Source organism: Kitasatospora sp. NPDC052868, from assembly GCF_044547105.1.
Classification (GTDB): domain Bacteria; phylum Actinomycetota; class Actinomycetes; order Streptomycetales; family Streptomycetaceae; genus Kitasatospora.
In genome coordinates this window covers 1-55,667 of sequence record NZ_JBITZW010000038.1, presented here as the reverse complement: position 1 = coordinate 55,667, position 55,667 = coordinate 1, and the positions used below count along the sequence as shown (strand labels likewise).

49 protein-coding genes, 1 tRNA gene and 1 rRNA gene (1 of these 51 running past the window's edge) are annotated in these 55,667 nt (G+C 73.6%); 28 read left to right on the top strand and 23 right to left on the bottom strand.

Annotated features, from left to right (window positions below; genetic code table 11):
* The 3 genes from ACIGZJ_RS35355 to ACIGZJ_RS35345 all read right to left on the bottom strand — a co-directional run.
* Positions 1-349, bottom strand: the 5' portion of a protein-coding gene (locus tag ACIGZJ_RS35355) for a transmembrane transport protein (protein ID WP_396461126.1). It extends 149 nt beyond the left edge of the window; the window shows 349 of its 498 coding nt (coding positions 1-349); the start codon lies at positions 347-349; the stop codon falls past the left edge of the window.
* Positions 346-888 carry an RNA polymerase sigma factor gene (locus ACIGZJ_RS35350; protein ID WP_396461125.1) on the bottom strand — a complete coding sequence of 181 codons (543 nt, stop codon included), beginning with the start codon at positions 886-888 and terminating at the stop codon, positions 346-348. The genes ACIGZJ_RS35355 and ACIGZJ_RS35350 overlap by 4 nt, the downstream gene beginning before the upstream one ends.
* 146 nt (positions 889-1,034) lie before the next feature.
* Complete coding sequence (locus tag ACIGZJ_RS35345; protein WP_396461124.1) at positions 1,035-1,988, bottom strand: hypothetical protein; 954 nt, start codon at positions 1,986-1,988, stop codon at positions 1,035-1,037.
* Between the two features lie 352 nt (positions 1,989-2,340).
* On the opposite strand from ACIGZJ_RS35345, the gene ACIGZJ_RS35340 reads away from it, so the two are divergent.
* From ACIGZJ_RS35340 to ACIGZJ_RS35330, 3 genes are all read left to right on the top strand, one after another.
* Positions 2,341-2,850 carry a SigE family RNA polymerase sigma factor gene (locus ACIGZJ_RS35340; protein WP_396461123.1) on the top strand — a complete coding sequence of 170 codons (510 nt, stop codon included), beginning with the start codon at positions 2,341-2,343 and terminating at the stop codon, positions 2,848-2,850.
* A gap of 11 nt (positions 2,851-2,861) precedes the next feature.
* Positions 2,862-3,275, top strand: a complete 414-nt coding sequence (locus ACIGZJ_RS35335; protein ID WP_396461122.1) for a hypothetical protein — start codon at positions 2,862-2,864, stop codon at positions 3,273-3,275.
* Positions 3,276-3,336: 61 nt separating this feature from the next.
* On the top strand, positions 3,337-5,067 hold the full coding sequence (locus ACIGZJ_RS35330; protein WP_396461121.1) for a dolichyl-phosphate-mannose--protein mannosyltransferase: 1,731 nt from the start codon (positions 3,337-3,339) through the stop codon (positions 5,065-5,067).
* Between the two features lie 14 nt (positions 5,068-5,081).
* Here ACIGZJ_RS35330 and ACIGZJ_RS35325 read toward each other — a convergent pair whose 3' ends face one another.
* The gene (locus tag ACIGZJ_RS35325; protein WP_396461120.1) at positions 5,082-6,059 is read right to left on the bottom strand and encodes a GlxA family transcriptional regulator; all 978 of its coding nucleotides are present in this window, start codon (positions 6,057-6,059) and stop codon (positions 5,082-5,084) included.
* A 71-nt stretch (positions 6,060-6,130) separates the two neighbouring features.
* On the opposite strand from ACIGZJ_RS35325, the gene ACIGZJ_RS35320 reads away from it, so the two are divergent.
* Positions 6,131-6,754: a cysteine hydrolase family protein gene (locus ACIGZJ_RS35320; RefSeq protein WP_396461119.1), complete on the top strand. Its 624-nt coding sequence runs from the start codon at positions 6,131-6,133 to the stop codon at positions 6,752-6,754.
* Here the strand turns inward: ACIGZJ_RS35320 and ACIGZJ_RS35315 are convergent.
* From ACIGZJ_RS35315 to ACIGZJ_RS35300, 4 genes are all read right to left on the bottom strand, one after another.
* Positions 6,751-7,386: a TetR/AcrR family transcriptional regulator gene (locus tag ACIGZJ_RS35315; protein WP_396461118.1), complete on the bottom strand. Its 636-nt coding sequence runs from the start codon at positions 7,384-7,386 to the stop codon at positions 6,751-6,753. The two genes, ACIGZJ_RS35320 and ACIGZJ_RS35315, sit on opposite strands and share 4 nt — an antisense overlap.
* A 236-nt stretch (positions 7,387-7,622) precedes the next feature.
* Entirely contained in the window at positions 7,623-9,038 is a 1,416-nt protein-coding gene (locus ACIGZJ_RS35310) for a hypothetical protein (RefSeq protein WP_396461117.1), read from the bottom strand.
* A gap of 110 nt (positions 9,039-9,148) precedes the next feature.
* Positions 9,149-9,667 carry a DinB family protein gene (locus ACIGZJ_RS35305; RefSeq protein ID WP_396461116.1) on the bottom strand — a complete coding sequence of 173 codons (519 nt, stop codon included), beginning with the start codon at positions 9,665-9,667 and terminating at the stop codon, positions 9,149-9,151.
* Positions 9,668-9,745: 78 nt separating this feature from the next.
* Positions 9,746-10,321, bottom strand: a complete 576-nt coding sequence (locus ACIGZJ_RS35300) for a nucleosidase (RefSeq protein ID WP_396461115.1) — start codon at positions 10,319-10,321, stop codon at positions 9,746-9,748.
* 438 nt (positions 10,322-10,759) lie between these two features.
* On the opposite strand from ACIGZJ_RS35300, the gene ACIGZJ_RS35295 reads away from it, so the two are divergent.
* From ACIGZJ_RS35295 to ACIGZJ_RS35250, 10 genes are all read left to right on the top strand, one after another.
* Complete coding sequence (locus ACIGZJ_RS35295) at positions 10,760-12,181, top strand: hypothetical protein (protein ID WP_396461114.1); 1,422 nt, start codon at positions 10,760-10,762, stop codon at positions 12,179-12,181.
* Positions 12,182-12,194: 13 nt separating this feature from the next.
* Complete coding sequence (locus tag ACIGZJ_RS35290) at positions 12,195-13,142, top strand: glutamate ABC transporter substrate-binding protein (protein ID WP_396461113.1); 948 nt, start codon at positions 12,195-12,197, stop codon at positions 13,140-13,142.
* A gap of 171 nt (positions 13,143-13,313) precedes the next feature.
* Complete coding sequence (locus ACIGZJ_RS35285) at positions 13,314-14,669, top strand: hypothetical protein (RefSeq protein WP_396461112.1); 1,356 nt, start codon at positions 13,314-13,316, stop codon at positions 14,667-14,669.
* A 5-nt stretch (positions 14,670-14,674) separates the two neighbouring features.
* On the top strand, positions 14,675-17,290 hold the full coding sequence (locus ACIGZJ_RS35280) for a tetratricopeptide repeat protein (RefSeq protein ID WP_396461111.1): 2,616 nt from the start codon (positions 14,675-14,677) through the stop codon (positions 17,288-17,290).
* A gap of 2 nt (positions 17,291-17,292) precedes the next feature.
* A complete protein-coding gene (locus tag ACIGZJ_RS35275; RefSeq protein WP_396461110.1) occupies positions 17,293-18,624 on the top strand; it encodes a PP2C family protein-serine/threonine phosphatase in 1,332 nt (443 codons plus the stop codon).
* Positions 18,625-18,738: 114 nt separating this feature from the next.
* Positions 18,739-20,094 carry a VWA domain-containing protein gene (locus ACIGZJ_RS35270; RefSeq protein WP_392935635.1) on the top strand — a complete coding sequence of 452 codons (1,356 nt, stop codon included), beginning with the start codon at positions 18,739-18,741 and terminating at the stop codon, positions 20,092-20,094.
* A 70-nt stretch (positions 20,095-20,164) separates the two neighbouring features.
* Positions 20,165-21,442 carry an FHA domain-containing protein gene (locus ACIGZJ_RS35265; protein WP_396461109.1) on the top strand — a complete coding sequence of 426 codons (1,278 nt, stop codon included), beginning with the start codon at positions 20,165-20,167 and terminating at the stop codon, positions 21,440-21,442.
* A 144-nt stretch (positions 21,443-21,586) separates the two neighbouring features.
* Positions 21,587-22,504, top strand: coding sequence for an ABC transporter ATP-binding protein (locus tag ACIGZJ_RS35260; RefSeq protein ID WP_396461108.1), 918 nt, complete (start codon positions 21,587-21,589; stop codon positions 22,502-22,504).
* Positions 22,501-23,664, top strand: coding sequence for an ABC transporter permease (locus tag ACIGZJ_RS35255; protein ID WP_396461107.1), 1,164 nt, complete (start codon positions 22,501-22,503; stop codon positions 23,662-23,664). The genes ACIGZJ_RS35260 and ACIGZJ_RS35255 overlap by 4 nt, the downstream gene beginning before the upstream one ends.
* A gap of 132 nt (positions 23,665-23,796) precedes the next feature.
* Positions 23,797-24,201 (top strand): globin, encoded by a 405-nt coding sequence (locus ACIGZJ_RS35250; RefSeq protein ID WP_396461106.1) that lies wholly within the window; start codon positions 23,797-23,799, stop codon positions 24,199-24,201.
* Between the two features lie 38 nt (positions 24,202-24,239).
* On the opposite strand, the gene ACIGZJ_RS35245 is transcribed toward ACIGZJ_RS35250, so the two are convergent.
* The 5 genes from ACIGZJ_RS35245 to ACIGZJ_RS35225 all read right to left on the bottom strand — a co-directional run bounded on the left by ACIGZJ_RS35245 (position 24,240) and on the right by ACIGZJ_RS35225 (position 29,996).
* Complete coding sequence (locus ACIGZJ_RS35245) at positions 24,240-24,932, bottom strand: hypothetical protein (protein ID WP_396461105.1); 693 nt, start codon at positions 24,930-24,932, stop codon at positions 24,240-24,242.
* Positions 24,933-24,972: 40 nt separating this feature from the next.
* Positions 24,973-25,431, bottom strand: coding sequence for an acyl-CoA thioesterase (locus ACIGZJ_RS35240; protein ID WP_396461104.1), 459 nt, complete (start codon positions 25,429-25,431; stop codon positions 24,973-24,975).
* A 139-nt stretch (positions 25,432-25,570) separates the two neighbouring features.
* The gene (ettA, locus tag ACIGZJ_RS35235) at positions 25,571-27,235 is read right to left on the bottom strand and encodes an energy-dependent translational throttle protein EttA (protein WP_392935617.1); all 1,665 of its coding nucleotides are present in this window, start codon (positions 27,233-27,235) and stop codon (positions 25,571-25,573) included.
* 369 nt (positions 27,236-27,604) lie between these two features.
* Complete coding sequence (locus tag ACIGZJ_RS35230; protein ID WP_396461103.1) at positions 27,605-29,074, bottom strand: Cys-Gln thioester bond-forming surface protein; 1,470 nt, start codon at positions 29,072-29,074, stop codon at positions 27,605-27,607.
* Positions 29,075-29,420: 346 nt separating this feature from the next.
* Positions 29,421-29,996, bottom strand: a complete 576-nt coding sequence (locus ACIGZJ_RS35225; RefSeq protein ID WP_396461102.1) for a single-stranded DNA-binding protein — start codon at positions 29,994-29,996, stop codon at positions 29,421-29,423.
* A gap of 635 nt (positions 29,997-30,631) precedes the next feature.
* Here ACIGZJ_RS35225 and ACIGZJ_RS35220 point away from each other — a divergent pair.
* A tRNA-Arg gene (locus ACIGZJ_RS35220) sits at positions 30,632-30,707 on the top strand.
* A 317-nt stretch (positions 30,708-31,024) separates the two neighbouring features.
* Here the strand turns inward: ACIGZJ_RS35220 and ACIGZJ_RS35215 are convergent.
* Entirely contained in the window at positions 31,025-31,645 is a 621-nt protein-coding gene (locus tag ACIGZJ_RS35215; protein ID WP_396461101.1) for a TetR/AcrR family transcriptional regulator, read from the bottom strand.
* Positions 31,646-31,731: 86 nt separating this feature from the next.
* Between ACIGZJ_RS35215 and ACIGZJ_RS35210 the strand changes: the two genes are divergently transcribed.
* Positions 31,732-32,301: a GNAT family N-acetyltransferase gene (locus ACIGZJ_RS35210; protein ID WP_396461100.1), complete on the top strand. Its 570-nt coding sequence runs from the start codon at positions 31,732-31,734 to the stop codon at positions 32,299-32,301.
* Positions 32,302-32,377: 76 nt separating this feature from the next.
* On the opposite strand, the gene ACIGZJ_RS35205 is transcribed toward ACIGZJ_RS35210, so the two are convergent.
* Positions 32,378-32,626 carry a hypothetical protein gene (locus ACIGZJ_RS35205; protein WP_396461099.1) on the bottom strand — a complete coding sequence of 83 codons (249 nt, stop codon included), beginning with the start codon at positions 32,624-32,626 and terminating at the stop codon, positions 32,378-32,380.
* A 412-nt stretch (positions 32,627-33,038) separates the two neighbouring features.
* Here ACIGZJ_RS35205 and ACIGZJ_RS35200 point away from each other — a divergent pair, with 412 nt between their 5' ends.
* The 3 genes from ACIGZJ_RS35200 (at position 33,039) to ACIGZJ_RS35190 (ending at position 34,992) form a co-directional block, all read left to right on the top strand.
* Positions 33,039-33,344: a hypothetical protein gene (locus ACIGZJ_RS35200; protein WP_396461098.1), complete on the top strand. Its 306-nt coding sequence runs from the start codon at positions 33,039-33,041 to the stop codon at positions 33,342-33,344.
* Between the two features lie 37 nt (positions 33,345-33,381).
* Positions 33,382-34,191 carry an enoyl-CoA hydratase/isomerase family protein gene (locus tag ACIGZJ_RS35195; protein ID WP_396461097.1) on the top strand — a complete coding sequence of 270 codons (810 nt, stop codon included), beginning with the start codon at positions 33,382-33,384 and terminating at the stop codon, positions 34,189-34,191.
* A gap of 123 nt (positions 34,192-34,314) precedes the next feature.
* Complete coding sequence (locus ACIGZJ_RS35190; RefSeq protein ID WP_396461096.1) at positions 34,315-34,992, top strand: hypothetical protein; 678 nt, start codon at positions 34,315-34,317, stop codon at positions 34,990-34,992.
* An 18-nt stretch (positions 34,993-35,010) separates the two neighbouring features.
* On the opposite strand, the gene ACIGZJ_RS35185 is transcribed toward ACIGZJ_RS35190, so the two are convergent.
* The gene (locus tag ACIGZJ_RS35185) at positions 35,011-36,234 is read right to left on the bottom strand and encodes an acyl-CoA dehydrogenase family protein (RefSeq protein ID WP_396461095.1); all 1,224 of its coding nucleotides are present in this window, start codon (positions 36,232-36,234) and stop codon (positions 35,011-35,013) included.
* Between the two features lie 155 nt (positions 36,235-36,389).
* Here ACIGZJ_RS35185 and ACIGZJ_RS35180 point away from each other — a divergent pair, with 155 nt between their 5' ends.
* Both ACIGZJ_RS35180 and ACIGZJ_RS35175 read left to right on the top strand, forming a co-directional pair.
* Positions 36,390-37,040 carry a TetR family transcriptional regulator gene (locus ACIGZJ_RS35180; RefSeq protein WP_396461094.1) on the top strand — a complete coding sequence of 217 codons (651 nt, stop codon included), beginning with the start codon at positions 36,390-36,392 and terminating at the stop codon, positions 37,038-37,040.
* A gap of 74 nt (positions 37,041-37,114) precedes the next feature.
* Positions 37,115-38,569, top strand: a complete 1,455-nt coding sequence (locus ACIGZJ_RS35175; protein WP_396461093.1) for a cellulase family glycosylhydrolase — start codon at positions 37,115-37,117, stop codon at positions 38,567-38,569.
* A gap of 69 nt (positions 38,570-38,638) precedes the next feature.
* Here the strand turns inward: ACIGZJ_RS35175 and ACIGZJ_RS35170 are convergent, their stop codons facing one another.
* Positions 38,639-40,663 carry a M3 family metallopeptidase gene (locus ACIGZJ_RS35170; protein WP_396461092.1) on the bottom strand — a complete coding sequence of 675 codons (2,025 nt, stop codon included), beginning with the start codon at positions 40,661-40,663 and terminating at the stop codon, positions 38,639-38,641.
* 135 nt (positions 40,664-40,798) lie between these two features.
* Here ACIGZJ_RS35170 and ACIGZJ_RS35165 point away from each other — a divergent pair, with 135 nt between their 5' ends.
* Positions 40,799-42,514 carry a bifunctional 3'-5' exonuclease/DNA polymerase gene (locus tag ACIGZJ_RS35165; protein WP_396461091.1) on the top strand — a complete coding sequence of 572 codons (1,716 nt, stop codon included), beginning with the start codon at positions 40,799-40,801 and terminating at the stop codon, positions 42,512-42,514.
* A gap of 13 nt (positions 42,515-42,527) precedes the next feature.
* On the opposite strand, the gene dhaM is transcribed toward ACIGZJ_RS35165, so the two are convergent.
* The gene (gene dhaM, locus ACIGZJ_RS35160) at positions 42,528-42,920 is read right to left on the bottom strand and encodes a dihydroxyacetone kinase phosphoryl donor subunit DhaM (protein ID WP_396461090.1); all 393 of its coding nucleotides are present in this window, start codon (positions 42,918-42,920) and stop codon (positions 42,528-42,530) included.
* A 138-nt stretch (positions 42,921-43,058) separates the two neighbouring features.
* Here dhaM and dhaK point away from each other — a divergent pair, with 138 nt between their 5' ends.
* Positions 43,059-44,054, top strand: a complete 996-nt coding sequence (dhaK, locus tag ACIGZJ_RS35155; RefSeq protein WP_396461089.1) for a dihydroxyacetone kinase subunit DhaK — start codon at positions 43,059-43,061, stop codon at positions 44,052-44,054.
* Between the two features lie 22 nt (positions 44,055-44,076).
* Positions 44,077-44,736, top strand: coding sequence for a dihydroxyacetone kinase subunit DhaL (gene dhaL / locus ACIGZJ_RS35150; RefSeq protein WP_396461088.1), 660 nt, complete (start codon positions 44,077-44,079; stop codon positions 44,734-44,736).
* Here the strand turns inward: dhaL and ACIGZJ_RS35145 are convergent.
* On the bottom strand, positions 44,693-45,889 hold the full coding sequence (locus ACIGZJ_RS35145; RefSeq protein WP_396461087.1) for a PP2C family protein-serine/threonine phosphatase: 1,197 nt from the start codon (positions 45,887-45,889) through the stop codon (positions 44,693-44,695). The genes dhaL and ACIGZJ_RS35145 overlap by 44 nt on opposite strands.
* A gap of 297 nt (positions 45,890-46,186) precedes the next feature.
* Here ACIGZJ_RS35145 and ACIGZJ_RS35140 point away from each other — a divergent pair, with 297 nt between their 5' ends.
* The gene (locus ACIGZJ_RS35140) at positions 46,187-46,405 is read left to right on the top strand and encodes a heavy-metal-associated domain-containing protein (RefSeq protein WP_396461086.1); all 219 of its coding nucleotides are present in this window, start codon (positions 46,187-46,189) and stop codon (positions 46,403-46,405) included.
* A 79-nt stretch (positions 46,406-46,484) separates the two neighbouring features.
* On the top strand, positions 46,485-48,803 hold the full coding sequence (locus ACIGZJ_RS35135; RefSeq protein ID WP_396461085.1) for a heavy metal translocating P-type ATPase: 2,319 nt from the start codon (positions 46,485-46,487) through the stop codon (positions 48,801-48,803).
* 146 nt (positions 48,804-48,949) lie between these two features.
* On the opposite strand, the gene ACIGZJ_RS35130 is transcribed toward ACIGZJ_RS35135, so the two are convergent.
* From ACIGZJ_RS35130 to ACIGZJ_RS35120, 3 genes are all read right to left on the bottom strand, one after another.
* The gene (locus ACIGZJ_RS35130) at positions 48,950-49,669 is read right to left on the bottom strand and encodes an SDR family NAD(P)-dependent oxidoreductase (RefSeq protein ID WP_392935569.1); all 720 of its coding nucleotides are present in this window, start codon (positions 49,667-49,669) and stop codon (positions 48,950-48,952) included.
* A 520-nt stretch (positions 49,670-50,189) separates the two neighbouring features.
* Complete coding sequence (locus ACIGZJ_RS35125; RefSeq protein WP_387941896.1) at positions 50,190-51,479, bottom strand: citrate synthase; 1,290 nt, start codon at positions 51,477-51,479, stop codon at positions 50,190-50,192.
* 224 nt (positions 51,480-51,703) lie between these two features.
* Positions 51,704-53,941 carry an ATP-dependent RecD-like DNA helicase gene (locus ACIGZJ_RS35120; RefSeq protein ID WP_396461084.1) on the bottom strand — a complete coding sequence of 746 codons (2,238 nt, stop codon included), beginning with the start codon at positions 53,939-53,941 and terminating at the stop codon, positions 51,704-51,706.
* 155 nt (positions 53,942-54,096) lie between these two features.
* Between ACIGZJ_RS35120 and ACIGZJ_RS35115 the strand changes: the two genes are divergently transcribed.
* Together ACIGZJ_RS35115 and ACIGZJ_RS35110 are read left to right on the top strand one after the other, a co-directional pair.
* Positions 54,097-54,888, top strand: coding sequence for a VOC family protein (locus tag ACIGZJ_RS35115; protein ID WP_396461083.1), 792 nt, complete (start codon positions 54,097-54,099; stop codon positions 54,886-54,888).
* Positions 54,889-55,032: 144 nt separating this feature from the next.
* Positions 55,033-55,485 carry a GNAT family N-acetyltransferase gene (locus ACIGZJ_RS35110; protein ID WP_396461082.1) on the top strand — a complete coding sequence of 151 codons (453 nt, stop codon included), beginning with the start codon at positions 55,033-55,035 and terminating at the stop codon, positions 55,483-55,485.
* Between the two features lie 102 nt (positions 55,486-55,587).
* On the opposite strand, the gene rrf is transcribed toward ACIGZJ_RS35110, so the two are convergent.
* Positions 55,588-55,667, bottom strand: a 5S ribosomal RNA gene (rrf, locus tag ACIGZJ_RS35105); the annotation flags it as partial.

The following is a 55,667-nucleotide window of genomic DNA, read 5'->3' as shown; positions in this document are numbered from 1 at the left end:
CGGCCAGGGTGGTGCCGACGGCGCAGGTGCCCGCACTGACCGCGAGCGCGAGTCGGGCGCCCAGCACCTGGTCCCGGGCGAACAGCGGCCGTCGGCGGCTCAGGACCCACCCGGTGAAGGCGGCCCAGGCAAGACCGACCGCGATCAGCCCGGCGAAGGCGGCCTGGGTGCGGGCGGGAAGCGGGTGCGGCTCGGTCACCCACAAGACGGTGACCAACGCCGCACTGCAGCAACCCCCGAGCCCCACCGCCACGTGCCGCATCCGGGAGCGCAGGGAGACCTCTGCCTCCAGCGCACGCTCCAGTTCCTTCGGCACAGCCCGGCGCGCCGCGTCGTGGTACTCGCTCATGCCCCGTATCCCCTCTCCACCAGGACGTCCCGCAGCATGCGGCGCGCGCGGTGCAGCCTGCTCTTGACCGTGCCCGGCGGCACGCCGAGCACCTCCGCACAGGTGGACAGCGGTAGGTCCTCCAAGTGAAAGAGGATCAGCACCTCGCGTTCCAGCGGCGGCAGCCCGCTCAGACCGGCTTCGATCTCCAGCGCGGTCAGGACGTCGCCGAGGCCGTCGGCGGCAGCGATGTCGTCCGGCTCCATGTCTGTGGTCTGCGGCGCCCGGTACAGCCGGCGCAGATGATCGGTCACGGTGCGCCGGGCGATGGTGAACAGCCACACGGCGAACCGCTCCGGCTCCCGCAGGCGCGGCAGCCCGCGCACCACGGCGACCCACGCCTCCTGGGCAAGGTCGTCCGCAACATGCGGGGAGCCCACCATGCCCCGCACATAGCGCCACAGTGGGTCGTGCCAGAGGCGCACCAGTTCGTGGAACGCCTCCCGCTCCCCGAGCCGGCAGCGCACCACCAGCAGCCCGTCGCGCCGTTCCTCGCCCACCGCGCCTCCCCGCCTCACGTCGCTCGCGCGTCACCAGGACAGTCGGCGTTCCGGGCGGAAAGGTTCACCGGGCCCTGAGCGACCTGGTCGACACCCTCCACGAACTTCCGCGGAGGCGGGAGATCCGGGCAAGGGCGGGGCGGCGCCTAGCTGAGGACCCCCCTGGTGTCGGGGGTGATGCGCAGCGTGGCGAGCCACTGCCGGCAGTGCTCGCAGGGCAGCCGCTTCTCCCAGGCCCGGGTGGGGTAGCCGCGCGCGTCCATCGCGGCGATCACCGCGCCCTTGACCATCCGCTGCGCGGGGGCCGGCGGGACGGTGACGCGGTTCACCCCGGTGAAGTCCTTCACCACGTCGCTCGCGGAGGTGTAGTTCCGACTCGTCACGAAGGCGTCCAGGGCGTGGACCTCGGCGCAGCCGGTGAGGGTCCAGTCCTCCACCGACGTCACCAGCCTCGTGATGAGAGCCTCGGTGACGGCCGACACCGCCCCGCCGTTCTTGCCCCGGTAGGCCACGCCGTCGATCACCAGGATCGACTTGACCTTCGCCTGGTCACCGCCCGGGGCCTGATGCCCGATGATGTCGCGCAGGAGCCCGCTGAGCACCTCCTGGTTGGTGGCGGGCGCCTGCGCCTGCTGCTGCACCGGGGCCGGTTGGGCGGCGACGTCGGCCGAGGCCTGCTCCTTGAGTCGGGCCCGCAGCCGCTCCCGCAGGTCGCGGAGCGCCTCCCCCGATTCGCCGCCTTCACCGCCGAGCCAGGCGAGGACGAGCCGCATGGCGTCCCGGCCCTGTCGGCGTTCGTGCCCGGCGGTCAGTCGGCGGATCTCCGCGACCAGGGCCGTGAGGGCGACGCGCTGGCGGTCGGGGAGGTCGTCGTCGTTGAGCGGGTTCCCCTGCTGGAGTTCGACGATCGCGCGTTCGGCGAGCCCGGAGATGAGCATCAGCTCGGCGCGGCTCTGGTCGTCGTCGAGGACCGGCGCGGGCCCCACGTGCTTCGGGCGCTGCGCGAAGGCGCGCTGTTCGGCGGTCAGGCCGCGGAGGACGGCGTCCAGGCTCTTGGCGAGCTGGACGGCACGGTCGGGTCTGCGGGCTTCTTGGAACATCCTGGTCTCCCACCTGTGGCGAAGGAGTCGCGACGATACTCCGCACGCCCGACGGGCATGCCGATAATCCGTCAACACCATTCGAACCAGGCGCCGTTGTGCCGCGATGCCACATCGGGCCGTCCCGGGCCCGCCGCGACACCAGGCGCTGTCCGACCCTGCCGGGCGGGACGCCCCGACCCGATGTGACCCAGGCCACAGGGGCCGGGTGCATAGCGGCGCGGGGTCCAGCGTCTTGATCAGGGGTACAGGGACGCGGTCGTGCGGCGGCACACGCGGTTGATGACGCGTGCGCCGCCCTCGGCTTCGCGCAAGGGGCCGGCATGCTCGGCGGGGAGGCGAGGGACCGGGGTTGACGGGGCAGTTGCGGGCCGACGAGTTCGACCGCTTCGTGGCGGCTCGCTGGTCGGCGCTGCTCCACCTGGCGCGGCTGCTCACCGGCGGGGACCGCCACCGGGCCGAGGACCTGCTGCAGGAGGCGCTCGTCAAGCTGTGGTTCGCCTGGCCGCGGGTGGCCGGGCAGGCGCCCGAGGCGTATGTGCGCAGGATCCTGGCCCGGGCCGCGGCCCGCTCGGCGCAGCGCCGCTGGTGGGGCGAGCAGCCCGTCGGCCGACTGCCCGAGCCGCCCGGGTCGGCGGACGAGGCCGCCGCCGTGGACGAACGGACCAGCCTGGAGGCCGTGCTGGCGCTGCTTCCGGCGCGGCAGCGGGCCGCGGTGGTGCTGCGCTACTACCAGGACCTGCCCGAGGGGCAGGTCGCGGAGGTGCTGGGGTGCCCGCTGGGTACCGCCCGGTCGCTCACGGCCCGCGGCGTCGCGCGGTTGCGGCAGTTGCTGGCCCAGACGGTCAGTCCGGTCGAGTGAGGAGGGGAGCCATGGACCGCTTCGAGCAGGAGCTGGTGCGCATGATGCGCGACGGGCTGGAGGACGCGCCCTACGAGGACCGCCACCGGGCGCGGCTGCGCGCCGGTGTGCGCGCCCGGCAGCGGGTCCGGACGGCGTGGACGGTCGCCGGGTCGGTGCTGACCGCCGGGCTCTGTGCCGCGCTGCTGGTCCTGGCGGGCTCGTACTCCCGGGGCGGGTCTCCCGGCCCCGAGCCCCGTCCGCTCGTCTCCGCCGAGTCGGTGACGATGACGTCCCCGGGCCGCCCGGCCTCCCCCGTCGAGGGGGCGCCGGCGGGGGCGCCGGCGCCGCACCGCCTGTCGACGCCCGGGCAGGTCACCGGGCAGGTCACGGGGCCGGGCCGGATCCCGGCCACCCGGACCGGTACCGGCGGCCCCGGCCGCTGAGGACCACCTCCGCCCGCCGATCACCGCTCGTCCCGCCCTCCCCGAGCAGAAGGCCCCCTTCGTGATACCCGAGAACCCGACCGCCACCGCCTGCCTGCCGCCGAAGGAGGCCGACCCCCGGCCGACGCCCTGGGCGCGGCAGCTGCTGCGCGCCGGGTACGCCACGCGCCCGCAGCCCTCCGTGCACGAGCCCCTGGTGGCGCCGCTCCCCGAACCCGGCTCGCGGCTGCGGTACACCTTCGGGCTGTCCCCCGCGGCGCTGCACCGGCTGGCGCGCTGGTCCGGCTGGGGCGGGCCGCTGCTGGTCACCCTCCTCGCCGGGCTGCTGCGCTTCCGGCAGCTGGGCAGCCCGCGGGCGGTCGTGTTCGACGAGACGTACTACGCCAAGGACGCCTGGTCGATGCTGCGGCTCGGCTACGAGGGCAACTGGCCGGACCACCTGGTCGCCGACCCGCAGATCCTCGGCAGCCCCCAGGTGATCCCGCTGTCCGACACCGGGGCCTTCGTCGCGCACCCGCCGACCGGCAAGTGGGTGATCGCCCTCGGCGAGTGGATGTTCGGCCTCACCCCGTTCGGCTGGCGCTTCATGACGGCGGCGCTGGGCACCCTGTCGGTGCTGATGCTCTGCCGCATCGGACGCCGCCTGTTCCGTTCCACCCTGCTGGGCTGCCTGGCCGGAGCGCTGATGGCGGTGGACGGCCTGCACTTCGTGATGAGCCGCACCGCGCTGCTCGACCTCTTCGTGATGGTCTTCGCGCTGGCCGCGTTCGGTTCGCTGCTCCTCGACCGGGACCGCACCCGGGCCCGGCTCGCGGCCGCCCTGCCGGCCGACGGGGCCGACCGGGCTGGCCGGGCCCAGCCGGGCGGGCACCCCGGCGACCGCGCCGGGACGGGTCTGCGGCCCTGGCGGCTCGCGGCCGGGCTCTTCCTCGGGCTGTCGGCCTCGGTCAAGTGGAACGGCCTGTACTTCCTGGCCTTCTTCCTCCTGCTCACCCTGCTGTGGGACGCCGGCGCCCGCCGTACCGCGGGCGCGCACCGCCCCTACCGCGCGGTCCTGCGCAGGGACGCCTGGTCGGCCCTGGCCCTCGCCGCGGTCGCCGCCCTGACGTATCTGGCGACCTGGACCGGCTGGTTCCTGTCCGACCAGGCGTACGGGCGGCACTGGGCGGACGGCCGCGGCGGCACCTGGTCGTGGGTTCCGGCGCCGCTCCGCAGCCTCTGGCACTACGAGTACGGGGTGTACCAGTTCAACGTGGGGCTGCAGTCGCCCCACTCGTACGAGTCGAACCCGTGGAGCTGGCTGGTCCTCGGCCGTCCCGTGCTGTTCCACTACACGCAGGCGGAGCCCGGCACGGCCGGCTGCCACACCACGGCCCCCTGCGCGCAGACGATCCTCGCCCTGGGGACCCCGCTCCTGTGGTGGTCGGCCTGTTGCGCGCTGGTGTACCTGCTCTACCGGTGGGCGCTGCGGCGCGACTGGCGCTCCGGCGCCGTGCTGTGCGGGGTGGGGGCCGGCTACCTGCCCTGGTTCCTGTACCAGGACCGCACGATCTTCTCCTTCTACGCGGTCGTCTTCGTGCCGTACCTGAGCCTGGCCGTGACGATGATGCTGGGAGCCCTGGCGGGGCCGCCGGGGGCGGGCCGGCGGCGCCGCGTCCGGGGCGTGGTGGCGGCAGCGGTGCTCGTCCTGCTGATCGGCTGGAACTTCGCCCACTTCTTTCCGATCTACACCGGGCAGACCATCCCGTACGCCGAATGGCGCGCCAGGCTGTGGCTCGGCACCTGGTTCTGAGCCCCTCTGAGCTCCTACGGGGCCGAGTCCGAAGGCTCCCGGCCCCGGAAGGTCCGGCGGTACTCGCGCGGGGCCACCCCCACCCGGGCCGTGAAGGCGGGGCGCAGCGAGACCGCCGAGCCGAAGCCGCAGCGGACGGCGACGGCGTCGACCGGGAGGTCGGTCTCCTCCAGCAGCCGCTGGGCGGCGAGGACGCGCTGCTCCAGCAGCCAGCGCAGCGGGGTGGTGCCGGTGGCGGCGGCGAAGCGGCGGGCGAAGGAGCGCTCGGACATCAGGGCCAGCGCGGCCATCCGGCGGACCGTCCACGGGGTGTCCAGGGCGGCCAGGATCCCGGCCCGGGCGCGGGCCAGCGGGTCGTCCCCGCCGCCGGTGTCCTCCGGGACGGGGGACGGGATGAACTGGGCCTGGCCGCCGGCCCGGAAGGGCGCGGTGACCATGGCGCGGGCGATCGTGGCGGCGGCGTGCTGGCCGTGGGCGAGGCGCACCAGGTGCAGGCAGAGGTCGATCCCGGCGGCCACCCCGGCGGAGGTCCAGAGGTCTCCCCCGCCGGTGAACAGCACCTCCGGGTGGACGTCCACCGCCGGGTGGCGGCGCGCGAGTTCGTCGGCGACCGCCCAGTGGGTGGTGGCCGTACGGCCGTCCAGCAGGCCCGCCTCGGCGAGCACGAACGCGCCCGCGCAGAGCGAGGCGATCGGCACGCCCTGCTCGTGCACGGCGCGCAGCGCCGCCAGGACGGCTGGATCGCGCGGCTCACCGGGGTTCTCCACGCCGGGCACCACGACCAGGTCGCACTCCAGCAGTCCGTCCAGTCCGAAGTCCGGCGTCCGCTCCAGGCCGCCGCCGAGCCGCACCCTGGCCCCCTGCGGCCCGCAGACCCGCAGCTCGAACCGCGGTACGCCGGGCCGTATGGCCCGGTTCGCCCACACCTCGCCGATCACGGCGTAGTCGAACGGCCGTACCCCGTCGAAGATCAGGCATCCCACAGTCCGCATGGCGGAAATCTATCGATGGGTGGCGCCGCGGCCCATCACCGGCCCACCTCGGCCCGCCGCAGGATGGACCCATGAGCAACACCAGTGCATTCGACGCCCCGCTGACCATCGACGCCGACGCCGTCCTCGTCGTGATCGACGTCCAGAAGGGCTTCGAGGACTACGAGTTCTGGGGCACCCGGGACAACCCCGAAGCCGAGCTGCGGATCGCGGAGCTGACCGACGTGTGGCAGGCCACCGGGCGGCCGATCGTGGTGGTGCAGCACGCCTCCCAGGTCGGGCCGCTGGTGCCGGGGACGGCGGGGTTCGAGCTGAAGGACGCGGTGGCGGCCGTCCCCGCGGACCTGCACATCACCAAGCCGGTGAACAGCGCCTTCTACGGCACGCCCGACCTGCACGCCTGGCTGCAGCAGCGCGGCGCGCGGCAGGTGGTGATCGTCGGGATCATGACCAACGTGTGCAACGAGACCACCGCGCGGATGGCGGGCAACCTCGGGTACGACGCGGTGTTCCCGGTCGATGCGATGCACACCTTCGACATGACCGGCCCCGACGGGGTGACCGTACCGGCCGCCGAACTCGCCCGGGCCACGGCCGCGGTGCTGCACGCGATGCGCTTCGCGAAGGTCGTCACCACCGAGGACGTGGTGGCCGGCGCGCGGGCCGGGCAGCCGGCCGTCGTCAGCACGCTCTAGGGGCGTACCGGACCGCGTGCCTGGCCGCCGTGGTCGCCGTCCGGTCGCAGGGCCCGCCAGATCCGCTCGGGCAGCACCCGCGAGGCCTCGGCGAGGTCGATGTCGTACCCGCCGGACAGCCAGCGGCGGGCCGTCTCGGCGACCGGCCCGAGCAGCAGCACCTCCAGCATCGGCTCCGGCACGGGCGCGATCTCCCCGGACTCGATCCGCGGCCGCAACAGGGCCGCCAGGCTGCCCAGTTTGGCCGCCCTGGCGTCCCGGATCTCCTCGGTGTGGGTGGCGAGGTAGCCGGAGTTGGTGGAGGCGTGCAGGAAGAGCGCGGCGTCGTGCTGCTCCCGGGTGAAGCGCAGATAGGCCTGGACGAGGGCGCGCACGGCGGTGCGGGCGGTCCTGGTCCGGCGCACCGAGGTGATCATCTCGTCGAAGAGCTGCTCCAGGCAGCGGGTGTAGAGGGCGGCGGCGAGTCCGTCGAAGCTGCCGAAGTGGTGGTACAGGCTGCCGAGGCTGACCCCGCTGGCCTTGCCGACCGCACTGACGGTGAACCCCGGTCGGCCCGACTCGGCGTACACCTGCAGGGCGGCGGTCAGCAGGCGCTCCACGGTGGCTTCGCCCCGCTGCTGCTTAGCGGACATGGCCGGGTCGCTTCGTCGACGTCATGGCGGCAGATCGTAGCGCTACCGATAACTGAAAATCTATTCTAGAACCCGACTTCGGCCCGAACCGGGCGAGCCGTGCACTGTGCCGCAACACGGGTGCCACCAGCGCGAGATGACCGACCCCCGGGGGATGCCCAGGCCGCGCGCCCACCGACGCACGGCGGCCCCGCACCCGGTGCACGGGTGCGGGGCCGCCGTCGGGCGAGGGGCGGTCAGCCCTTCTTGGTCGCGAAGTTGTACATACCGGCGGCCACGTCGTCCAGGTACGGGCCTGCCTGGAAGCGCGGCTCCTGGTCGTGCTGGCCGATCGAGACGTTGCTGACCAGGGCGGGCTTGCCGTCCTTGGTGGTCAGCCAACCGCCGCCGCTGGAACCGCCCGTCATGGTGCAGCCGATGGCGAGCATCGACGGCCGGGTCGGCTCGAAGGAGAGCCGGGTCGGCTTGCCGCTCTCGCAGCGGTTCAGCTCCATGCCGTCGAACGGGGGCGCCGCCGGGTAGCCGTACTCGGTGATGCTCAGCTGCTCGCGCGGGGCGTTGAACCAGGGCTGGATCGAACCGCCGACCGTCTCCTCCAGCGACTTGCCGCCGTCGGTCTCCGGCTTCACCCGCAGCAGCGCGAAGTCGTAGTGCGTGGCGGGCGAGCCCGTCTCGCCGCCCTCGGCCTTCCAGACCGGCGAGGTGAAGGCCTGCACGCCGTTCCACTGGCCGAACGGCGCGTACTGCGCCTGCTCGGCCTGCTTGCGGCCGCTCACCGAGCCGTTGCTGTTGAAGTTCGGGATGAACTCGAAGTTGGCGTAGAAGTTGCCGCCCTTGCCCTGGTGGACGCAGTGGCCGGCCGTCCAGACCAGGTTGCTCTTACCGGGGTGCGCGGGGTCGGACACCACGGTGCCGGAGCACACGTGGCGCGAGCCGCCGGTCTTGCCGGGCTGGGTGCCCGGGTCGTCGAAGAAGAGCTTCCCCTCCCAGGCGAACTTGGTGTACGGGTGCGGCACGGCCTGCGCGTTGATGGTGCTCGGCAGCGGGTCGTTGCCGTTGTCGCCGGGCTGCTTGGGGGCCTGGGTCGCCGGGGCCTGGGTGGCCGGAGCCTGCGTGGCCGGGGCCTGCGTGGCCGGGGGCTGGCTCGCCGGGGCCTGGGTGGCGGGCGGCTGCGAGGCCGGGGCCTGCGTCGGCTGGTGCGCCGGGGGCTGGGAGGCCGGCTGCTGGGTGTTCGACGGCTTGACGGGCGCCGACGACTGCCCGGCCGGCGGCTTGCTCGCCGGGGCCTGCGTGGCGGGCGGCTGCGAGGCCGGGGCCTGGGTGGCCGGCGGCTGGCCGCCGCCCGGCTTCTGCGGCGGCGCGGCGACCTCGACCGGCTTGGCGCTGAGGAGCTTCTCCAAGTCCCAGTAGCCCTTGGCGGCGGCCGGGATGGCGTAGTCCTTCGCCCACTTCTCCCAGTCCTCGAAGCTCCACTTCTTCAGGTCGTCGAGGTTGGTCGGCAGCGCGCCGGCCGCGGCGCCGACGGCGTCCGCGGCATCGCCCGCGCTGTTGTCCGGCCCACAGGCCGAGGTGGTGGCGAGCATGGTCAGCGCGAGCGCGGACGCCCCGAGGACGGCGTGGACACGGCGCTTGGTTCTACGCGACGTAGACATGAACGTTTGGTTCCCCCTGTGAAATGAACACCCGACGCCGCCGTGACGGCGTCGGGTTCTGCGCGGGGGAGTATTCCATCCACCGTCAGCGGCCCGGTCGGCAGGGCCTGCTAACGGCCGACGGCGCCGTCCAGCTGCTCGCGGATGATGTCGGCGTGACCGGCGTGCCGGCCGGTCTCCTCGATCATGTGGACCAGCAGCCAACGCATCGACGGCGCCTCGGCGTTGGGGCGCAGCGAGCGGACGCCCGGGCGGTCGAGAGCACCGGCCGCGGCGGCGGCGACCTCGTTGGCGCGGGCGATCGCCGCGCGGTAGGCGGCGATCGCCTCCTCGACCGTCTCGTCGCCGGTCGCGGGCGCGTCGTCGTCCTGGAGGTCGACGTCCTCGCCCCGGTAGGCCCAGCGGAACCAGTTGAGCTCGACGGCGGTGAGGTGGCGGACCAGCCAGAGCAGGCTGGTGCCGGAGGCGACGCCCGGCCGCCCGGCCTCCTCGTCGGAGAGGCCGGCGACCTTGCCGATGACGGCCTCGCGCAGGTAGTCGAGGAAGGTCAGCAGGGTGGTCTGCTCGTCGGCGTTGATCCCGGGCGGGCGGACGTCGCCGCGCTTGCGCGCTTCGGTGCTGTCGGTCATGTGCGCCAGACTAGGGCCTGTCTTCAGGCCCCCGTCTGCGGGTCGGAACCGGTCAGGCGGCGGCCATCTGACGCGGCGTCACCACTTCTGGTCGCGGAGCCAGTCGGCGAGGTGGCGGGCGCAGTCGTCGACCGACTCGCGCCAGGTGTGCCCGGCCCCGTCGCCGGCCTCGTCGCTGACGTGCTTGATCAGCCGGACGGGCAGCCCGGCCCGGTGGGCGACGGCGGCGACGGCGTAGCCCTCCATGTCGACCAGGTCGGCGTGCTCGGCGAGGCGGTCGCGGGCGGCCGCGTCGGAGACGAAGAGGTCGCCGGTGGCCAGCACCGGTCCGTCGCCCTTGCCGACGACCAGCGGCGCGCCGTAGGTGCGGCCGGTGAGCGCGAACAGCGCGGGGGTGTCGATGTCGTGCTGGATCACCTGGGTGACGGTGTGGGTGCCGGCCCAGCCCGGGCGCAGGGCGCCGGCGGTGCCGAGGTTGACCACCTCGGACGGGTGCCGGCCGCCGGCCAGCACGGTGGCCAGCGCCGCCGCGGCGTTGATCTTGCCGATGCCGGTGAGCAGGACCGGCAGTTCCTCGCCGAGGTACGCCGCCTCCTCCCGGACGGCGACGACGAGCAGCGGGCGGTCGGCGGAGATCGTTCCAAGCAGTCGCATACCGCTCATGGTACGGAGCACACCCCGGATGCCCGGGATGCACACAAGCGGACCCCGCGGCTCCGACCTGTCGGGGGAACCGCATAGGGTGCATCCCGCGTCGACCCGGTCGTCGCCCGCGCGCAACGGCCGGGCAGCGGACCGCGACGGCGTTCACCGCGGCGGTCGGCGGGGGCACCGCTCGGCACTGTGGAACGGCGCGGCACGGCACGGCGGCACGGCAGGGCACGGCACCGCAGAACGGCACGGCACGGACCAGCGCGGCACGCACGACGGGGACGACGGGGGACGGTCCGGGCACCGCACGGACCGGCGCCGGCCCCGCTCACGAATGCTCAAGATCGGCGCAACTCGGGTGTGGCCGCGGGGAGTGACGGCCATACTGCTGGCAACGGCCGGACCCGGATGACGGGGCGGCCACAGGGGAGGGTGGGGCGGGTGGCGACACCAGTACGTACGGAGGGGTCGGGCACGGCGGTGCCGGTGCGGCCGGGCGGCCCGGCCGCGGTCCGGCACGGCGCCGCGGCGGTCGCCGGGGCCGCCGGCCTGCGCGCCCGCCTGGGCCGGGCCGCGCGGACCGCGCCCGGGCGGCTGCGGCTGGCCGGGGCGCTGCTCGCGGTGCTCACCGTGTCATTCGGCGCGCTCACCGCGTGGCAGGTCGAATCCCGGGCGCAGGCGGCCCGGCAGGTGGTCGAGTACAGCCAGCCGCTGAGCCAGGCGGCCGCCGAGATCCACCGCTCCCTCGCCGACGCGGACACCACCGCGGCCACCGGCTTCCTGCTCGCGGGCGCCGAACCGAAGGCCGTCCGGCAGCGGTACGAGACGGACCTTGCGACGGCCTCCCGGCTGATCGCCGAGGCCGCGGCGCGCACCACCGCCTCCTCCCCCGCCCAGGGCTGGCTCGCCACCCTCAACCAGCAGGTGCCGGTCTACGCCGGGCTGGTGGAGAGCGCACGGGCGGACAACCGGCAGGGCTACCCGCTCGGCGGCGCCTACCTGCGGTACGCCTCCGAGCAGATGCGCACCGTGCTGCTGCCGGCCGCCGGCGCACTGACCGCCGCCGAGAACAAGCAGCTGGCGGACGACTACGCCGCGGCCGAGGCGGTGCCGTGGGCGGCCTACGGGTTGGGCCTGCTGACCCTGGGTGCGCTGGTCTGGGTCCAGCTGGGCCTGTTCCGGCGCACCAACCGGGTGTTCAACATCGGGCTGCTGGGCGCGACGGCCGCGGTACTGGCCGGGGTGCTCTGGCTCACCGTGGCCGGGCTCGGCGCACGCGGCGCACTGCAGGACAGCGAGCACCGGGGCGCGGCCCCGCTGCGGGCCCTCAACCAGGCCCGGGTGGACGTCCTGACCGCCCGTCTCGCGGAGAACCTGCACTTCGTCGCGCGAGGGTCCAGCACCAAGTACGCGGACCTCTGGGCGAAGACCACCGAGCACCTGTCCCGCACCGACGCGCCGGTGGACCGCAGCAGCGGTGGCACGCTGCCGGAGGCGCTGCTGCTGGCGCCGCCCGAGGCGCAGCCCCGGATCGAGGACGCCCAGCGGCAGTACCAGCAGTGGCGCGACCGGCACGCGGCCGCGAGCAAGCTGGAGAACGTCGAGGCGGACTACCAGGGCGCGCTGGACGCCACCGTGACGGTCAAGGAGGCGAACGTGCCGACGAGCGCCGACGCCTTCTTCAACACGACCGACCAGCAGTTGGCGAAGGCCGCCGACATCGAGCTGAAGAAGTTCCAGGAAGCGGCGAAGGGCACCGACGGGGACTTGCGCACCGCCGCCGTGGCGGTCGCGGTGCTGGCCCTGGCGGCGGCCGCCGCGGCGGTGCGCGGCCTCGGCCGGCGCCTGGCCGAGTACCGGTAGAGGGGGAGGCAGCATGATGCGCAAGGGGACCGTACGGGCCCGTTCGGTGGCCGCCGTGGCACTGCTGGCGTCCTGCGCGGCGGTGCTCGGCGCCGGCGGCCCGCAGGGCGCCGTCCTGCCCGCGGCCGTGCCCGGGCAGGCGGTACGAGCGCTGCAGGAGCAGGCCGCCACCGACTGCGACGTGTACCGGAGCGTGCCGCCGAGCACCGAGGACGGCCCGGCCGTCAAGGCGATCAAGGCCAAGCGCAGCCTGGTGATCGGCGTGGACCAGAACAGTTTCCGCTGGGGGGCGCGCAACCCGAACACCGGCACCATCGAGGGCTTCGACATCGACCTCGCCAAGGCGATCGGCACCGCGATCATGGGCGACCCGGAGAAGGTGACCCTCAAGGCGGTGCCGACCGCCGAGCGGATCAAGTTCATCCAGGAGGGCCGGGTCGACCTGATCGTCCGGACCATGACCATCACCTGCGACCGGCTGGAGCAGGTCGCCTTCTCCAAGCCGTACTTCACCACCAGTCAGCGGGTGGTGGTGCCGAGGTCCTCCCCCGCCACGACCATCGACGAGGCGGTGGACGGCAAGACCGTCTGCGCCGCGTCGAGCTCCTCGGCGGAGGACGAGCTGAAGCTCCGGCCGAAGGTCGGGAAGATCGTCACGGTGGAGAACCACCTGGACTGCCTGGTGCTGATGCAGCTCGGCAAGATCGACGCGACCATGACCGACGACGGGCTCGCGGCCAGCCAGGCCGCCCAGGACCAGACCGTCCGGGTGGTGGACGGCGAGGTCCGGCCGGCCGTCATCGGCATCGCGATGCGCAGGAACGACACCGATCTGACGGCCCGGGTGAACAAGGTGCTCGCCGACTACTACGCGAGCGGCGCCTGGCGGGCCGGCTACGACCGCTGGCTCAAGCCGTACATGCTGAACGACGCCGACCACTACTGGCCGGTGCAGCCCTGACCGGCCGGCGGGCACCCGTGACCGGCTCATGACCGACCCCCGGCGGCCGGGCCCGGACCGGGCCGCCGGGCACCCGCTAGGGTCGGGACGGGTCGACCCGGACGGCGGCAATCGACGCAGGACGACGGCAGGACGACGGCAGGACAGCGAAACAGCGAGAGGGAGACGGCGTTGGCGGCATCTGCGGGCCCGGTACTGAGCCGGGAGGAGGTGGACCGCGCGTTGGCGCGCCTCGGCGCGGAGCGCGACGCGGTCGAGTCCGCGCTGCTCTCGCTCCAGGACCACCCCGGGCTGCGGCTGCTCGACGGCGCCGGGCTGACCGGCCGCACCGAGGAGCGCTGGACCGTCGCCGGGCAGGGCCTGCCGCTGCTCTGGGCGCTCTTCGACCGCTACTCGGAGGCGCTGGCCTCGGCCCGGGCCGTCCGCGCCCGCAAGGCCAAGCCCGGCGGCCCCGAACTCGCCGAGCTCAGCGAGCTGCTGACCGGCCCCGCCGTCACCGTGCCCGGCGGCGCCCTGCCGGACGGCCCGCAGCTGCTCGGCGCGCCCGCCAAGCTGGTCGAACGGGTCAGCCTGGACGACCTGATGGCCCGGATGAACGCCTGGTACGCCACCGTGCTGGAGGTGGTGAGCGCCGCCGACGCCGTCTGGTCGGCGCTGCCCGCCCGGATCGACCTGCTGCTCGCCGAGCTGCGCCGGGTGCAGACCCTGGCCGGCTCGCTGGGCGTGCGCGAGGGCGCCCACCCGCTCGGCGACGACCTGGTCGCACTGGACGCCGAACTGAGCGACCTGCGGGCCGAGGTGCGCAGCGACCCGCTGGCCCTCTGGCGCCCGGCCCGGGTGCCCGCCCAGCGCGGCACCCGCCCGGACGGCACCGCGCTGGCCACGCCCTCCGGGGTGGTCGACACCGAGCGCTTCAACCGGGCCGGGCGGGCGCTGGACGGCATCCGGCTGGAGCTGGAGAGCATGCTGCGGCTGCGCGACGACGCCGAGGAGCGGCTGCAGGGCGTCGGCGATCTGCTGCAACGGGCCGACGCCACCCTGGCGGAGGCCCGCCGGGCGCGCGGCGAGGTGCTGGCGAAGATAGCCGCGACCGAGGTGCCCGCGGTACCGGGGCCCGCCTCGGCGCTGCGCGAACGGATCGTGGTGGCACTGGAGTTGCGCCAGAGCGGCCAGTGGTACCGGCTGGCGCCGCTGCTGGACGCGCTGGAGGACGCGGCCGCCAAGGAGCTGGCCCGGGCCCGGCAGGCGCTGACCGAGGTGACCCAGCCGCTGGCCGTCCGGGCCGAACTGCGCGGGCGGTTGGACGCGTACAAGGCGATGGCCGCCCGGCTGCGGGTGGCCGAGGACCCGGAAGTACTCGAACGGTACGAGAAGGCCCGCTGGCTGCTCTGGAGCGCGCCCTGCGACCTGCGGGCGGCGGCCGGCGCGGTGGCCCGCTTCCAGCAGTCGCTGCGGCCCGCGCAGAGCGGGCCGCCCGGCGGCGGGCCGGTGGACGGTCAGGCACTGGAACACGGACTGGGGGGCTGAGGTTCATGGGCGAGGCATGCGTACAGCCGGACTGCACCGGCGGGACGATCGACGCGGACGGCTACTGCACCGACTGCGGGCTGGCACCGGCGGGTTCGGCGCCGGCCGCCGCCACCACCTCCGGCAAGACCACCGGGTCCGGTACCACCGGGTCCGGCAAGGCCACCGGCTCAGCCGTCGCGGTCGCCGCGGGCCCCGGCTCGCCGTGCCCGCGCGACTGCACCGGCACGATCGACGCGGACGGCTACTGCGACGAGTGCGGCCTCACCGCGCCCGGCGGCGACACCGGCATCACCCAGCCGTACGTGCCCTCCGCCCGGGTCGCCCCGGACTCGGCGCGCTCGACCCGCACCGGCTCCGCCCGCTCGATGTCCGGCCGCTCCCGCTCGCACCGCTCCACCCGGACCGGCAGCGGCCGTTCGGTGTCCGTGCGCAGCAGCCGGGCCAGCGCCACCGCGGGCGCCCGCAACCGCATCGGCGCCGGCCTGGTGACCGTCCCGACCGTCCCCGCGGCGGATCCGGCGGCGGCCGTCCTGGCCAACCCGGAGGTGCCGGAGCGCAAGCGGTACTGCTCCAGGTGCGAGGCCCCGGTGGGCCGCTCGAAGAACGACCAGCCCGGGCGCCCGGACGGCTTCTGCACCAAGTGCGGCACGCCGTACTCGTTCACGCCCAAGCTGCGCCGGGGGGACCTGGTCGGCGGGCAGTACGAGGTGGTGGGCTGCCTGGCGCACGGCGGCCTCGGCTGGATCTACCTGGCGGTGGACCGGCGGGTCAACGACAAGTGGGTGGTGCTGAAGGGCCTGCTGGACACCGGGGACGAGGACGCGCTCGCGGTCGCCGTCGCCGAGCGCCGCTTCCTCGCCGAGGTGGACCACCCGAACATCGTCCGCATCATCAACTTCGCCGAGCACCCTGACCTGCGCACCGGCGCCACCGACGGCTACATCGTGATGGAGTACGTCGGCGGCAAGTCGCTCAAGGACATCGCCAACGAGCGCCGCACCCCGGATGGCCGGCGCGAGCCGCTGCCGGTCGAGCAGGCGATCGCGTACGCGCTGGAGGCGCTGCCCGCCCTCGGGTACCTGCACGGCCGGGGCCTGGTCTACTGCGACTTCAAGATCGACAACGTGATCCAGAGCGGGGACACGCTCAAGGTCATCGACATGGGCGCCGTCCGCCACCTCGACGACGACGGGCCGATCTACGGCACCATCGGCTACCAGGCCCCGGAGATCGCCACCGACGGGCCCTCCCCCGCCTCCGACCTCTACACCGTGGCCCGCACCCTGGCGGTGCTCACCTTCGACTTCCAGGGCTACAGCACCACCTACCGCGACACCCTGCCCGGACCGGAGTCGGTGCCGGCCTTCGCCGAGTTCGAGTCGTACTACCGGTTCCTGGTCCGCGCCACCGACCCGGACCCGGCCCGCCGCTTCGGCTCCGCCGAGGAGATGGCCGACCAGCTCACCGGCGTGCTGCGCGAGGTGCTGGCACTGCAGGACCGCCAGCCCCGCCCCGCCCTCTCCACCCTCTTCGGCCCGGAACTGCGCGTGGTCGACACCGAACTGGTCCTCCCGACGGTCCGCCGCGGCGAGCTGCGGGTGGCCGACCTGGACCCGGTGGCCGCCGCCCTCGCCCTGCCCGTCCCCCGGGTCGACCCGGCCGACCCGAACGCGGGCTTCCTGGCCACCCTGCTCGCCGCCGACCCGGCGGAGGCGCTCACCGCGCTGGCCGGCGCGCCGACCGACTCCATCGAGCGGCGGCTGCGCGAACTGCGCGCCCACCTCGAACTCCGCGCCCGCGCCGACGCCGACCGGACGTTGAGCGCCCTGGAGAAGGACCACCCGGACGACTGGCGGGTGGTCTGGTACCGCGGCCTCACCGCCCTGGTCGACTCCCCCGGCAGGCCCCGGGCCGCCGGGACCGCCGAGTCCGGGACCGCCGAGTCCGGAGGCGCCGAGTCCGGGGGCGAGGGCCCCGCCGAGGAGCGGCTGCGCGCCGCCGCCGAGGCCTTCGACGCCGTCTACGACGCCTTCCCCGGCGAGAGCGCCCCGAAGCTCGCCCTCGCCATCTGCGCCGAACTGCTCGGCGACGGCGGCGACGCGACCGAGTTCTACCGCCTGGTGTGGACCACCGACCAGGCGTACCTCAGCGCGGCCTTCGGCCTGGCCCGGGTGCTCCTCGCCGACGGCGACCGGTCCGGCGCCGTCCGGGTCCTGGAGTCGGTGCCCGCCACCTCCAGCCAGTTCACCGCCGCCCGGATCGCCGCCATCCGGGCCCGGCTGCGCGAGCGGCCCTCCACCGACCCGCTCGGCACCGACCTCGGCGCCGGATCCGAGCAGCTCACCGCGCTGCGCCTGGACGACCGCCGCCGCGAGGAGCTCTCCGTCGAGGTGCTCGGCGCGGCGCTCGGCTGGGTGACGGCCGGCTCGCCCGGCGAGACCGGCCTGGCCCGCGCGACCGGTACGGTCAGCGTGCTCGGACGGCCGGCCGTCGAGCGGGAACTACGGCTCGCGTTGGAGCAGTCCTACCGGGTACTCGCCCGGTTGGCCGACCGGGCCGAGACCAGGATCGAGATGGTGGAGCGGGCCAACCGTGCCCGCCCCAGGACGTGGGTGTAGCAATGCCGCAGCAGACCGTGTGCCCGAGCTGTTCCAAGCCGCTGGACCCGGAGGACGTGTACTGCGGCTTCTGCGGGTCGAACCGGGACGGCCGGCCGGCCCCGGGCGCGATGCCCGCGAGCTGGTCCGCCGCCCAGGACCCCGCCGGGCCCGGCGCGGGCCACCCGGCCACCGTGCCCGCCCAGTCCGCCGGGGTACCGGCCGGAACGGCCCAGGGCGGGCCCGGCTGCTTCCACTGCGGGGTGCCGCTGGTCACCGCCGACGGCTACTGCGAGGCCTGCGGCCACGCCCAGCCGCGGCCCCGCGACCACATGGAGAAGTCCCTCGCGGGCGTCGCCGGGGTCAGCGACCGCGGTGTGCGCCACCACCGCAACGAGGACTTCTTCACCGTCGCCGCCACCTCGCTGCCCGGCGGCGAGCCGGTCGTGGTGGCCGTGGTCTGCGACGGCGTCTCCTCCTCGGACCGGCCCGACCAGGCCTCCGAGACCGCGGTCGACGCCGCGTCCGAGTCCCTGCTGACCGCCCTGGAGGCGGGCCGCGACCCCGACCTGGCGATGCGCCAGGCGGTCGCCGACGCCGCCCTCGCGGTGGCCCGGCTGGCCGCGGCCGGCGCAGGCCCCGCCCGGCCCGACCTCAACGCGCCCGCCTGCACCTTCGTCAGCGCCATCGCCTCCGGCGGCCGGGTCACCATCGGCTGGGTCGGCGACACCCGGGCGTACTGGATCCCGGACGACCGGGTCTCCGCCGAGCCGTTCCGGCTCACCCAGGACGACTCCTGGGCCGCCCGGATGGTCGAGGCCGGACTGATGGGCGAGGCCGAGGCGTACGCGGACCCGCGCGCCCACGCCATCACCGGCTGGCTCGGCGCGGACGCCGAGGAGGTCGTCCCGCACACCCTGGACTTCACCCCGCACGTCCCCGGGGTCCTGCTGGTCTGCACCGACGGCCTGTGGAACTACGCCGAGGCCGCCACCGACCTGGCGTACTACGTGCGCGCCGACGCCCGGACCGAACCGCTCGCGGCGGCGCAGTCCCTGGTGAAGTTCGCGGTCGCGGCCGGCGGGCACGACAACATCACCGTCGCCGTGCTGCCGATCGACCCGCCGGCCGCGCCGGGCGGGGCGGCCGGGGCCGACGACGCCCGGACGGCGACCGCGCTCGACCTCCCGGTGGTCCGGGCCGCCGGGTACGAGGACGAGGACGAGGACCACGCGCCGACCCTGCCGGACCTGCCGGTGATCGGCTCGGCCGCCGCACCGCTGCCCCCGGCCCCGCCCGCGGCGCCCCCGGTACCCCCGCTGCCGCCCCAGCCGCCGCACCCGCCGACCCGCTGACCGGCCGAACCTCCGACCGACTGGCCGACCGGTCCGCCGACCGGTCGCCCGACCGAACCGCGCCAACCCACCGACCGCCCGCACCTACCGACACCCGACGGGAGCCACCGGCCCATGGCAACACTGGCGAAGCCGAACCTGCCCAGGTTCGACGTGGACATCTTCCAGAACGAGTTCCTCGCGGACGGCGCCCGCGAGGTGAACGCCATCGTCACCGTCACCGCGACCGGCGGCGGCACGTCCGGCGGCCGTCCGCTGGGGGTGTCGGACTCCGCGCGGGACGCGGGCGCCCAGGACGCCGCCGTGGTGATCATGGTCGACTGCTCCGGCTCGATGGACTACCCGGCCAGCAAGATGCGCGGCGCCCGGGAGGCCACCGCCGCCGCGATCGACACCGTCCGCGACGGGGTCGCCTTCGCCGTGGTGGCCGGCACCCACGAGGCCCGGGACATCTACCCCGGCGACGGCACCCTCGCGGTCGCCTCGGACGCCACCCGCAGCCAGGCCAAGGAGTCGCTGCGCCGCCTCAGCGCGGCCGGCGGCACCGCCATGGGCACCTGGCTGGCCAAGGCCGACAAGCTCTTCCTGACCCGCCGCGACATCGCCATCCGACACGCCATCCTGCTCACCGACGGCAACAACGAGCACGAGTCCGCCGTCGAGCTGGACCGCGCCGTCGAGCGCGCCTCCGGCCACTTCACCGCCGACTGCCGGGGCGTGGGCACCGACTGGAAGGTCGACGAGCTGCGCAAGATCTCCTCCGCGCTGCTCGGCACCGTCGACATCGTCGCCGAACCGTCCGGCCTGGCCGAGGACTTCCGCACGATGATGGCCGGCGCGATGGGCAAGCAGGTGGCCGACGTCGCGCTGCGGATCTGGACGCCGGCCAACGCGGTGGTCAGGTTCGTCAAGCAGGTCGCCCCCGCGGTGGAGGACCTCACCGGCCGCCGCGCCGAGGCCGGTCCGCGGGCCGGCGACTACCCCACCGGCTCCTGGGGCGACGAGAGCCGCGACTACCACGTCTGCGTGGAGGTCCCGGCCGCCGCCGTCGGCAACGAGATGCTCGCCGCCCGGATCAGCCTGGTGCTGCCCGTCGCCACCGCCGGAGGGGCGCCCGAGGTGCTGACCCAGGGCCTGGTCAAGGCGGTCTGGACGGACGACCTGGCCTCCTCCACCCGGATCAGCCCGCAGGTCGCCCACTACACCGGGCAGGCGGAACTGGCCTCGTCCATCCAGGAGGGCCTCGAGGCGCACCGGGCGGGGGACGTGGACCGCGCCACCGCGAAGCTCGGCGCCGCCGTCCGGATCGCCCACGCGACCGGCAACGAGGGCACGTTCAAGCTGCTGCAGAAGGTGGTCGACGTGGTCGACCCGAAGGAGGGTACGGTTCGGTTCCGTAGGAACGTGAGCGAGGCCGACTCGATGACCCTCGAGACCCGGTCGACCAAGACCGTACGTGTGAAGAAGTGACCGGGCCCAGGACGTCTGCCGTGCCCGGCCGGACGCTGCCCCAAGCTGGCTGGAATAGAGGGGGGACCTGATGCCGATCTGCCCGAGGGGCCATGAGTCGCAGGCCGAGGACTGGTGCGACTTCTGCGGCTTCCCGATGACACCGCCGTCGCCGATCCCGCCGCCGCCCGGCACGCTCCCGGGGGTTCCGGGCGGCCAGGGCGGGCCCGGTACCCACGGCGCCCCCGGCGCCCCGGGGGCGTACGGCATGCCCGGCGCGCCCGAGGGGCACGGCGGCCAGCCCGGGTACCCGGGGCAGCACGGCCACCCCGGACACGGCGGCGACCCGTTCGGCGGGCCGGTGACGCCCGGCCCGGTCGCGCCCGCCGCCGCCCCGCAGGCGCCGCAGGGGTTCCCGGACCTCACCGAGGGCCTGGTGGTCTGCCCGATTTGCCGCAGCCCGCAGACCGGACGGTTCTGCGAGGAGTGCGGGTACGACTACGAGCTGTCCGCGCCCTCGCGCCGCCAGCACCCGGCCCCCGCGGCCGGCCACGCGCCGCCGCAGGCACCGGCACCGGCACCGCTCAACATCCCGGCGGCGTACGGCGGCCCCCAGTCGGCCCCGCAGCAGGCGCACCCGCAGCAGGGCCACCCGCCGCAGGCGCACCCGCAGCAGGGCCACCCGCCGCAGGCGCACCCGCAGGCCGGACACGGGGGCGCGCCGTCCGGCTACGGCTACCCGCCGCCCGCGCCGAACCCGGCGCCCGGCTCGGCGTACCCGGAGCAGCCGCAGCAGCCGCAGCAGCCGCAGCAGCCGCAGCGCGACGACTCCGGCCCGGTCTACGCCCAGCCCGGTCCGACCGGGCGCGGTGAGGAGTTCGGCACCTCCTTCAACCTGGCCCCGCCGGTCCCGCAGCCGGGCCAGCAGCCCGGCCACCAAGCCCCGCCGGAGCCGGTCCGCACCAACTGGATCGCGGTGGTCTCGGCCGACCGCGACTACTTCACCGACATGATGGCCCGCAGCGGCCCGGAGGCGGCGGGCCTGTTCTTCCCGCCGTACTGCCCCGAGCGGCGCATCCCGATCACCGGGCGCGGCCAGCTGCGGATCGGCCGGCGCAGCCAGCACCGGGGCACCGTGCCGGAGATCGACCTGTCGGTGGCTCCGGAGGACCCGGGCGCCTCGCACCAGCACGCGCTGCTCGCCGAACAGGCCGACGGCAGCTGGGTGCTGGTCGACCAGGACTCGACCAACGGCACCACGGTGAACGGCGGCGCCGAGCCGATCGCCCCGCACACCGCGATCCCGCTGAACGACGGCGACCGGATCCACGTCGGCGCCTGGACCACCATCACCCTGCACCGCGCCTGAGCCGGGCCGATCAGGGGAGTTGTGGGGGCCGGCCGACCCGGCGCCCACAACTCCCCTGATATTCCCGCCCGGAAGTAAAATGATCTTCAAAACATGTGCACGGAGCCTGCCGGTGAGCTCGGCGGCCCCGTAGGCTCACGGCACATGACTGCAGCTATATCCGCCGACGGAATCCGTCAGCGGTACGGGGATGTACAGGCCGTTGACGGTGTTTCACTCACCGTCGAGGCCGGCGAATTTTACGGGATCCTGGGGCCCAACGGCGCCGGGAAGACCACCACACTGGAGATCCTGGAAGGGATCCGCAAGCCCGACGAGGGCCGCATCGAGCTGCTGGGGATGGCTCCCTGGCCGCGCAACGCGAAGCTGCTGCCGCGCATCGGCGTCCAGTTCCAGGCCTCGGCCTTCTTCAACAAGCTGACGGCGCGGGAGACCATCCGCAACTTCGCCTCCTTCTACGGCGTCGGCCCCAAGCGCGCCGACGCGATGCTGGAGCGGGTCGGCCTGGCCGAGTCGGCCGGCGTGATGACCGACAAGATGTCGGGCGGACAGGCCCAGCGCCTGTCCATCGCCTGCGCCCTGGCCCACGACCCGGAGCTCGTCTTCCTCGACGAGCCCACCACCGGCCTCGACCCGCAGGCCCGCCGCAACCTCTGGGACCTGCTGCGGGACATCAACGCCGAGGGCCGCACGGTCGTCCTGACCACCCACTACCTGGACGAGGCGGAGGTGCTCTGCGACCGCGTCTCGGTGATGGACCACGGCCGGATCCTGCGGACGGGCGCCCCGGCCGCACTCGTCCGGGAGATCGACGACACCGTCCGGGTCAGCGTGGAGTCCGGTCTGCTGACCCTGGAGAGCGCCCGCGAGCTGCTCGCCGCGGCCGGCGCCGAGACCGCCTCGATCGAGGACGACGGCGTCTCGCTCGCCGTCTCCACCCGGCTCCCGGGGCCGGTGCTCGCCGTCCTGGCCGAGCACAACGCGCTGCGCGGGCTCGAAGTGCGCGGCGCCACCCTGGAGGACGTCTTCCTCCAGCTCACCGGACGGGAGTACCGCGCATGAGCGCCGAGCGCACCAAGCAGACCGCGGGCGTCCCGGCCCAGCGCAAGCCCGGCACCCCCGCCGCGCCCGACGGGCAGCCGGAGCGCGAGCGGGTCAGCGCCTTCGCGAGCCTCTCCCGGGTGATGATCGTCTCCTTCCTCCGCGACCGCGCCGCCGTCTTCTTCGTCATCCTGTTCCCGCTGATGTTCCTGCTGCTGCTCGGGACCCTGCTCAAGGGCGCCAGCAGCCCGCACGCCAAGGTCGCCCAGGTCGGCGCGGTCCAGATCCTGGACGCGGTGCAGGGCGACGGCCGGGTCCAGCTGGAGAAGGTCCTGGAGATCAGCAAGGTCGACAACGAGGCCGCCGCGCTGGAGAAGGTCCGCAAGGGCGACCTGGACGCGATGATCAAGGAGGGTCCGGACGGCAAGGTGGAGCTGCGCTTCAGCGCCGCCGACCAGGTCCGGGCCGGCTCCGTCCAGGGCATCGTCAACTCGGTGGTCCAGCAGGCCAACCAGGCCGCGACCGGCAAGCCGCCGGCCTTCGTGCTGGACTCCGCCCAGGTCGAGGACAAGTCGCTCAAGCCGATCCAGTTCCTCACCCCCGGCCTGCTCGGCTGGGCGGTGGCCACCGGCGCGGTGTTCAGCGCCTCGCTGACGCTGGTCTCCTGGCGGCAGAAGAAGGTGCTGCGGCGCCTGCGGCTGGCCCCGGTCAGCGCAGGGTCGATCGTGGCCTCGCGGATCGCCGTGTCCGTCCTGACGGCGCTGGTCCAGACGGCCGTCTTCCTGGCGGTCGCCACCACACCGTTCTTCGGCCTGAAACTCAGCGGCGACTGGTGGCTGATCATCCCGTTGGTGGTCTGCGCGACCCTCGCCTTCATGTCGATCGGCCTGCTGGCCGGGTCGCTGGCCAAGACCGAGGAGGCGGCCAACGGCATCTCGCAGATCATCGTGCTGCCGATGTCGTTCCTGTCCGGCGCGTTCTTCCCGTCCGACGGCATGCCCGGCTGGCTCAAGACCTTCTCCGAGGTGCTGCCGCTGAAGCACCTGGTGAGCGCCGCACAGTCGGTCCTCTCCCGCGGCGGCGGCGTGATGGACGCGCTGCCGGCCATGGGTGTGCTGCTGGGGTTCGCCGTCGTGATGACCGCCATCTCCTCGCGGTTCTTCCGCTGGGAGGACGCGTAGCGGTCGGCACTCCCGGTCGCCCAGCGGCCGGCCTGACCCGCCGCACCGCGGCCGGCACCGCCTGAACCCGCGCGGGGTCGTACACCGAAGGTCCTGGTGTACGGCCCCGTCGGCGTCTGCGACCATGGTCGGGTGAAAGAGATCCGGCGTGGCACGCTCAGCGAGGAGACCTTCTTCGACCAGGTCGGCGGGGAGCCGACCTTCCGGCGGCTGGTGCACCGGTTCTACCAGGGCGTGGCCGGGGACGAGTTGCTGCGGCCGATGTACCCCGAGGAGGACCTCGGCCCCGCCGAGGAGCGCCTCGTGCTGTTCCTGATGCAGTACTGGGGCGGCCCGCGTACCTACAGCGAGCAGCGCGGCCACCCGCGGCTGCGGATGCGGCACGTGCCGTTCAAGGTGGACCGCGCGGCGCACGACGCCTGGCTGAAGCACATGCGCGCGGCGGTGGACGAGCTGGCGCTGCCGGCCGACACCGAGCGCCAGCTCTGGGACTACCTGACGTACGCCGCCGCCTCGATGGTCAACACCGAGGGCTGAGAGCGGCCCTCCGGGCCCGGCGGCTCCCGCCTCCGTCCCTAGCGGATCGGGCTGAGGCCCAGCCCCGCGCCGGGCGCCGCCGCCGTCCGGACGGCCACCGACCCGGTCGGCGCGCTCAACCGCAGCCAGCCGCCCACCCGGTGCACGGTCAGCGGCACGCCCGGCTTGAGGAAGCCGATCACGTAGGCGGCGTGCGCGGCGCGCAGCGGCAGTTCGGGCATGGCCGTCAGCGGCCGGGACCAGATCTCGTCGGCGAGCGCGTCCAGCACCGCGCGGGTGCGGTGGTGCTCCGGGACGGCCTCGCTGCGCTCGCGGAACTCCCCCACCCCGGCCATCAGTTCGGGGTACACCTGGAGGACGGACGGCTCGCCGAGCAGCCGCCAGCCGGTCCGCGGCGGCAGCAGGCCGGCCCAGGCCGGGCCGGTCACCGGTGCGGGCAGGGTGACGGTGTCGGCCGCGGCGTCGACGCCGTCGAGGAGTTGGCCCGCCGAGACGGTGAGGTCGGCCGCGGCGTCGAGTCCGGCCAGCCGCACGGTGCGGACCGCCAGCGCGCCCGAACCGCCCAGCGGCAGGCGCCCGAAGACCGCCAGCACCCCGGCCCCCTGCTCCGCGGGCACGGCCTGCAGCCGCACCGCGGCCGCCCGGTCGAAGCGCAGCAGGCGCACCAGGAAGGCGGCCAGGTCGTCGGCCTCCCCGGCGTCGGCGAGGGCAAGGGGGGCGGTACTGGTCATCAACGCGCTTCAGCTCGCATCCGTGGGGGCTGTCAGGGGCTCAGGCGGCGGCTACGGCCGGCTCCTGGTCGAGGCCGGCCCCGTCCATGAAGCGGCTGAGGAACTCCCGCTCCACCGGGCTGATCCGGCGCGGCCGGCCCTCGGCCAGGTCGTAGGGGACGACCACGGTGGACGCCCGGACGTACACCGTCTCGGTGCCGTCCTCGGCGGTGTCCTTGATCTCGTAGGAGACCGTCAGCGAGGCCCCGCCGATCTTGGTCACCCAGGTCTCGATGGTGACCGGCTCGGGCCGGTGCACCAGCGGTCGCTTGTAGTCGATCTCGTGGCGGGCCACCACCGAGCCACCCGCGAACTCCCCCGCCCCGGCGGCGGCGGCCTGGGTGAACATGAAGTCGATCCGGGCCTCCTCCAGGTAGCGCAGGAAGACCACGTTGTTGACGTGCCCGAACGCGTCCATGTCGGACCAGCGCAGCGGACAGGCGTAGATGTGGCGTGCCACGGGTGTTCTCCTCAACCTTGTTGACCCGTCAGTACCCTACGGGCGACGGGCCTCGGCCCGGCAGACCGCCCCCGGAGGGCAGTCTGCCGGGCCGTTGTGACGCCCGGGTGTCCCGGACGCTTCGGGCTGTCGCCGATGCTCAGCCCCGGGTCAACTTCTTGTAGGTGGCCCGGTGCGGACGGGCGGCGTCCGCGCCCAGCCGCTCGATCTTGTTCTTCTCGTACGACTCGAAGTTGCCCTCGAACCAGAACCACTTGCTCTCGCCCTCGTAGGCGAGGATGTGGGTGGCCACCCGGTCCAGGAACCAGCGGTCGTGGGAGATGACCACGGCGCAGCCGGGGAACTCCAGCAGCGCGTTCTCCAGCGAGGAGAGGGTCTCGACGTCGAGGTCGTTGGTGGGCTCGTCGAGGAGCAGCAGGTTGCCGCCCTGCTTGAGGGTGAGCGCCAGGTTCAGGCGGTTGCGCTCACCACCGGAGAGCACGCCGGCCGGCTTCTGCTGGTCCGGGCCCTTGAAGCCGAACGCCGAGACGTAGGCGCGGGACGGCATCTCGACCTGGCCGACGTTGATCCAGTCCAGACCGTCGGAGACGACCTCCCAGAGCGTCTTCTTCGGGTCGATGTTGGCCCGGCTCTGGTCGACGTAGCTGATCTTGACCGTGTCGCCGACCTTGACGCTGCCGGAGTCCGGGGTCTCCATGTCCTGCAGCATCTTGAACAGCGTGGTCTTGCCGGCGCCGTTCGGGCCGATGATGCCGACGATGCCGTTGCGCGGCAGGGTGAAGCTCAGGTCGTCGATCAGGACCTTCTCGCCGAAGGCCTTGTTGAGGTTCTCGACCTCGATGACGATGCTGCCCAGACGCGGGCCCGGCGGGATCTGGATCTCCTCGAAGTCCAGCTTCCGCATCTTGTCGGCCTCGGCCGCCATCTCCTCGTAGCGGGCCAGACGCGCCTTGGACTTCGCCTGACGGCCCTTGGCGTTGGAGCGGACCCACTCCAGCTCCTCGCGGAGCCGCTTGGCGCGCTTGGCGTCCTTCTGGCCCTCGACCTTGAGGCGGGACTGCTTGCTCTCCAGGTAGGTGGAGTAGTTGCCCTCGTAGCCGATCGCGCGGCCGCGGTCCAGCTCCAGGATCCAGCCGGCCACGTTGTCCAGGAAGTACCGGTCGTGGGTGACGGCGACAACGGTGCCGGCGTACTTGGCCAGGTGCTGCTCCAGCCAGTTCACCGACTCGGCGTCCAGGTGGTTGGTGGGCTCGTCGAGGAGCAGCAGGTCGGGGGCCTCCAGCAGCAGCTTGCAGAGCGCCACACGGCGCTTCTCGCCACCGGAGAGCTTGGTGACCGGCCAGTCGCCGGGCGGGCAGCCCAGCGCGTCCATGGCCTGCTCCAGCTGGGCCTCGAGGTCCCAGGCGTTGGCGTGGTCCAGGTCCTCCTGGAGCTTGCCCATCTCGTCGAGCAGCGCGTCCGAGTAGTCGGTGGCCATCAGCTCGGCGATCTCGTTGAAGCGGTTGAGCTTCCCCTTGATCTCCTTGACGCCGTCCTCGACGTTCTCCAGAACGGTCTTGGTCTCGTCGAGCGGCGGCTCCTGGAGGAGCATGCCGACGGTGAACCCGGGCGAGAGGAAGGCGTCGCCGTTGGAGGGCTGCTCCAGGCCGGCCATCATCTTCAGCACGGTGGACTTGCCCGCGCCGTTGGGGCCCACGACGCCGATCTTCGCCCCGGGGAGGAAGCTGAGCGTCACGTCGTCAAGGATGACCTTGTCGCCATGCGCCTTGCGCACCTTGCGCATCGTGTAGATGTATTCCGCCACGTGAGATCGCTCCGGCGTCGTCGGGAGTAATTCGGCTTGCAGCCTTCCATTGTGCCGCACCCGGCCATGAGTCCCGAACGGCGCGGTTGCCCCAGCGGGGTATCCGGCCGGGCCGCTGCGGCGGGCTGCTGAGCCACCGGGCCCGCCGCAGAGGCGGTCCGGGCGGCGCTGCGGGCGGCGGACCGGGGCCTCGGGGGCAGGGCTGCGGCAGCGGCAGCGGCCGGACCAGGGTGGCGGCGCGGTCGGGGGCCAAGACGTGCAACGGCCCGGCCCCCCGCAACGGGTGCGGGGGGCCGGGCCGGTACTTCAGCAGCTCGGTGCTTCAGCAGCTCTGCGCTTCAGCACCTCGCTGCTTCAGACCCGTGGGTCTCAGGCGGTGGTGCGACCGTGGCGGCCACGGCGGCGCAGGATGAAGACCGCGGCGCCACCGGCCACGACCAGGCCACCGGCGACGGCGGCGATCATCGGGGTGGCGTCGTTACCACCGGTGGCGGCCAGGCCGCCCGTGGTGCCGGGGGCCGGGCTGCTCGCGACCGGAGCCGGGTGGGCGGCCGTGGTGGTGGCGGTCGCGGACGGCGTGGCCGTGGCGGTCGGCGTGGCCGACGGGGTGCCGGTCGGGGCCGGGGTGCTCGCCGACGGGCTGGCGGTCGGCGTGGTCACGCTGGCGACCTTGCAGTCCAGGATGCCCTTGAACTCCTTGCTGAAGCCGTTCGGGCCGGTGACGGTGATGTCGTAGGCGGTGTCCTCGGCGACCGGAACCACCAGGGTCTCGATCTTGCCCGGCTGGACGGTGATCGTCTTGCCCGGCTTCACCGTGACGTTGGCCGCCTCGTCGCCGCCGTTGGCGACGTTGACCCGGACGCCGTTGGCGTCGCACTCGACCTGGGCGTTGCTGTCCAGCAGCGCGCCCTTGCCCTGCTTCCAGGTGGCCTTGGCCTCGTCGACCACGCTGAGCTTGGTCGAGCCGGCCAGGATCATGGTCTGGCTGTGCTTCTCGGGGGTGTAGCCCTTGCTCAGGAAGACGCGGCCGCTGGGCACTACCGTCTCGGCCGAGGCCGTCACGGTGGCGGAGCCGTCCGCGGTGCCGGCCGGCACGTCCAGGAACAGCTGGGTGTCCTTGGCGACCGAGCCGGTCAGGCCGGCCACCGGCTTGCCGTCCTTGTCGACCAGCTTCACCTTGTCGGTGGCGTCGCCGGCGACCGCCAGCTTCACCTCGGCGGCACTGGAGTTGATGGTGAACGGGCCGAGCTTGGCGCCCGACTTACCCGACACCGAGTCCGGGGTCATGCTCAGCGAGGGCCTGGGCTCGGCGGCGATGCCCTTGTTCTTGTCGCTGACCAGGTAGTCCCGCAGCTGCTTGGCCTCGGCGTCGATCGGGGTGGCGTTCTTGCCGTCCGAGAACTTCCAGATCGCGGCCTGGGTGCCGGCGGCGGCGTCGTCGGCGGTGAGCTCGCCCTTGACCCCGGCCGCGGCCGCCAGCTTCGTCAGGTCGGTGACCTGCGGGTAGGAGTTCTCCAGGATCCAGCGGATCTTGGCGGCGTCCTCGGCCTTCTCCTTGCGGCCGAGCGAGCTCGACTTCCAGTCCGACTCCTGGTACTCGACACCGCTCTTGATGTTGACCGGGTGGTCGATGTCGATGCAGTACGTCCGGAGCTCGCCGTTCTTCGTCTTGAGGGTGAACAGACCGCCCTGGACGGAGTGGCCGCCCTCGATGGAGATCTCCTCGCTCTGCATGGTCGGCTGGATCACCGCCGTGACGCCCGCACCCGGCTCGTCAGCCGCAGCCGCCGCACCGGCTGCGAGCAGGCCCCCGCCCAGCACCAGGCTGGTCGTGAGCATGACAGTTGCTATGCGGGGGAGACTCCGCGCCTGCGTCTGGAACATCCGTGATCCCTCCGGGCCGGGCCCTGCCGATGGCAGCCCGCCTTGCATTGCGCGCGCCCCCTGTGGCGCCGCTGCACGTGTGTGAACCAGACGAATCCTATTGAGCCACGGAGGCGCGCAAACCCCCATGCTGAATCAGGACGATTCCGTATCTGTATCGTTATCAACCCTCCCATCATCCACACAAGCTGACGATCAGCCAGAAACTCCAGATCTTTCACATAACCGTTCCGAGATTGCGCGTTCGGGCACAACAACCGTCTCGATCAACATATTTGTCGACAGTGAGATCACCCGCCGGTCAGATCAAGACCGCCTGCTCGTCACCTCCAGTCACCCCCGCGGACACCTCGTCGGGCACTCCGTCAGGCACCCCTCCGGACGCCGCCGGCTCCGGCCTGGCGGCCGCCGCAGCGGCCTTGCGCAACGCCAGGGCGTCCACGATCCACCCCGGCACGGCGCCGCCGACCGACCCCTCGGCCAACCCCGCGACCGCCCCCGCGGACTCCCCCGCCCCCGGGGACGCCCGCCTGAAGGTCGTGGTGCCGCGACTGAGATCGTGTCCGACCGATCGGGCGTCGATCTCGACCCTGCTCCGCCGGGCCTCCCCCTCGCCCCACTCCCGCACCCTGAGCCGACCGCTCACCATGACCGGATCACCCTTGCCCAGCGACCCGATCACATGGACCGCCAGCGCCCGCCAGGCCGTCACCGAGACCCAGTGGGTGTCGCCCTCGACCCACGCGCCCGCGGCCCGGTCGTAGCGGCGCTCCGTCGAGGCCAGCCGGAAGCTCGCCATCGGCACCCCGCCGGTCGTCTCCGAGTAGCTCACCTCCGTTGCGACATTGCCGATCATCGTCACCACGGTCTCGTTCACAGAACACTCTCCGTTCTCTCCGATGCACCGTACGGAATCAACCGGTGTGAGTTGAGAGTGGACTTCCCGGGAAATCCGCACCAGGCAGATCCGAAATCCTGTGGACAAGTCCGGCTTGTGGAAAACCGACGTCACTCACAGGGGTGAATTTCAGCCCTTTCACGCCTACTTTGCGCCCAACTCTGCAAGGCCATGACAACAATCAAGCCGCTTCCCGCCGCGCCCCCGGCCCCCCGGGGGTGGCCGCCCGGCCGTCCGCCCACGTCATCCGACCGAAGGAACCCGAATACGGCCCCCCACCCGCGTCGGGGACGGCGCTTTCTCCGTGCCGAATCCATAACGGGTGAGGCGGCAGCCCCGTAACGACTGCACAACGTCCGGCGCCGAAGACCGCCAGACCGCTGCACTCACGGCCTTCACCTGCGATTATCGGACCGCTCCACCGAGGCCGACACACCCGCGACGGTGTTGTAACACCCGGCCGAGGAACTGGACACCCTTATCCTGTCCCCGACAGGGCGAGGGTCCGCCAACCCCCACCCCCACCCTCAGGTACGGGGACGGGCAGCGGGCGCCGCACGCGCCCGTCACCCGATCCCGGCAACGGTCACGCCCACCCGGGCGCCGGCTGTCCCGCCCCCATAGCTCAGCGGATAGAGCACCCGCCTTCTAAGCGGTAGGTCGCAGGTTCGAATCCTGCTGGGGGCGCCACGCCCAATTCCCGCAGGCCAGAACGGCGGCGGGGCCTTTGGGCCACCCATCCGCCCGAATATTCCGGGCACCGACCGCGCATAACCCGTGACAATGCGTGTCATGGCCGGGTCGGAAACGGCCGCGCGGGAAACACCGGCACGAACGGACCGCCCGGGCCGAACTCACCGGACGGGCCGACCCGGCCGCGCACGGCGAACAGGTCGACCGGAAACCACCGGCGAATCACCCGCCCCGCCGGCACCCGCCATCCCGGCCCGCCCACGGGCCCGCCGAAGCCCGCCAGAGCCCCTCGGCCAAGCCGAACCCCGAGCCGGTCAGCCCGCCGAAGCCGCCAGCCCCGCCAGATGCCCGTCCACCAGCGCGACCTGCCGCTCGGGCGGAAACTCCTCCGGGGCGAACAGCGCCTGCACCACCAGCCCGAGGACGAAGGCCTGCACCCCCGCCGCGAGCTGCCCGGCCGCCACCGCGTCCGGCAGCTCGCCGAGCCGCTGCGCATCCGCGACGTGCCCGGCCAGCGCCTCCCGGGCCCGCCCGTACCGGCCGGCGTGCGCGGCCGCCAGCTCGGAATCGGCCAGCGCCACGTCCCAGGAGCCGACCCAGATCCGGTTGCCCGCCGCGCTCGCCTCGTCCAGCGGGAGGATGTCCAGCAGCGCCGCCCGCAGCCGGGCCAGCCCCGCGGCGGGCGCCGCGCTGCCGTCCGCGGGTGCGGCCCGCCTCGGCCGCTCGCCGGACCGCCGGTCCAGCACGTCCAGCGCGTACGCCACCAGAGCCCGCTTGTTGGGGAAGTAGTGCGTCAACAGCCCGGTGGAGGCGCTCATCTCGGCGGCCACCGCCCGGAGCGTCAGTCCCCCGAAGCCGCGGGTGGACAGCACCCGCCAGACCGCCTCGGAGACCGCCACACGTCGGGCGTCATGGTCTCCACGGGCCGGCGTCATGGGGCTATCGTACATACCAAACGTTTGTTATGTATGACTGCGAACACCATCGCCGGCTCTCCCAGGCTCCCCCGAAAGGCCCGCCCATGTACGCCGTCCCGCTCGCCGACAACGCCGAGATGCGCCCGCTCGAACCCTGGCAGGCCCCCGAGTTCCTGGCCCACATCGACCGCGCCCGCGAGCACACCGGCGTCTGGATCCCCTGGGCCACCCGCTCCACCGACCTGGAGTCCGCCCGCACCACCCTCCAGGGCTTCGCCGACAAGCAGGCCTCCGACACCGGTCGGCTGTACGGGATCTGGCTGGACGGCACGCTGATCGGCGGGGTGATGTTCGTGCAGTTCAGCACGACCGCGGAGAGCTGCGAGCTCGGCGTCTGGACCGAACCCGCGGGCGAGGGCCGGGGCCTGATCAGCGCCGCCGTCCGGCACCTGATCGACTACGCCTTCACCACCCGCGGCCTGCACCGCATCGAGTGGTACAACGCCGTGGGCCACACCCGCAGCCGGGCCGTCGCCCAGCGGATGGGCATGACGCTGGACGGCACCCTGCGGGAGTACTCCCTGTACAACGGCGTCCGCCAGGACATGGAGCTCTGGTCGCTGCTGTCCCACGAGTGGAAGCCCACCACCGCCCAGAGCCCCACCGCCGCCTGACACACCGCCGCCTGACACGCCACCGCGCGGAGCCCGGTCGGCGCACCGCCGGGCTCCGCGCGACAGGCCCTGGCCGTCAGGCGGCGAGCACCCGCTCCACCTCCGGGCGGCGCACCGCCACCCGCAGCCTCAGCGCGAGCACCAGGACCAGCACCATCAGCCCGCCCGCCAGCAGGAACACCAGGTCCACCGAGTCGGTGAGGCTGCGCACCGCGTGCTCGTGGGCCGCCCCGCCGAGCGTCCGGACCGAGCCGAGCGTCGCACCGGGCTCCGCCGCGGCGAAGGCCCGGGCCAGCACCGTGCCGAACAGCGCGGCACCGAGCACGCTGCCGAGGGTCTCGAAGAACCGGATTCCGGGGTGGCGACCCCGAGGTGCCGGGCCGGGGCGGCGTTCTGGACGACCTGCACCAGCCGGCCGACCAGCTGCCCCAGGCCGCAGCCGAGCAGCACCAGTTCGGCACGGACCATCCAGAGGCCGGTGTCCGGCCCGCCGAGACCGAGCAGGCCCAGGGCCACCGCCGCACAACCGGCACCCGCCACCAGGAAGGTCTGCGGCGACCAGCCCCGCGCGGTGAGCCGGCCGGTCACCAGTCCGGCCGCCGTCATCCCGGCCGCCATCGGGATCAGGTAGAGGCTGGCCGAGGTCGCGGCGACCCCGCGGAGGCACCGGGTTCACGACCGCACTGGCCGGGTTCGACCCGACGACCGGTCTGAGCGACGATCCGGCGGTACTCGACGTGGTCCGGCTGATCCACCAGACCCCGGTCCTCGCCCTGCGCGCCACCGCCGTCTTCGGCGCCAAGGCGAACGCCCTGCTGTCCGCGGAGCTCCTCGCCGAGGTCCCGGCCCACGATCCGCTCACCGCCCGGGTCGCCGCGGCCCGACTGCTCAGCGTGCGACTGGCCCTGACCCGGGAGAACCAGCGCCGGATGCTGGCCGGAGAGCGGGCCGCGACCGTACTGCCCGAGGCCCTCGACAACGCCCGGCGGGCCTTCGCACTGGTCGAACGGGGACTCGGCGACTACCCCGCCGCCGCCTCCTGAGAGAGTGGCCGCACCCACGAGACCCCCGGAGGTGCGCATGGCCCAGCCGCTGCTCACGCAGGACCGCTCCCCGCTGCCCACCCACGTCGACGGCCTGCACGCCTACGTCGGCGAGGACGGCGTGGCGGTACTGGAGTTCGCCCGGCCGCACCGGCGCAACGCCATCACGCTGGCGATCTGGCAGGCGCTGCCCAAGGTCCTGGTCCGGCTCGCCGAACAGCCGGGCGTCCGCGCCCTGCTGGTCACCGGGGCCGGAGGCACCTTCAGTGCGGGGGCGGACATCGCCGAGCTGGCCGAGGTCTACGGCGACCCGGACCGCGCCGACGACTACCACGCGGTCAACGTCGCCGCCGAGGAGGCGCTGGCGGCCTTCCCCCACCCGACCATCGCGGTGGTGCACGGCGCCTGCGTCGGCGGTGGCTGCCAGTTGGCCGTCGCCTGCGACCTGCGGTTCATCGCGGACGACGCGCGGATGGGCATCACCCCGGCCAAGCTGGGCGTGGTCTACCCGGCCGTGCCCACCCTGCGGCTGGCCCGGCTGGTGGGCCCCGCCCAGGCCAAGTACCTGCTGTTCTCCGGCGAGTTGGTGACGGGCCTGCGCAACACCGTGATCGGCCTCGCCGACCGGGTCGTGCCGGGCGGGCAACTGGACGGGAGCGCGCTGGAGTTCGCCCGACTGCTGACCAGGCGGTCGCCGCAGACCATCGGCGCCGTCAAGGCCGCGCTGGCCGTCCCGCCCGAGGAGGCGGCCGCCGCCCTGGCGCCCTGGGAGCGCCGCTCCCGCGAGGCCCCGGACGTCCGCGAGGGCCTGGCCGCCTTCCTGGAGGGCCGCGAACCGCGGTTCTGAACCGCCCGCACCCCGCCCATACGATCATCCGACGCCCGACGCCCGACCACCGCCGCCCGACCACCGACGCCCGACGCCCGACCACCGACGCCCGCCGACCGACCCGCCTGGAGCACCCACCCGATGGCCGAGCCGACCACCACGCCGACGACCGGATCCCCGGCCGCGCCGACCGCCGGGCCTTCAGACGCGCCGACCACCGGCGCCGGGCCCTCGACCGGGCCCTCGGCCGCGACCGACTGGGCCCGGCGGATCACCGACGGCGTCGAGCCGAAGAACGTGATCATCGCGGTACTGCCGCTGGTCGGCGGGCTGCGCTACGGCTGGCAGGGCGTGGGCTGGGCGGCCTTCGCCGCACTGTTCGCGGCCGTCATCCCGACCTGGTTCATCCGGCGCGGGGTCCGCCGGGGCAGCTGGGAGGACCGCCACGTCGGCCGGCGGCAGCGGCGGCTGGTGGTGATCCCGTTCGTCATGCTCTCGGTGCTGACCAGCCTCCTGGCCATGCTCCGGCTGGACGCCCCGACGGACATGGTCGCGATGGTGCTGGCCATGTTCGCCTCGCTGATCCCGATCCTGGTGATCACCGTCTGGTGGAAGGTCTCCATCCACACCGCGGTCGCCGGCGGCGCCGTGGTCTGCCTGGCCATCGCGCTCGGCCCGTGGTGGCTGCTGCTGGGCCCGCTGGTCGCGGTGATCGGCTGGTCCCGGGTGGTGCTGCGGGACCACACCACCGCGCAGACCCTGGTCGGCGCGGTGGTGGGCGCGCTCGCCGCCGGGCTGACCTTCTGGTCCGCCCGGTAGGCCCGCGCACACACGGGCCTACCGGATCGGCATCCCCGAGATCGCCCGGGCGATCACCAGGCGCTGGATCTCGCTGGTGCCCTCGAAGATCGAGTAGATCGCGCTGTCCCGGTGCATTCGCTCCACCGGGTACTCCCGGGTGAACCCGTTGCCGCCGAGGATCTGCATCGACTGCGCGGTCACCCACTTCGCCGTCTCGCCCGCGTAGAGCTTGGACATCGAGCCCTCGGCCGAGGTGAACGGCTGGTTGTTGGCCGCCATCCAGGAGGCCCGCCAGACCAGCAGCCGCGAGGCGTCGATCCGGGTCTTCATGTCGGCCAGCTGGAAGGCCACGCCCTGGTTGTCGATGATCGGGCGGCCGAACTGCACCCGGGTCTTGGCGTAGTCCAGCGCCACCTCGTACGCGGCCCGCGCGATGCCGATCGCCTGCGCGCCGACGGCCGGGCGGGAGGCCTCGAAGGTCGCCATCGCGGCGTTGCCCCTCCCCCCGGAGCGCTTGGCCCCCTCGCGGGCCCGGGCCAGCCGCTCGTCCAGCTTCTCCTTGCCGCCGAGCAGGCAGCTGCCGGGCACCCGGACGCCGTCCAGGACCACCTCGGCGGTGTGCGAGGCGCGGATGCCGTGCTTCTTGAACTTCTGGCCCTGGCTCAGCCCGGGCGTACCGGGCGGCACCACGAAGGAGGCCTGCCCGCGCGCGCCGAGCGCCGAGTCGACGGTGGCCACCACGACGTGGACGGCGGCGATCCCGCCGTTGGTGGCCCAGGTCTTGGTGCCGTTCAGCACCCACTCGTCCTTGGCCTCGTCGTAGACCGCCCTGGTGCGCAGCGCGGAGACGTCGGAGCCGGCGTCCGGCTCGGAGGAGCAGAACGCGGCGACCTTGACGTCGTCCGGGGTGCCGAACATCTGCGGCGCCCACGTGCCGATCTGCTCGTCGGTGCCGTTGGCGAGCACCGCGACGGCGGCCAGCGTGGTGCCGACGATGGCCAGACCGATGCCGGCGTCGCCCCAGAACAGCTCCTCCATGGCGATCGGGATGCCCACGCCGGAGGGGTCGAAGTACTGCTGGGCGTAGAAGTCCGGCGAGTAGAGGCCGAGTTTGGCGGCCTCCTGGATGACCGGCCAGGGGGTCTCCTCGCGCTCGTCCCACTCGGCGGCGGCGGGGCGCATCACCTCGGCGGCGAAGCCGTGCAGCCAGTCGCGTACGGCGAGCTGGTCCGCGCCCGGGTCCAGCGAGAACGTGCTCATGATGCCTCCGGTCGATGTGGGGGTGGGGGCCGGTGTCGGACAGGTGTTACCGGCGGTAACATCGTCGGGAGTCTGCTACTCATAGGTAGGAAATGTCAACGCCCGCCCTCTGGCCTGAGCCCCACCGGCCGGACCGGCCAGGAGGAGCCACCCCCATGCCCCCCGCCGCACCCACCAGCCCCGCCGAGCCGCGCCGCGAGCAGCTGCTCAACGCCGCCGACCGGGTGGTCCAGCGGGACGGGCCGGGCGCCAGCATGAACGCCATCGCCGCCGAGGCGGGCATCACCAAGCCGATCCTCTACCGCCACTTCGGCGACCGGAACGGCCTGATCGGCGCCCTGACCGAACGCCACACCAGCGGCCTGCTGGCCGCCGTGCGGGCCGCGCTCAGCGAACCGCTGGAGCGCCGCGACCGGGTCGAGCACGTCCTGGACACCTACCTCGCCGGCATCGAGGCCCGCCCGCAGGTCTACCGGCTGCTCACCCACCCCGAGCCGGGCGACCCGAGCGGCGTCGGCAACGCGCTCGCCCCCGCCCTGCGGCAGATCGCGGAGGAGATCACCCGGGCCGTGCAGAGCCAGGTCGACCTCGGCGCCGAGCGGGAGCTGCTCGCCGAGGCCTGGGGCCGGGGCATCACCGGCATGGTGCTGGCGGCCGGCGACTGGTGGCTGGAGAGCAGACCCTGCTCGCGCACCCGGATGGTCCAGGCCCTCGCCGACCTGCTCTGGGGCCGGCTCGCCGCCGCGGCCGACCTGCCCACCGCCGCCCTGCCGACCATCCCGGCCGAGGCACCCGCGGCCGACTGAACCCTTGTGCGGCGCATGCCGGACCCGGCATCATCGGGCCCCACCCTCCCTCCGCGAGATCCCGCGAGGTCCCGATGCGCTTGCACCGCACGGCCGTTGCCCTCCTGCTCGCCGCCGCCGCAGCCCTGGCCACCACCCCGGCCGAAGCCCGACCCGCCTCCCCCCGGGCCGGGTTCCCGGTCGCCGCGGCCACCGGCGCGGACGGCCGCACCGGCCTCGCCGACGCCGACGGCCGGCTGCTCCAACTGCGCGGCTTCAACCTCGACAAGTACGCCGAGACCACCGAGGCGGACATCAGGTCACTGGCCGCCCAGGGCTTCACCCTGATCCGGGTGGCCGTCTCCTGGAACCGCCTCGAACCCGACCGCGGCCGGCTCGACCCGGTCGAACTGCGCCGGCTGCACCGCCTGCTCGACTGGGCCGAGCGCTACGGCGTGCTCGCCCTGGTCGACTTCCACCAGGACGTCTACGGGCCGAAGTTCGGCGGCGGCGACCGCGGCATCCCGCTCTGGGCCACCCGCGACGAGGACCTGCCGTTCACCCCCGACCCGGACGACTGGTTCGCCGGCTACTTCCAGCCCGCCGTCCAGGCCGCCTTCCGCCACCTCTACGACGACCCGGACCTGCGCAGCTGGCAGGCCGACTTCTACACCCGGCTCACCCGTGAACTGCGCGGCCACCGCTCACTGCTGGGCTACGACCTGTTCAACGAGCCGTTCGGCCCGGTGGACGGCGACCCGACCGACCCGGCCGTCCTCGCCGCCGCCTCCGCCGCCCTCGAACAGGGCCGCCTCGCCGACATGTACCGCCGCCTGATCCGGGCCGTACGCCAAGTGGACACCCGCGCCTGGCTGTTCGTCGAACCGACGGTCCTGGTCGGCCAGGGCGTGCCCACCCGACTGCCCGGCTTCGCCGACCCGCGCCCTGGCCCCTCCCGGCTCGGCTACGCGCCGCACTTCTACGACACCGCCGTCGAGTCCGGCGCCGACTGGGACCCGTCCGGCGGGTTCATCGAGCACTACACCGCCGCGATCACCGCGTACCCGGCCGCCCACCGGCTGCCCGTCCTGGTCGGCGAGTGGGGTCCGCCCGACTCCCGCACTCCGGGCAACACCCGGCTGGTCCGGGGCCAGGTGGCGGCCATGGACGGCTTCGCCGCCGGCTGGGCGATGTGGTACTGGTGCCGGGGCGACGGCGGCTACTGCGCGCTCGATCCGGCCGGCCGGCCCGCCCCGGGCGACGAGCCCGCCTTCGGCCCGTACCCGACCGCCCTCGCCGGCCGCGCGCCCGCGCTCACCGCGACGGCCGCCGGCCACACCCTGCGCTACACCGCCGACGGCACCGGCCACGCCACCGAACTCGCCCTGCCCGCGGCCGCGTTCCCGAACGGCGCGCGGATCACCGCGACCCCCGCCACCGCCCGGGTCGAGCTCGACCAGCCGGGCGGCGGGCAGGCCGGCACCGCCCGGATCCGCCTCCCCCACGGCCACCCGGGCACCCCGGTCACCGTCACCATCACCCCGCGCTGAGCCCCGCGCGACCGTTCGACGGAGACGGGGCCCGCCAGGCGGGCCCCGTCAACGGAACGGCCATCAGGGCTAAGCCAGCCCCCGGCGCGCCAGCAGCGGCTCGGTCCGCGGGTCGCGGCCGACCACCGCGCGGAACGAGTCCAGCGCGTCCCGGCTGTCGCCGCGCGACAGCAGCTCGGTCCGGAACACCTCGCCGCTCTCCCGCACCGTGCGCCCGTTGCCCTGGAACCAGTCCACCGTGTCGGCGTCCAGCACCTCCGACCAGATGTACGCGTAGTAGCCCGCGCTGTACCCGCCGGCGAAGATGTGCGCGAAGTACGCCGTCCGGTAGCGCGGCGGGATCGCCGCCACCGCCAGCCCGGCCTTCGCCAGTGCCGCCGCCTCGAACTCCTCGGCGTCCGCGATCTCCTGGCCCGCCGGCACGGTGTGCCAGGCCCAGTCCAGCAGCGCCGCCGCCAGGTACTCCACCGTCCGGAAGCCCTGCCCGAAGCCCTCGGCCGCCGCCATCCGCTCGACCTGCTCGGCCGGCAGCGGCTCGCCGGTCACGTGGTGCTTGGCGTAGTTGGCCAGCACGGCCGGCCAGACCATCCACATCTCGTTGACCTGCGAGGGGAACTCGACGAAGTCCCGCGGCACCTCGGTGCCCGCGAAGTACGGGTAGCGCACGTCGGAGAAGAGCCCGTGCAGCGCGTGCCCGAACTCGTGGAACAGCGTGCGCACCTCGTCCCAGGAGAGCAGCACCGGCTCGCCGGGCGCCGGGCGGGCGACGTTCAGGTTGTTCATCACCACCGGCCGCTTGCCCAGCAGCGTCGACTGGGTGACCAGCTCCTCCATCCAGGCGCCGCCGCGCTTGGACGCCCGGGCGTGGAAGTCCCCGAGGAACAGGCCCAGCGAACCGCCGTCCTCCTCGAACACCTCGAAGACCCGCACGTCCGGGTGGTACGCGGTGAGGTCCGGCCGCTCGGTGAAGGTCAGCCCGTAGACCAGGCCCGCCGCGTGGAAGACGCCGTCGTGCAGCACCCGCTCCAGCTCGAAGTACGGGCGCAGCGCGGCCGCGTCCACCTGGTAGGCGGCCTGCCGCACCTGCTCCGAGTAGTACGCCCAGTCGTGCGCGGCGATCTCCTCGACCCCGTCGGCGGCGGCCACCTTGGCCAGCTCCGCCGCCTCACGGGCCGCGTTGGCGACGGCCGGCGCCACCAGCCGCGGCAGCAGCGCGTCCACGGCCTCGACGCTGCCCGCGGTCTCGTCCGCCACCACGTACGCGGCGTGCGTCGCGTAGCCGAGCAGCTGTGCGCGCTCGGCGCGCAGCGCGGACATCCGGATCGCCAGCGGGCCGTTGGTCTCGATCGCGCGGCCGAGCGAGGCCTCCATCAGCCGCTCGCGCACCGAGCGGTCGGTGAGGAAGGCCAGCTCGCTCTGGTTGGAGAAGTTCTTCAGGCTCAGGACGTACGCGCCCTCGTGGCCGAGCGCCCGGCCGTTCTCCGCCGCGGCGGCGATCGCGTCCGGCGACAGCCCGTCGAGCTGCTCGGCGGAGTCCAGGACCAGTGCGCGGGCGTGGCCGTCGGCCGAGATGTTCTGCCGGAACGCGGTCGCGGCGGTGGCGAGTTCGGCGTTCAGCGAGCGCAGCCGCGCCTGCTCGGCGGCTCCGAGCCGGGCGCCGGCCCGGACGAAGCGGGTGTGTCGGCGCTCCAGCAGCCGCAGCGACTCGGCGTCCAGGCCCAGTTCGCCGCGCCGCTCGTACAGCTCCTCGATCCGGGCGAACAGCTCGGCGTCCAGGTGGATCGCGTCGGTGTGCGCGGCGATCTTCGGGCTCACCTCGGCGTCGACCAGGTCGATGCCCGGGGTCGTGTCGGAGGAGGCCTGGTTGAAGAAGACCGCGCCCACCCGGCGCAGCAACGCGCCGGAGCGCTCCAGCGCGATCAGCGTGTTGTCGAAGCTCGGCGCCTCGGGGTTGGCGGTGATCTCGGCGATCTCGGCCAGCTGCTCGGCCATCCCCCGCTCGAACGCGGGCAGGTAGTGCTCCTCCCGGATCTCGGCGAAGGGCGGCAGTTCATAGACCAGGGTGCTGGCCTTGAAGAACGGATTCTCGGTCATTTCGCCGACCCTACGCGCTGTCACCGGCGCTGCCTACGGCCCCCCGGCCGACCACGCCGAGCGGCTGCCGCGGGTTGTCGTACCCACCGGTTACCGTCGAGGTCGCACGCCCGTACGCCCGAGAGGAGGAGCCCGATGGCACCCCGGATCGCCCTCGTTCCCGACCCGCACGGCCCCGGCGGCCGGCTCCAGCCGCTCGACGAGGCGGGCGCACCGCTCGGCCCGCCCCTGCCCGCACCGGACCTGGCCTCCGCCGTCGCCGCCGCCGAGCAGCAGGGCGCGGTGCGCTGGGTCTGGGCGTCCGCCGACAGCGCGTACGCTCCGCTGCTGCCCCGGCTGCCGGAGCGGCTCGCCCGCTGCCACGACCTGCGGCTGGTCGAGGCGCTGCTGCTGGCCCACGAGGGCCGGTTCGGCGCCCCCCGCTCGCTGGGCGCTGCCTGGGCCCGGCTGAAGGGCCTGCCCGTCCCGGCCGATCTGCCCGAGCCCGGGTCCACCGAGTCCGGGGACGGCCAGGACACCCTGTTCGCCCCCGACCGCCTGCAACTCCCGCCCGGAGCGGACGCCCTGGCCGCCGTGGTGGCCGTGCACGCCGAGCAGCAGCGCCGACTGGCCGCGATCGCCGACCCGGGCGCCCGGGCCCGGTTCCGGCTGCTGGTCGCCGCCGAGTCGGCCGGCGCCCTGGTGGCCGCCGAGATGGCGGAGGACGGCCTGCCCTGGCGCACCGACATCCACGACCGGCTGCTCACCGAGCTGCTCGGCCCCCGGCCGACCCTCCCGGGCACCCAGCCGAGGCTGCTCGCCGAGCTCGCCGTCGAACTCCAGCAGTCCCTCGGCGGGCGCCCGTTCAACCCGGACTCGCACGCCCAGGTGCTGCGCGCGTTCGCCGACCGCGGCATCCAGCTGGGCTCCACCCGCTCCTGGGAGCTGAAGGCGGTGGACCACCCGGCCGCGCAGCTGATGATCCGCTACAAGGAGCTGTCCCGGATCCACGCCGCGCACGGCTGGGCCTGGCAGGACGCCTGGGCGCGCGGCGGCCGGTTCCGGCCCGAGTACGTGGTCGGCGGCGTGGTGTCCGGGCGCTGGGCCAGCCGGGGCGGCGGCGCGCTGCAGATCCCGCGCATCCTGCGCCGGGCGGTGGTCGCCGACCCGGGCTGGCTGCTGGTCGTCGCCGACGCCGCCCAGCTGGAGCCGCGGGTGCTGGCGGCCCTCTCCCAGGACGCCGGCCTGGCCCGCACCGCCGCCGGCGGCGACCTGTACGAGGCGCTGGCCGCCTCCGCCTTCCAGGGGGACCGCGACAAGGCCAAGCTCGGCCTGCTGGGCGCCATGTACGGGCAGACCAGCGGCGACATCGGACCGCTGCTGAACACCCTGCGCCGCCGCTACCCGGCCGCGATGGGCTACGTCGAGGCGGCGGCCCGCACGGGTGAGGACGGCGGTGTGGTGGTCTCCCGGCTGGGCCGGGCCTGCCCGCCGCCCTCCGCCGACTGGCTCGACCTCACCGAGGCACCGGAGAACGCCGGGGACGCGGGCGGCCGTTCGGCCCGCGCCCGGGGCCGCTTCACCCGCAACTTCGTCATCCAGGCCAGTGCGGCCGACTGGGCGCTGGCGCTGCTCGCCGCGCTGCGCCGGCGGCTGTCCGCGCTGCCGGCGCCCGGCCCGGCCGAGCGGCCGCACCTGGTGTTCTTCCAGCACGACGAGGTGGTGGTGCACACGCCGGCGAACCTCGCCGACGAGGTGGCCGCCGCCGTCGCCGAGGCGGCCGAGGAGGCCCGGCTGCTGGTGTTCGGGGACACCCCGGTGCGGTTCCCGCTGAGCACGGCGGTGGTCGACTGCTACGCCGACGCCAAGTAGCCGCCGGGGCCCGTCACACCTTGCGGAAGGTCCGCGCCTCCTCGGCCGCCGCGACCACCTCCGCCAGCGCCGCCCCGGCGGAGGCGGTGACGGCCGCCGCGACGGCGCCCTCCACGAACGGCGCGTCCACCAGCACCGCACCGGGGCGCGGCGCGTCCTCCAGCACGGTGACGGCGGTGAGCACCGAGCTGCCGAGGTCCGGCAGCACCACCACGCCCGCTCCGCCGTCCGCCTCCGCGACGGCCCGGGCGATCAGGTCGTAGCTGGTGCCGAGCCCGCCGTCCTCCGTCCCGGCCGCGACCACCACCCGCACCGCGTCCGAGGCGAGTTCCCGCAGCAGCTCGCGCAGTCCGGCGGCCAACTGCGCGCTGTGCGAGACCAGGACGATGCCCACGTAGTCGCTCATGCCGTCGACCCTACGACGCCTGCCCTACGCCTACCGGGTGATCCGGGAGACCCGCCCGGCGCGTGTCGCGACCCGTGCCCGCCACCCCCGTCTGGCGTAGCGTCGGGGCAGCACCGTCTGCCGAGGGAGCGAAGCGCTTTGAAGAAGCTGATCAACACCCCGGAGAGCGTCCTGGAGGACGCGCTGGCCGGAGTCGCCGCCGCCCACCCGGAGTTGGTGGTCGACGTGGCGAACCGGGTGATCACCCGCGCCGTCCGTCCGACGGCCGCCAAGGTCGCCCTGATCTCGGGCGGCGGGTCGGGCCACGAGCCGCTGCACGGCGGCTTCGTCGGCCCCGGCATGCTGGACGCGGCCTGCCCCGGCGAGGTCTTCACCTCGCCCGTCCCGGACCAGATGCTGGCCGCCGCCAAGGCCGTGGACAGCGGCGCCGGGGTGGTCTTCGTGGTGAAGAACTACACCGGCGACGTGATGAACTTCGAGCTGGCCGCCGAGCTCGCCGCCGAGGAGGGCATCGAGGTCCGCACGGTGCTGGTCGACGACGACGTCGCGGTCGAGGACTCCACCTGGACGGCGGGCCGCCGGGGCACCGGCGCCACCGTCATGGTGGAGAAGATCGCCGGCGCGCTGGCCGAGCGCGGCGCACCGCTGGCCGAGGTGGCCGAGGTGGGCGAGCAGGTCGACGCGGCCTCCCGCTCCTTCGCCGTCGCGCTGACCGCGGCGACCGTCCCGGCGGCCGGCAAGCCGGGCTTCGACCTGCCGGAGGACGAGATCGAGGTCGGCGTCGGCATCCACGGCGAGCCCGGCCGGCGCCGCGAGAAGCTCCGCCCGGCCCGGGAGCTGGCGGCCGAGGTGGTCGACACCGTGCTCGCGGACCACCACCTGGGCGCGGGCGACGAGGTGATCGCCCTGCTGAACGGCCTCGGCGGGACGCCGCTGCTGGAGCTGTACATCGTCTTCGGCGAGGTCGCCGCCCGGTTGTCCGGGCGCGGCATCACCGTCGCCCGCAGCCTGGTCGGCAACTACGTGACCAGCCTGGACATGGCGGGCTTCTCGCTCACCCTGACGAAGGCGGACGCCCGGCTGCTGGAGCTGTGGGACGCCCCCGTCGACACCCCCGCCCTCAAGCGGGCCTGAGCACCGGAGGAAGGGGAGCCCCATGGACTTCGACACCGCCCTGGCCGAGGCCTGGGTCCGCGCCGTCGCCGCCGCCGTCGAGCAGCGGCAGGGCGAGCTGACCGAGCTGGACTCGGCGATCGGCGACGGCGACCACGGCAGCAACCTCCAGCGCGGCTTCTCCGCCGTGCTGACCGCCCTGGACGGCCTGGAGCCGGTCGGCCCGGGTGCGCTGCTGACCAGGACCGGCAGCACGCTGATCTCCAAGGTCGGCGGTGCGTCCGGCCCGCTGTACGGCAAGGCCTTCCGCGCGCTGGGCGCCGCCCTGGACGGCCCGGCCGCCGATCCGGCCGCGCTCGGCGAGGCGCTGGCTGCGGGCCTGGCGGCGGTCCGCGCCCTCGGCAAGGCCGAGCCCGGCGACAAGACCATCGTGGACGCGTACACCCCGGCGCTGGCCGCCTACCGGCAGGCGGTGGAGGCCGGCGAAGACCTGCCGCGGGCCTGCGGCGCGGCCGCCGACGCGGCCGAGCAGGGCGCGCTGGACACCGTGCCGCTCCAGGCCCGCAAGGGCCGCGCCTCCTACCTGGGCCCGCGCAGCGTCGGCCACCAGGACCCGGGCGCGACCTCCACCGCCCTGCTCTTCCGCGCCCTCGCGGAGGTCACCGCGGGCCGGGCGCACCCTGGAGCCGGTCGGTCCGGGTGATCAGCAGCAGCAGCGCGTCGTCCCCCAGTTCCCCGCCGGCGTGCTCCAGCAGGTCGGCGTAGACCCGGCCGACCGCCGCCTCCAGCTCCGCCGAGGAGCGGGCCGCGTCCCGGACCAGCGGGCCGACCCGCTCCGCCAGCGGGTAGAACTCGCCGTTGCGCCGGTGCCGGGCCTCGATCACCCCGTCCGTGCAGAGCACCAGCACGTCCTGGTCGCCGAACGGCTGGCCCCAGGTGGTGGGCTCCCCCACGGCCAGCCGGCCCAGACCGAGCGGTACCCAGGGGTCGGGGGCGTGCAGCACGTGCACACCCCCGTCCGGCTCCACCCGGATCGGCGGCACGTGCCCGTACTGCAGCAGCTCCATCACCTCCGGGGTGCGGAACTCGGCGAACAGCGCGGTGGTGAACTCGCCGTCCGGCGCGTGCCGCTCGACGCTGGCCTCGACCCGCCCGGCCACCCCGCGCAGCCCGGCCTCGTCGTACGCGGCCTCCCGGAAGGCACCGAGCACCACGGCGGCGGTCTGCACCGCGCCGAGCCCCTTGCCCCGGACGTCACCGACCACCACCCGGGTGCCGTGCGGGGTCTCCAGCACCGAGTAGAGGTCCCCGCCGATGCGTGAGGCGTCGGCGGCGGAGACGTAGCGCACCGCCAGGTGCAGCGGCCCGACCACCGGTCCGGGCAGCCGCAGCAGTGCGCGCTGAGCGGCCTCGGCCACCGAGCTGACCGCCGCGAAGGCCGCCGCCCGCCGCATCCTGATCTTGGCCACCCAGGCGGAGAACACCGTCAGCAGCAGGTAGCTGAGCATCGCGCCGTAGAGGAAGCGCTCGTCGTTGACGGTGTCGACCTGGTCGAAGTGGCTGAGCCCGAACACCGCGAAGAGGCCGAACGAGCAGACCAGCAGCAGTTCGAGCGGCTTGAGGGTGAGCGCGGCGATGGTCGGGACGACGATCATCAGCGGCGCCAGGTAGCGGTCCTTGCCGGAGATCAGGTCGGCGAGCGCCACCGCCATGATGGAGATCCCCGCGGGTGCGGCCCGCCGCCAGAACGGCACGTCCTGGAGGTCGGCGGCCAGCAGGGCGCCGCGCCGCTTGCCCTCGGGCAGCCCGGAGTACGGCGGGGCCGCAGGCGACTGGGGTCCGCGGTTCGGTGACACATATCGAACATAACGGACGCCCGCGAACCCCACCCGCCCATCTCCGAGCCCAGGACAGGGCCTAGCCAAACCCGCACCCCGGCCGCGGACCCGCTGCGCCCGAATCCGCCCGCCCCGCGCGGCGCGGATTCGGGCGCAGCGTGTTCAGGCGCATACGCTCTGCACTCGGATCGCATCCCGATGCGATCCACGCCACACCACCCACTACCCTCAGGAATACCCCTTGGGGGTATGGTGTTGTCAGAATCAGAGCCCGGGCGCGAAAGGCCCGCGGCCGCAGACCTCCCGGAGGCCCCGATGTCCAGCACCATCACCTACACCGTGACCGGCATGAGCTGCGGCCATTGCGAGAACTCGGTCAGCAAGGAGCTCTCCTCCCTGACCGGCGTGACCGAGGTGGCCGCCGACGCCAAGGCCGGCACCGTCCGGGTCTCCTCCGCCGCCCCGCTGGACGACGAGCTGATCCGCGCCGCCGTCGACGAGGCCGGCTTCGAGCTGGTCGGCCGGTCCGCCTGATCCCGCTGCCGTACCGCGGGGGCCGAACCGGACGGACCCGGCGCCCCCGCCGTACGCTCTCATCAAGGAGCTGATCAGCATGAGCACCTCCACACCGGGCGCCACCGCCCCGGGTGCGGCCGCCGGCATAGGCGGCCAGAGCCCCGAGGGCGCCCAGGCGGCCGTGCGGGACCGCGTCGAACTGTCGATCGGCGGGATGACCTGCGCCTCGTGCGCGGCCCGGATCGAGAAGAAGCTCAACCGGATGGACGGCGTCGAGGCCACCGTCAACTTCGCCACCGAGAAGGCCCGGGTCGACTTCGGGTCCGGGGTGAGCGTCGCCGACCTCATCGCCACCGTCGAGAACACCGGGTACACCGCCGAGCTGCCCCCGCCGCCGGCCGCCGCCCCCTCCGCCGAGGCCTCCGAGCCCGCCGAGCCGGCCGCCGACCCGCTGCTCGACCGGCTGCTGATCTCCGCCGTCCTCAGCGTCCCGGTGGTCATGCTGTCGATGATCCCCTCACTGCAGTTCAACAACTGGCAGTGGCTGGCCTTCGCCCTCACCGGCCCGGTCGTCGTCTACGGCGGGCTGCCCTTCCACCGGGCCGCCTGGACCAACCTCAAGCACGGCGCCGCGACCATGGACACCCTGGTCTCGCTGGGCACCCTGGCCGCCTTCGGCTGGTCCTTCTGGGCGCTGTTCTGGGGCCATGCGGGTATGCCGGGGATGCGGCACGAGTTCTCCCTCGCGATCGGCGACAGCGACGCCTCCTCGACCCTCTACCTGGAGACCGCCGCCGCCGTCACCGTCCTGATCCTGCTCGGCCGCTACCTGGAGGCCCGCTCCAAGCGCCGGGCCGGCGCCGCCCTGCACGCCCTGCTCGACCTCGGCGCCAAGGACGTGGCCGTCCTCCAGCAGGGCCGCGAGATCCGGATCCCGGTATCCCAGCTGGCCGTCGGCACCCGCTTCGTGGTCCGCCCGGGCGAGAAGATCGCCACCGACGGCGTGGTCGTCGAGGGCGCCTCCGCGGTGGACGCCTCCATGCTGACCGGCGAGTCCGTGCCCGTGGAGGTCGCGGTCGGCGACCCCGTCACCGGCGCCACCGTCAACGCCGGCGGCCGCCTGGTGGTCGAGGCCACCCGGATCGGCGCCGACACCCAGCTGGCCCGGATGGCCCGGATGGTCGAGGAGGCCCAGAACGGCAAGGCCGCCGCCCAGCGGCTCGCCGACCGGATCTCCGCCGTCTTCGTCCCGGTCGTCATCCTGATCGCGCTGGGCACCCTGGTCGGCTGGCTGCTGGTCTCCAGCAGCCCGACCGAGGCGTTCACCGCCGCCGTCGCCGTCCTGATCATCGCCTGCCCGTGCGCCCTCGGCCTGGCCACCCCGACCGCGCTGATGGTCGGCACCGGGCGCGGCGCCCAGCTGGGCATCCTGATCAAGGGCCCCGAGGTGCTGGAGACCACCCGCAAGGTGGACACCATCGTCCTCGACAAGACCGGCACCGTCACCACCGGCCGGATGGCGCTCGCCGCCGTCCACACCGCCGAGGGCGTCACCGAGACCGAGGCCCTGCGGCTGGCCGGCGCCCTGGAGCACGCCTCCGAGCACCCGATCGCCGCCGCGATCGCCGCGGCCGCCGCCGAGCGGACGGGTGAACTGCCCGCCGTCGAGGGCTTCGAGAACATCCCCGGCCTCGGCGTGCAGGGCGTCGTCGAGGGCCACGCCGTGGTCGCCGGGCGCGAGGCGCTGCTGGCCGACTGGTCCCAGCGGCTGCCCGAGCCGCTGAAGGCCGCCAAGGCCGCCGCCGAGGCCGCCGGGCGCACCGCCGTCGCGGTCGGCTGGGACGGCAGGGCGCGGGCCGTCCTGGAGGTCGCCGACGCGGTCAAGCCGACCAGCGCCGAGGCGATCGCCGCACTGCGGGCGCTGGGGCTGCGGCCGGTCCTGCTGACCGGCGACAACCGGCTCGTCGCCGAGGCCGTCGCGGCCGAGGTCGGCATCGCCGCGCAGGACGTGATCGCCGAGGTGCTGCCGGAGGAGAAGGTCGAGACCGTCAAGCGGCTGCAGGCCGAGGGCCGGTCGGTCGCGATGGTCGGCGACGGGGTCAACGACGCCGCCGCCCTCGCCCAGGCCGATCTGGGCCTCGCCATGGGCACCGGGACGGACGCCGCCATCGAGGCCGGCGACCTCACCCTGGTCCGCGGCGACCTCCGCTCGGCCGCCGACGCGATCCGGCTCTCCCGGCGCACCCTGGCCACCATCAGGGGCAACCTGTTCTGGGCCTTCGGCTACAACGTCGCGGCGATCCCGCTCGCCGCGGCCGGGCTGCTCAACCCGATGATCGCCGGTGCCACGATGGCCTTCTCCTCGGTCTTCGTGGTCACCAACAGCCTCCGGCTGCGGCGCTTCCAGGCCGCCTGAAGCGCCCGAGCCCACCTGCGCCCGCCTGTGCCCGCCTGTGCCGAGGGGCCCGTACCGCGCCACGCGGTACGGGCCCCTCGGCTTTGCCTGACCCGAGCCAACCCGAGCCGACCCGACCCGGCTCAGGCGCCGGCTCAGGCGCCGGCTCAGCGGCCGAGCAGCTCGCCGCCGTTACAGTGCAGGATCTCGCCGGTGATGAACCCGGCCTCGGCGGAGGCCAGGAAGTAGACCGCCGCCGCGACCTCGCCGGTCTCGCCGACCCGCCCCAGCAGCGTCCGCGCCGCCCGGCGGGAGACCTCGGCCTCGTCCAGCCGCGGCCCGAAGAACTCGGTGCCCGCCACCGTCCCCGGGGCGACGATGTTGGCGGTGATGCCCGAGGTGCCGAGCTGGGCCGCCAGGAAGTGGTTCCAGGCGTGCAGCGAGGCCTTGGCCGCCCCGAAGGAGCCGGCGCCGCGCAGCGCGGCGATCGAGCTGATGGTGACCACCCGGCCGGAGCCGGGGGTGAGCCGGTCGCGGATGGACTCGGTGAGCAGCACCACGGTCAGCACGTTGCGCTCGAAGTCGCCCCGCCAGCGGGCCAGCAGGGCGTGCGGCCCGGCGCCGATCACCGTCTCCCGGCTGCCGGCGTTGTTCACCAGCACGTCGATCCGCTCGGGCAGTTCGGCGAGCGCCGCCTCGACCGCGTCCGGGTCGGCGAGGTCGCAGACCAGCGTGGTGACGTTCGACCCCAGGTCGGCGGCGGCCTTCTCGAGCACCGCCCGCCGGCGGCCGACGATCACGACCCGTTCGCCCGCCTCGGCGAACCGCCGCGCCACCTCGTACCCGATTCCCGTGCCACCGCCGGTGACAACGACGTTCCTGGTCATCTGCGCACTCCCTCCCCAGTTCCGCCGCCACGCTGCGAGGGTGCGGGACGGTCCGTACCGGAATGCCACGATTCCTATCACGCTCGGTTGCCGTGACTGCGGGGAGGGTGACGTAACCCGCGGTGGATGATGTGGTATGGGCGCGATACCAGACGGACACGGAGCGTGGCGAGAGGCAGCTCACACCCCCCGGGCGTAACTTCTCACACCCTGATACGTCTTAGGTTGGTAGTGCGGCAGTTTTTATCGGTGGGCGGCGGCGTGGCGAACGGCTTCACGCCACCGCGGGACACCACTGCCGCCGACGGGGCTCCGGCGGGCCCCGGGTCGGCCGCCTGCACTCGGCGGCCTTCGCGCACGGCGCCGGGGTGTGGCGGGCCAGGGACGCTTTGAGCGGCCGTCCCGGGCTGCACCGCCCCGGAGTCGTGCGCCGTACGTTTCCGCTCCGCCCCGCCACCCGCGCGGGCGGACGCACAAGGGCCCGGCCGCACAGTGCGGCCGGGCCCTCTCAGCGCAGGTGTCAGCGGTCGCCGAGGGCGACGTAGTCACGGATCGCGGTGCCCGTGTAGATCTGCCGCGGACGGCCGATCCGGCTGGTCGGGTCGTTGATCATCTCGTGCCAGTGGGCGATCCAGCCCGGCAGCCGGCCGAGGGCGAACAGCACGGTGAACATGCTGGTCGGGAAGCCCATGGCGCGGTAGATCAGGCCGGTGTAGAAGTCCACGTTCGGGTACAGCTTGCGCGAGATGAAGAAGTCGTCGTTGAGCGCGTGCTCCTCCAGCTTCAGCGCGATGTCGAGCAGCTCGTCGGACTTGCCGAGCTGGCCGAGCACCTCGTGCGCCAGGAGCTTGACCTGCGCGGCGCGCGGGTCGAACGCCTTGTACACGCGGTGGCCGAAGCCCATCAGCTTGACGCCGTCCTCGCGGTTCTTCACCTTGCGAATGAACGAGTCGACGTCGCCGCCGTCCTGCTGGATGCTCTCCAGCATCTCCAGCACGGCCTGGTTGGCGCCACCGTGCAGCGGGCCCCAGAGCGCCGAGATGCCGGCCGAGATGGAGGCGAACTGGTTGGCGTGGCTGGAGCCCACCAGGCGGACCGTGGAGGTCGAGCAGTTCTGCTCGTGGTCCGCGTGCAGGATCAGCAGCTTGTCCAGCGCGTTGACGATGACCGGGTTGATCTCGTAGTCCTGAGCCGGGACCGCGAAGGTCATCCGGAGGAAGTTCTCCACGTAGCTCAGGTCGTTGCGCGGGTAGACGAACGGCTGGCCGACCGACTTCTTGTACGCGTAGGCCGCGATCGTCGGCAGCTTCGCCAGCAGGCGCACCGTCGACAGGTGGCGCTGGGCGGCGTCGAACGGGTTGTGGCTGTCCTGGTAGAAGGTGGACAGCGCACCGACCACCGAGGACAGCATCGCCATCGGGTGGGCATCGCGCGGGAAGCCCTGGTAGAAGCGCTTGACGTCCTCGTGCAGCAGGGTGTGCTGGGTGATCTCGGTGTTGAACTCCGCCAGCTGGTCGGCCGTCGGCAGCTCACCGTTGATCAGGAGGTACGCGGTCTCGATGAAGCTGGCCTGCTCGGCGAGCTGCTCGATCGGGTAGCCGCGGTACCGCAGGATGCCGTTGTCGCCGTCCACGAAGGTGATCGCGGACTTGTACGCGGCGGTGTTACCGAAGCCGTTGTCCAGGGTGACCAGGCCGGTCTGCGGGAGCAGCTTCGAGATGTCGAAGCCGGCGTTGCCCGCAGTGCTCTCGACGACGGGGTACTCGTACTCGCCGTCCTGGTACCGCAGTACTACCGAGTTGTCGCTCACGTCTTCCTCACCGACGAAATGAATCCTCTTCCAAGGTGCCCTGACTGTCTCTACCATCCCCCATCTGGAGGACAGACGCGCACCCGGGGTGGCCCGAAAGGAGCCGCCCCTACAAAACCTGCCGCCGCAGCCGGTACGAACCGGACAAGATCGGCACCACACTAGGCTCTGCCGTAAATCTCTTCACGTCAAGAGAACACTAGAGGCAACCATCCGTTGGAGAATCATCCAGCAGCCAGCCGATGGTCCAGCGCAGCATGCCTCCGACCTGCACTGACAGCCCGAACGGCCTGAGCGATCGCCTTGCGTGACCCCACCAGCACAACGAGTTTCCGCGCCCTGGTCACAGCGGTGTAAAGCAGGTTCCGCTGGAGCATCGTCCATGCGGACGTGGTGACCGGAATCACCACCACGGGGTACTCGCTGCCCTGCGAGCGATGGATCGTCACCGCGTACGCGTGCGCCAGCTCGTCCAGCTCGTCGAAGTCGTACGGCACCTCCTCGTCCTCGTCGGTGAGCACCGTCAGGCGCTGGTCGTCCACGCTGAGCGACGTCACCACTCCCACGGTGCCGTTGAAGACGCCGTTCCGCCCCTTGTCGTAGTTGTTCCTGATCTGCGTGACCTTGTCCCCCACCCGGAAGGTGCGGCCGCCGAACCGGCGCTCCGCCAGCCCCTCCCGGGCCGGCGTCACCGCCGCCTGCAGCAGCGTGTTCAGGTTGCCCGCCCCCGCCGGCCCCCGGTGCATCGGCGCCAGCACCTGCACCTCCCGCCGCGCGTCGAAGCCGAACCGCTGCGGGATCCGCCGCGCCACCACGTCCACCGTCAGCCCGGCCGCCCGCTCGGCGTCGTCCTCCACGAACAGGAAGAAGTCCGTCAGGCCCTCGGTCAGCGGCGGCAGCCCCTCGTTGATCCGGTGCGCGTTGGTCACCACCCCGGACTGCTGCGCCTGCCGGAAGATCCTGGTCAACCGGACCGACGGGATCGGGCCGTCCTGCGCCAGCAGGTCCCGCAGCACCTCGCCGGCGCCGACCGACGGCAGCTGGTCCACATCCCCCACGAACAGCAGGTGCGCGCCCGGCGCCACCGCCTTGACCAGCTTGTTCGCCAGGATCAGATCCAGCATCGAGGCCTCGTCCACCACCACCAGGTCGGCGTCCAGCGGACGGTCCCGGTCGTAGGCCGCGTCACCGCCGGGCCGCAGCTCCAGCAGCCGGTGCACCGTCGACGCCTCCACCCCGGTCAGCTCCGAGAGCCGCTTCGCCGCCCGGCCGGTCGGCGCCGCCAGCACCACCTTCGCCCGCTTCGCCAGCGCCAGCGTCACGATCGACTTCACCGTGAACGACTTGCCACAGCCCGGACCGCCCGTCAGCACCGCGACCTTCTCGGTCAGCGCCAACCGCACCGACTGCTCCTGCTCCGGCGCCAGATCCGCTCCCGTCCGCTTGGCCAGCCAGCCCAGCGCCGCCGGCCAGTCCACGTCCGCGAACCACGGCATCCGGTCCGAGTCCGCCCGCAGCAGCCGCAGCAGCTGGTTGGCGAGCGAGATCTCCGCCCGGTGGAACGGCACCAGGTACACCGCGGTGATCGACTCGCCGCCGTCCCCCGGCACCGACTCCCGCACCACCCCCTCCGCCGCCACCAGCTCCGCCAGGGAGTCGATCACCAGCCCGACGTCCACCTGGAGCAGCTTCACCCCGTCCGCGATCAGCCGCTCCTCCGGCAGGTAGCAGTGCCCCTGATCGGTGCTCTGCGACAGCGCGTACTGCAGCCCCGCCTTCACCCGCTCCGGACTGTCGTGCGGGATGCCCACCGCCTGCGCGATCCGGTCGGCCGTCAGGAACCCGATGCCCCACACGTCCGAGGCGAGCCGGTACGGCTCGTTCTTCACCACCCCGATCGAGCCGTCCCCGTACTGCTTGAAGATCCGCACCGCCAGGGAGGTCGACACCCCGACCCCCTGCAGGAAGACCATCACCTCCTTGATGGACTTCTGCTCCTCCCAGGCCGCCGCGATCTTCTTCGTCCGCTTCGGCCCCAGGCCGGGCACCTCGATCAGCCGGCCCGGCTCGGTCTCGATCACCTCCAGGGTGTCCACCCCGAACCGCTCCACGATCCGCTCGGCGAACCGCGGCCCGATCCCCTTGATCAACCCCGAGCCGAGGTAGCGCTGGATGCCCTGGACGGTGGCCGGCAGCACCGTCGTGTAGTTCTCCACCACGAACTGCTTGCCGTACTGCGGGTGCGAGCCCCACCGCCCGTGCAGCCGCAGCGACTCCCCCGGCTGCGCCCCCAGCAGCGCGCCCACCACCGTCAGCAGGTCGTTCCCGCCACGCCCGGTGTCCACCCGGGCCACGGTGTAGCCCGTCTCCTCGTTGGCGTACGTGATCCGCTCCAGCACGCCCTCCACCTGGGCGAGCTGGCGCGGCGGGCTCGCCTGGCCGTCCTGTGTCTGCCTGGCCACCGGGGCCCCCTCTACCGGTACGGGTGCACCATCCGCTACGCACCGTACCGCCCGGGTGCGACAAACCCTCCTCCGGTGCCACCCTGGGGAGTGGCAGAGGGGGGCACCGCCTGCGCCCGTGCCACCGGCGGGCCCGCCCGAGGAGCAGCGCCGACATGCTCACCACCGCCTTCGTCCCCGGCTCCCCCAACTGGCTCGACCTCGGCAGCCCGGACATCCGGGCCTCCGCCGACTTCTACACCGGCCTGTTCGGCTGGACCTTCGTCTCCGCCGGCCCCGAGGCGGGCGGCTACGGCTTCCTCCGGCAGGAGGGCCGGACGGTCGCGGCGCTCGGCCCGCCCACCGAGGAGGGCGCCCCGCCCGCCTGGACGGTCTACTTCTGCACCGTCGACGCCGACCGCACCACCGAGCTCGTCGAGCAGGCCGGCGGCCGGGTCCGGTTCCGCCCGTTCGACGTCCTCGGCGCCGGCCGGATGGGCGGCTACACCGACCCCACCGGGGCCGGGTTCGCCGTCTGGCAGCCGCACGACACCGTCGGCCTGGACGCCGTCACGGAGCAGGGCACGTTCTGCTGGGCCGAGTGCTACAGCGTCGACGCCGAGGCCGCGAAGGCGTTCTACCGGTCGGTCTTCGGCTGGCAGGAGCAGGACGTCCCGATCGACGGCCTCATGTACACCGTGCTCACCCCGGCCGGCGGCGGCACCGCCGACGCCCTGGGCGGCATCATGCAGCTCGGCCCCGAGCAGACCGCCGCCGGCACCGGCTCGCACTGGCTCCCCTACTTCGAGGTGTCCGACGTCGACGCGAGCCTCGCCACCGCCGAACGGCTCGGCGCCACCGCCCGGATCGCGGCGATGGACGTCCACGGCGTCGGCCGCCTCGCCCAGCTGATCGACCCGCACGGCGCGGTCTTCGCCGTCATCACCAGCGCGACACCGGGTGGGTGACGCCGGATCACCCCACCAGAGGGGCGGGGACGGCCGCTGGACGGCCGCCCCCGCCTCTTCCGGGGCAGATGGGTCAGATGGGGAAGGGGAGGGTGGCCGGAGGGCTGTATCGGGGCCCTGCGGGCCGCGGCTTACGCTGTGATCATGAACGACCTGACGATCCGCCGCGCCACCTCCGACGACCTGCCCGCGATAGTGGCCATGCTCGCCGACGACCCGCTGGGCGCCACCCGCGAGAGCCCCGACGACCTCACCCCGTACCTGACCGCCTTCGCCGCCATCGACAGCGACCCGCACCAGAACCTGGTCGTCGCCGAGCGCGCCGGCCGGACCATCGGCACCCTCCAGCTGACCGTCGTCCCCGGCCTCTCCCGGAAGGGCTCGACCCGGACCATCATCGAGGGCGTCCGGATCCACGCCGACGAACGCGGTACGGGCCTCGGCAGCGAGCTGATCACCTGGGCGATCGACCGCTCCCGCGAACTCGGCGCCGACCTCGTCCAGCTCACCTCCGACGCGACCCGCACCGACGCCCACCGCTTCTACGAGCGCCTCGGTTTCGTCCAGTCCCACTTCGGATTCAAGCTCGCGCTGTAAACCCGTTAAACCGCTACCGGTGAACCCGGTAAATCCGGTAAATCCGGGGACAACGCAAAGAAGCCCTGACCGGTGACCGGTCAGGGCTTCTTTGGAATGATTGTTCGGCGGCGTCCTACTCTCCCACAGGGTCCCCCCTGCAGTACCATCGGCGCTGTGAGGCTTAGCTTCCGGGTTCGGAA

Excerpts from the sequence above, each read along its gene's own strand:
- ACIGZJ_RS35345 (WP_396461124.1), bottom strand. The coding sequence starts at position 1,988 with ATGTTCCAAGAAGCCCGCAGACCCGACCGTGCCGTCCAGCTCGCCAAG.
- ACIGZJ_RS35335 (WP_396461122.1), top strand. The coding sequence starts at position 2,862 with ATGGACCGCTTCGAGCAGGAGCTGGTGCGCATGATGCGCGACGGGCTG.
- ACIGZJ_RS35325 (WP_396461120.1), bottom strand. The coding sequence starts at position 6,059 with ATGCGGACTGTGGGATGCCTGATCTTCGACGGGGTACGGCCGTTCGAC.
- ACIGZJ_RS35320 (WP_396461119.1), top strand. The coding sequence starts at position 6,131 with ATGAGCAACACCAGTGCATTCGACGCCCCGCTGACCATCGACGCCGAC.
- ACIGZJ_RS35315 (WP_396461118.1), bottom strand. The coding sequence starts at position 7,386 with ATGTCCGCTAAGCAGCAGCGGGGCGAAGCCACCGTGGAGCGCCTGCTG.
- ACIGZJ_RS35310 (WP_396461117.1), bottom strand. The coding sequence starts at position 9,038 with ATGTCTACGTCGCGTAGAACCAAGCGCCGTGTCCACGCCGTCCTCGGG.
- ACIGZJ_RS35305 (WP_396461116.1), bottom strand. The coding sequence starts at position 9,667 with ATGACCGACAGCACCGAAGCGCGCAAGCGCGGCGACGTCCGCCCGCCC.
- ACIGZJ_RS35300 (WP_396461115.1), bottom strand. The coding sequence starts at position 10,321 with ATGCGACTGCTTGGAACGATCTCCGCCGACCGCCCGCTGCTCGTCGTC.
- ACIGZJ_RS35290 (WP_396461113.1), top strand. The coding sequence starts at position 12,195 with ATGATGCGCAAGGGGACCGTACGGGCCCGTTCGGTGGCCGCCGTGGCA.
- ACIGZJ_RS35280 (WP_396461111.1), top strand. The coding sequence starts at position 14,675 with ATGGGCGAGGCATGCGTACAGCCGGACTGCACCGGCGGGACGATCGAC.
- ACIGZJ_RS35275 (WP_396461110.1), top strand. The coding sequence starts at position 17,293 with ATGCCGCAGCAGACCGTGTGCCCGAGCTGTTCCAAGCCGCTGGACCCG.
- ACIGZJ_RS35270 (WP_392935635.1), top strand. The coding sequence starts at position 18,739 with ATGGCAACACTGGCGAAGCCGAACCTGCCCAGGTTCGACGTGGACATC.
- ACIGZJ_RS35265 (WP_396461109.1), top strand. The coding sequence starts at position 20,165 with ATGCCGATCTGCCCGAGGGGCCATGAGTCGCAGGCCGAGGACTGGTGC.
- ACIGZJ_RS35260 (WP_396461108.1), top strand. The coding sequence starts at position 21,587 with ATGACTGCAGCTATATCCGCCGACGGAATCCGTCAGCGGTACGGGGAT.
- ACIGZJ_RS35255 (WP_396461107.1), top strand. The coding sequence starts at position 22,501 with ATGAGCGCCGAGCGCACCAAGCAGACCGCGGGCGTCCCGGCCCAGCGC.
- ACIGZJ_RS35245 (WP_396461105.1), bottom strand. The coding sequence starts at position 24,932 with ATGACCAGTACCGCCCCCCTTGCCCTCGCCGACGCCGGGGAGGCCGAC.
- ACIGZJ_RS35230 (WP_396461103.1), bottom strand. The coding sequence starts at position 29,074 with ATGCTCACGACCAGCCTGGTGCTGGGCGGGGGCCTGCTCGCAGCCGGT.
- ACIGZJ_RS35215 (WP_396461101.1), bottom strand. The coding sequence starts at position 31,645 with ATGACGCCGGCCCGTGGAGACCATGACGCCCGACGTGTGGCGGTCTCC.
- ACIGZJ_RS35210 (WP_396461100.1), top strand. The coding sequence starts at position 31,732 with ATGTACGCCGTCCCGCTCGCCGACAACGCCGAGATGCGCCCGCTCGAA.
- ACIGZJ_RS35195 (WP_396461097.1), top strand. The coding sequence starts at position 33,382 with ATGGCCCAGCCGCTGCTCACGCAGGACCGCTCCCCGCTGCCCACCCAC.
- ACIGZJ_RS35190 (WP_396461096.1), top strand. The coding sequence starts at position 34,315 with ATGGCCGAGCCGACCACCACGCCGACGACCGGATCCCCGGCCGCGCCG.
- ACIGZJ_RS35185 (WP_396461095.1), bottom strand. The coding sequence starts at position 36,234 with ATGAGCACGTTCTCGCTGGACCCGGGCGCGGACCAGCTCGCCGTACGC.
- ACIGZJ_RS35180 (WP_396461094.1), top strand. The coding sequence starts at position 36,390 with ATGCCCCCCGCCGCACCCACCAGCCCCGCCGAGCCGCGCCGCGAGCAG.
- ACIGZJ_RS35175 (WP_396461093.1), top strand. The coding sequence starts at position 37,115 with ATGCGCTTGCACCGCACGGCCGTTGCCCTCCTGCTCGCCGCCGCCGCA.
- ACIGZJ_RS35170 (WP_396461092.1), bottom strand. The coding sequence starts at position 40,663 with ATGACCGAGAATCCGTTCTTCAAGGCCAGCACCCTGGTCTATGAACTG.
- ACIGZJ_RS35165 (WP_396461091.1), top strand. The coding sequence starts at position 40,799 with ATGGCACCCCGGATCGCCCTCGTTCCCGACCCGCACGGCCCCGGCGGC.
- dhaM (WP_396461090.1), bottom strand. The coding sequence starts at position 42,920 with ATGAGCGACTACGTGGGCATCGTCCTGGTCTCGCACAGCGCGCAGTTG.
- dhaL (WP_396461088.1), top strand. The coding sequence starts at position 44,077 with ATGGACTTCGACACCGCCCTGGCCGAGGCCTGGGTCCGCGCCGTCGCC.
- ACIGZJ_RS35140 (WP_396461086.1), top strand. The coding sequence starts at position 46,187 with ATGTCCAGCACCATCACCTACACCGTGACCGGCATGAGCTGCGGCCAT.
- ACIGZJ_RS35135 (WP_396461085.1), top strand. The coding sequence starts at position 46,485 with ATGAGCACCTCCACACCGGGCGCCACCGCCCCGGGTGCGGCCGCCGGC.
- ACIGZJ_RS35130 (WP_392935569.1), bottom strand. The coding sequence starts at position 49,669 with ATGACCAGGAACGTCGTTGTCACCGGCGGTGGCACGGGAATCGGGTAC.
- ACIGZJ_RS35115 (WP_396461083.1), top strand. The coding sequence starts at position 54,097 with ATGCTCACCACCGCCTTCGTCCCCGGCTCCCCCAACTGGCTCGACCTC.
- ACIGZJ_RS35110 (WP_396461082.1), top strand. The coding sequence starts at position 55,033 with ATGAACGACCTGACGATCCGCCGCGCCACCTCCGACGACCTGCCCGCG.